General features: G+C 30.8%; 57 protein-coding genes, 2 pseudogenes and 2 riboswitches (2 of these 61 only partly in view). Of the genes and pseudogenes, 58 read left to right on the forward strand and 1 reads right to left on the reverse strand.

The genetic code is table 11. From position 1 onward, the window contains the following. The 56 genes and pseudogenes from glgB to B8965_RS09970 form a co-directional block, all read left to right on the forward strand. A pseudogene (gene glgB, locus B8965_RS09700) lies at positions 1 to 125 on the forward strand (1,4-alpha-glucan branching protein GlgB) (it extends 1797 nt beyond the left edge of the window). Beyond that, positions 122 to 2550, forward strand: a pseudogene (locus B8965_RS09705) (glycogen/starch/alpha-glucan phosphorylase). The pseudogenes glgB and B8965_RS09705 overlap by 4 nt, the downstream one beginning before the upstream one ends. A 78-nt stretch (positions 2551 to 2628) precedes the next feature. Then, positions 2629 to 3861, forward strand: coding sequence for a glucose-1-phosphate adenylyltransferase (locus B8965_RS09710; protein WP_084053998.1), 1233 nt, complete (start codon positions 2629 to 2631; stop codon positions 3859 to 3861). Between the two features lie 13 nt (positions 3862 to 3874). Further along, positions 3875 to 4990: a glucose-1-phosphate adenylyltransferase subunit GlgD gene (glgD, locus tag B8965_RS09715; RefSeq protein ID WP_084053999.1), complete on the forward strand. Its 1116-nt coding sequence runs from the start codon at positions 3875 to 3877 to the stop codon at positions 4988 to 4990. 14 nt (positions 4991 to 5004) lie between these two features. Beyond that, positions 5005 to 6438, forward strand: coding sequence for a glycogen synthase GlgA (gene glgA / locus B8965_RS09720; protein ID WP_200805907.1), 1434 nt, complete (start codon positions 5005 to 5007; stop codon positions 6436 to 6438). 28 nt (positions 6439 to 6466) lie between these two features. Beyond that, positions 6467 to 8383, forward strand: a complete 1917-nt coding sequence (locus tag B8965_RS09725; RefSeq protein WP_084054001.1) for an alpha-glycosidase — start codon at positions 6467 to 6469, stop codon at positions 8381 to 8383. 18 nt (positions 8384 to 8401) lie between these two features. Next, a complete protein-coding gene (malQ, locus tag B8965_RS09730; protein ID WP_084054002.1) occupies positions 8402 to 9841 on the forward strand; it encodes a 4-alpha-glucanotransferase in 1440 nt (479 codons plus the stop codon). A 12-nt stretch (positions 9842 to 9853) separates the two neighbouring features. Further along, positions 9854 to 11449 carry a glucose-6-phosphate isomerase gene (locus B8965_RS09735; protein ID WP_084054003.1) on the forward strand — a complete coding sequence of 532 codons (1596 nt, stop codon included), beginning with the start codon at positions 9854 to 9856 and terminating at the stop codon, positions 11447 to 11449. Positions 11450 to 11693: 244 nt separating this feature from the next. After that, positions 11694 to 11784: riboswitch (glycine riboswitch) on the forward strand. Positions 11785 to 11970: 186 nt separating this feature from the next. Then, entirely contained in the window at positions 11971 to 13365 is a 1395-nt protein-coding gene (locus B8965_RS09740) for an alanine/glycine:cation symporter family protein (protein WP_084054004.1), read from the forward strand. 85 nt (positions 13366 to 13450) lie between these two features. Continuing rightward, positions 13451 to 14170, forward strand: coding sequence for a segregation and condensation protein A (locus tag B8965_RS09745; protein WP_159446324.1), 720 nt, complete (start codon positions 13451 to 13453; stop codon positions 14168 to 14170). Positions 14171 to 14194: 24 nt separating this feature from the next. Then, entirely contained in the window at positions 14195 to 14722 is a 528-nt protein-coding gene (gene scpB / locus B8965_RS09750) for an SMC-Scp complex subunit ScpB (RefSeq protein WP_084054006.1), read from the forward strand. Between the two features lie 79 nt (positions 14723 to 14801). Further along, entirely contained in the window at positions 14802 to 15005 is a 204-nt protein-coding gene (locus B8965_RS09755) for a hypothetical protein (protein WP_084054007.1), read from the forward strand. Positions 15006 to 15013: 8 nt separating this feature from the next. Then, on the forward strand, positions 15014 to 15442 hold the full coding sequence (locus B8965_RS09760; protein ID WP_084054008.1) for a DUF2953 domain-containing protein: 429 nt from the start codon (positions 15014 to 15016) through the stop codon (positions 15440 to 15442). Further along, positions 15439 to 15885, forward strand: coding sequence for a GerW family sporulation protein (ytfJ, locus tag B8965_RS09765; RefSeq protein WP_084054009.1), 447 nt, complete (start codon positions 15439 to 15441; stop codon positions 15883 to 15885). Before B8965_RS09760 ends, ytfJ begins: the two co-directional genes overlap by 4 nt. Positions 15886 to 15984: 99 nt before the next feature. After that, a complete protein-coding gene (locus B8965_RS09770; RefSeq protein ID WP_084054010.1) occupies positions 15985 to 16569 on the forward strand; it encodes a nucleoside recognition domain-containing protein in 585 nt (194 codons plus the stop codon). 4 nt (positions 16570 to 16573) lie between these two features. After that, positions 16574 to 17107 carry a spore maturation protein gene (locus tag B8965_RS09775; RefSeq protein WP_084054011.1) on the forward strand — a complete coding sequence of 178 codons (534 nt, stop codon included), beginning with the start codon at positions 16574 to 16576 and terminating at the stop codon, positions 17105 to 17107. Between the two features lie 39 nt (positions 17108 to 17146). Beyond that, positions 17147 to 17866 carry a pseudouridine synthase gene (locus tag B8965_RS09780; RefSeq protein ID WP_084054012.1) on the forward strand — a complete coding sequence of 240 codons (720 nt, stop codon included), beginning with the start codon at positions 17147 to 17149 and terminating at the stop codon, positions 17864 to 17866. Positions 17867 to 18110: 244 nt separating this feature from the next. After that, on the forward strand, positions 18111 to 19772 hold the full coding sequence (locus B8965_RS09785) for an L-lactate permease (protein WP_084054013.1): 1662 nt from the start codon (positions 18111 to 18113) through the stop codon (positions 19770 to 19772). Positions 19773 to 19847: 75 nt separating this feature from the next. After that, a complete protein-coding gene (locus tag B8965_RS09790; protein ID WP_084054014.1) occupies positions 19848 to 21227 on the forward strand; it encodes an FAD-binding oxidoreductase in 1380 nt (459 codons plus the stop codon). Positions 21228 to 21239: 12 nt separating this feature from the next. Beyond that, on the forward strand, positions 21240 to 22514 hold the full coding sequence (locus B8965_RS09795) for a (Fe-S)-binding protein (protein WP_084054015.1): 1275 nt from the start codon (positions 21240 to 21242) through the stop codon (positions 22512 to 22514). Positions 22515 to 22583: 69 nt separating this feature from the next. Beyond that, positions 22584 to 23840, forward strand: coding sequence for a BaiN/RdsA family NAD(P)/FAD-dependent oxidoreductase (locus B8965_RS09800; RefSeq protein WP_084054016.1), 1257 nt, complete (start codon positions 22584 to 22586; stop codon positions 23838 to 23840). Positions 23841 to 23958: 118 nt separating this feature from the next. Then, positions 23959 to 24366 (forward strand): hypothetical protein, encoded by a 408-nt coding sequence (locus B8965_RS09805; RefSeq protein WP_207651169.1) that lies wholly within the window; start codon positions 23959 to 23961, stop codon positions 24364 to 24366. A 75-nt stretch (positions 24367 to 24441) separates the two neighbouring features. Further along, a complete protein-coding gene (locus tag B8965_RS09810) occupies positions 24442 to 24855 on the forward strand; it encodes a HutP family protein (protein WP_084054018.1) in 414 nt (137 codons plus the stop codon). A gap of 93 nt (positions 24856 to 24948) precedes the next feature. Further along, a complete protein-coding gene (locus B8965_RS09815) occupies positions 24949 to 25320 on the forward strand; it encodes a hypothetical protein (RefSeq protein ID WP_084054019.1) in 372 nt (123 codons plus the stop codon). 134 nt (positions 25321 to 25454) lie between these two features. Beyond that, entirely contained in the window at positions 25455 to 26141 is a 687-nt protein-coding gene (gene cmk, locus B8965_RS09820) for a (d)CMP kinase (RefSeq protein ID WP_423237172.1), read from the forward strand. Next, on the forward strand, positions 26131 to 26727 hold the full coding sequence (locus tag B8965_RS09825) for a lysophospholipid acyltransferase family protein (protein WP_084054021.1): 597 nt from the start codon (positions 26131 to 26133) through the stop codon (positions 26725 to 26727). Before cmk ends, B8965_RS09825 begins: the two co-directional genes overlap by 11 nt. A gap of 66 nt (positions 26728 to 26793) precedes the next feature. Continuing rightward, a complete protein-coding gene (locus tag B8965_RS09830) occupies positions 26794 to 28845 on the forward strand; it encodes a bifunctional 4-hydroxy-3-methylbut-2-enyl diphosphate reductase/30S ribosomal protein S1 (protein WP_084054022.1) in 2052 nt (683 codons plus the stop codon). Between the two features lie 46 nt (positions 28846 to 28891). Continuing rightward, positions 28892 to 29956: a type 2 isopentenyl-diphosphate Delta-isomerase gene (fni, locus tag B8965_RS09835; protein ID WP_084054023.1), complete on the forward strand. Its 1065-nt coding sequence runs from the start codon at positions 28892 to 28894 to the stop codon at positions 29954 to 29956. An 83-nt stretch (positions 29957 to 30039) separates the two neighbouring features. Then, a complete protein-coding gene (locus B8965_RS09840) occupies positions 30040 to 30930 on the forward strand; it encodes a YIEGIA family protein (protein WP_084054024.1) in 891 nt (296 codons plus the stop codon). 21 nt (positions 30931 to 30951) lie between these two features. Next, a complete protein-coding gene (locus B8965_RS09845; RefSeq protein WP_084054025.1) occupies positions 30952 to 31143 on the forward strand; it encodes a capping complex subunit for YIEGIA in 192 nt (63 codons plus the stop codon). A gap of 12 nt (positions 31144 to 31155) precedes the next feature. Next, positions 31156 to 31614 (forward strand): DUF3189 family protein, encoded by a 459-nt coding sequence (locus B8965_RS09850; protein WP_084054026.1) that lies wholly within the window; start codon positions 31156 to 31158, stop codon positions 31612 to 31614. A 5-nt stretch (positions 31615 to 31619) separates the two neighbouring features. Further along, on the forward strand, positions 31620 to 32030 hold the full coding sequence (locus B8965_RS09855) for a DUF3189 family protein (protein ID WP_159446325.1): 411 nt from the start codon (positions 31620 to 31622) through the stop codon (positions 32028 to 32030). Between the two features lie 87 nt (positions 32031 to 32117). After that, positions 32118 to 33419, forward strand: a complete 1302-nt coding sequence (locus B8965_RS09860) for a DUF512 domain-containing protein (protein WP_084054028.1) — start codon at positions 32118 to 32120, stop codon at positions 33417 to 33419. Positions 33420 to 33442: 23 nt separating this feature from the next. Then, entirely contained in the window at positions 33443 to 34759 is a 1317-nt protein-coding gene (der, locus tag B8965_RS09865) for a ribosome biogenesis GTPase Der (RefSeq protein WP_084054029.1), read from the forward strand. A gap of 12 nt (positions 34760 to 34771) precedes the next feature. Next, positions 34772 to 35380, forward strand: a complete 609-nt coding sequence (gene plsY, locus B8965_RS09870; protein WP_084054030.1) for a glycerol-3-phosphate 1-O-acyltransferase PlsY — start codon at positions 34772 to 34774, stop codon at positions 35378 to 35380. Continuing rightward, positions 35377 to 36387 (forward strand): NAD(P)H-dependent glycerol-3-phosphate dehydrogenase, encoded by a 1011-nt coding sequence (locus B8965_RS09875; RefSeq protein ID WP_084054031.1) that lies wholly within the window; start codon positions 35377 to 35379, stop codon positions 36385 to 36387. The genes plsY and B8965_RS09875 overlap by 4 nt, the downstream gene beginning before the upstream one ends. Positions 36388 to 36551: 164 nt before the next feature. Further along, entirely contained in the window at positions 36552 to 38072 is a 1521-nt protein-coding gene (gene spoIVA, locus B8965_RS09880; RefSeq protein ID WP_084054032.1) for a stage IV sporulation protein A, read from the forward strand. A gap of 155 nt (positions 38073 to 38227) precedes the next feature. After that, positions 38228 to 38695, forward strand: a complete 468-nt coding sequence (locus B8965_RS09885) for an ACT domain-containing protein (RefSeq protein ID WP_084054033.1) — start codon at positions 38228 to 38230, stop codon at positions 38693 to 38695. A 10-nt stretch (positions 38696 to 38705) separates the two neighbouring features. Beyond that, positions 38706 to 39992: a homoserine dehydrogenase gene (locus tag B8965_RS09890; protein ID WP_084054034.1), complete on the forward strand. Its 1287-nt coding sequence runs from the start codon at positions 38706 to 38708 to the stop codon at positions 39990 to 39992. A 17-nt stretch (positions 39993 to 40009) separates the two neighbouring features. After that, the gene (gene thrB, locus B8965_RS09895) at positions 40010 to 40900 is read left to right on the forward strand and encodes a homoserine kinase (RefSeq protein ID WP_084054035.1); all 891 of its coding nucleotides are present in this window, start codon (positions 40010 to 40012) and stop codon (positions 40898 to 40900) included. Positions 40901 to 40924: 24 nt separating this feature from the next. Then, complete coding sequence (locus B8965_RS09900) at positions 40925 to 42145, forward strand: aspartate kinase (protein WP_084054036.1); 1221 nt, start codon at positions 40925 to 40927, stop codon at positions 42143 to 42145. A gap of 363 nt (positions 42146 to 42508) precedes the next feature. Next, positions 42509 to 43210 (forward strand): YeeE/YedE thiosulfate transporter family protein, encoded by a 702-nt coding sequence (locus B8965_RS12975; RefSeq protein ID WP_084054037.1) that lies wholly within the window; start codon positions 42509 to 42511, stop codon positions 43208 to 43210. Positions 43211 to 43268: 58 nt separating this feature from the next. After that, entirely contained in the window at positions 43269 to 43796 is a 528-nt protein-coding gene (locus tag B8965_RS12980; RefSeq protein ID WP_084054038.1) for a YeeE/YedE thiosulfate transporter family protein, read from the forward strand. Between the two features lie 214 nt (positions 43797 to 44010). Then, positions 44011 to 44739 carry an N-acetylmuramoyl-L-alanine amidase family protein gene (locus B8965_RS09915; protein WP_159446326.1) on the forward strand — a complete coding sequence of 243 codons (729 nt, stop codon included), beginning with the start codon at positions 44011 to 44013 and terminating at the stop codon, positions 44737 to 44739. 112 nt (positions 44740 to 44851) lie between these two features. Further along, a complete protein-coding gene (locus B8965_RS09920) occupies positions 44852 to 45169 on the forward strand; it encodes a hypothetical protein (protein WP_084054040.1) in 318 nt (105 codons plus the stop codon). 15 nt (positions 45170 to 45184) lie between these two features. Next, complete coding sequence (locus tag B8965_RS09925; protein ID WP_084054041.1) at positions 45185 to 45454, forward strand: YlmC/YmxH family sporulation protein; 270 nt, start codon at positions 45185 to 45187, stop codon at positions 45452 to 45454. 66 nt (positions 45455 to 45520) lie between these two features. Further along, a riboswitch (Lysine riboswitch) is annotated at positions 45521 to 45706 on the forward strand. A gap of 118 nt (positions 45707 to 45824) precedes the next feature. Next, positions 45825 to 46625: a 4-hydroxy-tetrahydrodipicolinate reductase gene (gene dapB / locus B8965_RS09930; RefSeq protein ID WP_200805910.1), complete on the forward strand. Its 801-nt coding sequence runs from the start codon at positions 45825 to 45827 to the stop codon at positions 46623 to 46625. 69 nt (positions 46626 to 46694) lie between these two features. After that, the gene (gene dpsA, locus B8965_RS09935) at positions 46695 to 47630 is read left to right on the forward strand and encodes a dipicolinate synthase subunit DpsA (RefSeq protein WP_084054042.1); all 936 of its coding nucleotides are present in this window, start codon (positions 46695 to 46697) and stop codon (positions 47628 to 47630) included. After that, on the forward strand, positions 47614 to 48195 hold the full coding sequence (locus B8965_RS09940) for a dipicolinate synthase subunit B (protein WP_084054043.1): 582 nt from the start codon (positions 47614 to 47616) through the stop codon (positions 48193 to 48195). Before dpsA ends, B8965_RS09940 begins: the two co-directional genes overlap by 17 nt. A gap of 45 nt (positions 48196 to 48240) precedes the next feature. Further along, complete coding sequence (locus B8965_RS09945; RefSeq protein WP_084054044.1) at positions 48241 to 49251, forward strand: aspartate-semialdehyde dehydrogenase; 1011 nt, start codon at positions 48241 to 48243, stop codon at positions 49249 to 49251. A 13-nt stretch (positions 49252 to 49264) separates the two neighbouring features. Next, the gene (dapG, locus tag B8965_RS09950; RefSeq protein ID WP_084054045.1) at positions 49265 to 50488 is read left to right on the forward strand and encodes an aspartate kinase; all 1224 of its coding nucleotides are present in this window, start codon (positions 49265 to 49267) and stop codon (positions 50486 to 50488) included. Between the two features lie 9 nt (positions 50489 to 50497). Continuing rightward, positions 50498 to 51379: a 4-hydroxy-tetrahydrodipicolinate synthase gene (gene dapA / locus B8965_RS09955; RefSeq protein WP_084054046.1), complete on the forward strand. Its 882-nt coding sequence runs from the start codon at positions 50498 to 50500 to the stop codon at positions 51377 to 51379. A gap of 191 nt (positions 51380 to 51570) precedes the next feature. Next, entirely contained in the window at positions 51571 to 52332 is a 762-nt protein-coding gene (locus B8965_RS12810; RefSeq protein ID WP_242941977.1) for an NAD-binding protein, read from the forward strand. 26 nt (positions 52333 to 52358) lie between these two features. Further along, on the forward strand, positions 52359 to 52925 hold the full coding sequence (locus B8965_RS12815) for an NAD-binding protein (RefSeq protein WP_242941978.1): 567 nt from the start codon (positions 52359 to 52361) through the stop codon (positions 52923 to 52925). A gap of 13 nt (positions 52926 to 52938) precedes the next feature. Further along, on the forward strand, positions 52939 to 54384 hold the full coding sequence (locus tag B8965_RS09965; RefSeq protein ID WP_084054047.1) for a TrkH family potassium uptake protein: 1446 nt from the start codon (positions 52939 to 52941) through the stop codon (positions 54382 to 54384). 20 nt (positions 54385 to 54404) lie between these two features. Then, a complete protein-coding gene (locus tag B8965_RS09970; RefSeq protein WP_084054048.1) occupies positions 54405 to 54848 on the forward strand; it encodes a Fur family transcriptional regulator in 444 nt (147 codons plus the stop codon). A 12-nt stretch (positions 54849 to 54860) separates the two neighbouring features. Here the strand turns inward: B8965_RS09970 and B8965_RS12640 are convergent, their stop codons facing one another. Beyond that, positions 54861 to 55790: a hypothetical protein gene (locus tag B8965_RS12640; protein WP_084054049.1), complete on the reverse strand. Its 930-nt coding sequence runs from the start codon at positions 55788 to 55790 to the stop codon at positions 54861 to 54863. Between the two features lie 160 nt (positions 55791 to 55950). Here B8965_RS12640 and B8965_RS09980 point away from each other — a divergent pair, with 160 nt between their 5' ends. After that, a complete protein-coding gene (locus tag B8965_RS09980; protein ID WP_084054050.1) occupies positions 55951 to 57567 on the forward strand; it encodes a DAK2 domain-containing protein in 1617 nt (538 codons plus the stop codon). 34 nt (positions 57568 to 57601) lie between these two features. Next, a protein-coding gene (gene trmL, locus B8965_RS09985) for a tRNA (uridine(34)/cytosine(34)/5-carboxymethylaminomethyluridine(34)-2'-O)-methyltransferase TrmL (protein ID WP_084054051.1) crosses the window boundary here: on the forward strand, positions 57602 to 57671 show its start. The gene runs 392 nt beyond the window's last position; only the first 70 of its 462 coding nucleotides appear in the window; the start codon lies at positions 57602 to 57604; its stop codon lies beyond the right edge, outside the window.

Genomic DNA, 57671 nt, shown 5'->3' on the forward strand with positions numbered 1-57671 from the left:
AAAAATGGCATAATAAACCATATTCACTAGAATTAAAAGTTCCACCTTTAGCATGTATTTTTCTAAGAAATATTAAAAAAGAAATTGAAATTATTGATCCTAAAAATATTAAGGAGGAATTATGATTAAGCTAGATAAAGAAAACTTTAAAAAAGCTTATTTAGAGAAATTTCAAGAGTGTCATGGGAAAAATTTAAGTGAAGGTACAGATATAGATAAATTTACAACCTTTGGAGCATTAATACGTGATCTTATGACGTCTCCTTGGATTAAAACTAATAATTTCTATTTAGAAAAACAAAAAAACAAGTTTATTATTTTTCAATTGAGTTTTTATTAGGTAGTTTATTAAAATCATATTTAATAAATTTAGGGATAGAAGATGTGGCTAAAGAGGCGTTAAGTGAATTAGATATTGATTTAGATATGATTGAACATATAGAACATGATGCTGGCTTAGGTAATGGGGGTTTGGGTCGCTTAGCAGCTTGCTTTCTAGAATCTATGGCATCTCTTGGAATAGCTGGTCATGGTTGTGGAATCCGGTATAAATATGGATTATTTGAACAAAAAATCATTAACGGCTTTCAAGTGGAATTACCAGATAATTGGCTAAAGAATGGAAATGTATGGGAAATAAGAAAATCAGACAAATCCGTAGTAGTTAAATTTGGAGGAAACATACGTATTCAAACTACAAATGGAAAAGATGAATTTATCCATGAAAACTATGAACCTATTTTAGGTGTACCTTATGATATGCCAGTAATTGGATACAAAAATGAAATCGTTAATACACTGCGTTTATGGAGTGCTGAGTCTGAAAAAAGCGATTTTGATCTTTCTTCTTTTAATAAGGGAGATTATCAAAAGGCAGTAGAGTACAAAAATTCTGTTGAGGCTATATCTCAAATTCTTTACCCTGATGATAGTAGTTATGAAGGTAAAATTTTAAGACTTAAACAACAGTACTTTTTTGTTTCTAGTGGTTTACAAAGCATTGTTAGAAGATATAAAAAGAAAAATGGCTCCTTAGAAAATTTTGCAGAAAAAATTGCTGTTCATATAAATGACACTCATCCAGCTCTTTGTGTACCTGAGTTAATGCGAATTTTAATTGATGAAGAACATTTTGGTTGGGATGAAGCTTGGGATATTACGACAAATACTCTTTCTTATACAAATCATACAATTTTGCCAGAAGCACTTGAAAAATGGCCAATTGACTTATTTAAGTCGTTGTTACCACGAATTTATATGATTGTAGAGGAAATAAATGAAAGATTTACAAAAAGTCTATGGGACAAATATCCTGGCAACTGGGATTTAATAAGTGATTTAGCCGTGATAAGTAACGGGAATATTAAAATGGTAAACTTAGCTATCGTGGGAAGTAAATATGTTAATGGGGTAGCTAAAATTCATACAGAGATTCTAAAAAATAAAGTTATGAATAATTTCTATAACTTATATCCTCATAAATTTAATAACAAAACGAACGGAGTAACTCACAGGAGATTTTTATTGAAAGCTAACCCAAAATTAAGTAATACTATTTCGGATGCTATTGGTACTAAATGGATTGAAAAGCCAACCGAATTAATGAAATTACTAAAATTTAAAGATGACCAATCCTTTAGAGAAAAGATAGCCATAGCTAAAAGGTATAATAAATCAATTTTGACTAAATATATAAAAGATGAATATAATTTAGTAATTGATGAAACGTCAATATTTGATGTTCATATTAAAAGAATTCATGCTTATAAACGACAATTAATGAATGTTTTTCATATTATGGATTTATATAATCGCTTAAAAGAAAACCCGAATTTAGATATAACACCTAGAACCTTTATTTTTGCAGGTAAAGCTGCCCCCGGGTATGTGCTGGCAAAAGATATAATTAAATTAATTAATACGTTAGCTTTTAAAGTTAATAATGATAAATTAATTAAAGATAAAATAAAAATTATTTTTATTGAGAATTATAATGTAACTTTAGCAGAAATGCTAATTCCAGCAGCTGATATTAGTGAGCAAATTTCAACAGCAAGTAAAGAAGCTTCTGGTACAGGAAATATGAAGTTTATGATGAATGGAGCTCTCACCTTAGGAACACTTGATGGTGCAAATGTTGAAATAAAAGATGAAGTTGGATACGAGAATATGTTTATCTTTGGTTTAAAAGCTGATGAAGTTATTCATTATTATGATAATGGTGGATATAATGCATGGCATGTATATAACCACGATTATCGAATTAAAAAAATACTTAATCAGCTTGTAGATGGTTTTTTTGAGCATGAGCCAGAAGAATTTAGACTAATTTATGATTCACTACTTGGTCACAACGATGAATTTTTTGTATTAAAAGATTTTTCCTCTTATGTAGATACGCAGTCATTAGTAGATGAAAAATATCGTGACAAACAAAGATGGAATAAAATGTGTATAAATAATATCGCCCATTCTGGTATTTTTTCTAGTGATCGAACAATATCAGAGTATGCTAAGCAAATATGGGAAATTAATGACAAATGGTTATAAACAGGCATATAAATATCTATAAGTGAAAAATACAAAAATAAAAATTATTTAAGTAAATAAGAATCAGGGGGTTAATTAATGTCTAAAAAGGAATGCGTAGCTATGTTACTAGCAGGGGGGCAGGGAAGTAGACTTGGTGTATTAACACGTCAACTTGCGAAACCTGCTGTACCTTTTGGCGGCAAATATCGTATTATTGATTTTCCTTTAAGTAATTGTAAAAACTCTGGTATTGATACGGTAGGTGTTCTAACTCAATATAAACCATTTATTCTTAATTCTTATATAGGAATAGGAAGCACTTGGGATCTTGATAGCTCAATAGATGGAGGAGTATATTTACTCCCCCCTCATATGAGGGAAGATGGAGGTAAATGGTACAAGGGAACAGCTAATGCTATTTACCAAAACATTGATTTTATTGAAGATCATGACCCTGAATATGTTTTAATTATTTCGGGCGATCATATTTATAAAATGGATTATTCAATTATGTTAGATTACCATAAAGAAAAAAATGCTGATGCAACAATTGCAGTAATAGAGGTTACCTTAGATGAGGCTAGTAGATTCGGAATTATGAATGCAAATAGTAATGATAAAATATATGAATTTGAAGAAAAACCAGAACATCCTAAAAGTAATTTAGCTTCTATGGGTATTTATATTTTCAATTGGAAAGTATTAAAAGAATATTTAATGGAAGATGAAAAAAACTTAAATTCTAAAAATGATTTTGGAAAAAATATAATTCCATCTATGGTTGAAGATGAAATGAATGTGTATGCGTTTAAACATGAAGGATACTGGAAAGATGTCGGGACTATTGAGAGCTTCTTTGATGCTAATATGGATTTATTAGATGGAAAATCAGAATTAAATCTTTTCGATGAAAAAACTAAAGTATATTCAAAGAGCCTAACTTTACCACCACATTACATTGCTGAAACGGCAAAGGTTAGTAATTCTTTTATCGCAGATGGTTGTCAAGTTTATGGGCAAGTTGAACATTCAATACTTTTTCCCGGTGTTTATGTAGGAAAAGATACTGTAATAAAGGATTCAGTGATTATGCCAAATGTAAAGACAGGTGAAAAATGTAAGATTAAAAAAAGTATTGTTTGTGAAAATACTTATATTGGTGAGTGTTCTACTATTGGTGTATATGATGCTTACAAAAATACAAATAATAATTATCCGGAGATAACAGTAATTGGAGAAAATGTTATAATACCTTCAAATACTAATATTATAAGTGGTAATACGATTAATTGTTGTGATGAAGATAAAAATATTGGCATGATTAGCTAGAGAAGGTGGATATATGAAAAATACAATGGGTATTATTATGACAACTAAAAGTGATAAAATACTAAAAGGCTTAACCAAAGATAGGTCTATGGCGGCAGTACCATTTGGAGGAAGATATAGATTAATTGATTTTCCTTTATCAAATATGGTTAATGCAGGAATCGTTAATATTGGGATAATTGTTTCTCATAAGTTTAGGGCACTTACAGATCATTTAGGATCAGGCAAGGAATGGGGGTTAAATAAAAAAAATGAGGGTTTATTTATTTTACCCTCTGATAGTCCAGGGATTTTAAATAAAACATTAAGAATAGATTTAAAAGACATCTATGTAAATATAGATTATATTGAAAGATCATTTGAAAAGTATGTAGTAATAGCAGGTGTTAATATAATTCATTCAATTGATCTTAAGGAATTAATTTCAAATCATATTCAAAAAGAAAGTGATATAACGTTAACATATAAAGTTGTAGATAGAAATGAAGAAATATATTCTGATTGTGCTTTTATTGATATTAATGATCAAGATAGAGTTATCAGGATAGATAAAGATAATGATTCTTGGGATATGGATAAATTATCATTAGAAGTTTGTATTTTAGAAAGAGAATTACTATTAGAAATACTTGAAGTAGCAGTAAAGTCTGGTATTTGGGATTTTGAAGATTTATTAAATAGAAATATGGAAGAATTAAAAGTCTATGGTTATGAACATGAAGGATATGTAGCTAATATAAATTCATTAGATAATTACTATAAGTATAGTAAAGGGTTACTTGATCCAAATATTCAACAAGAACTATTTTTTAAAAATGGTAAAATTAGAACTAAAACTAAAGATGGTCCACCTACGAATTATAGATCAAGTTCAACTATTAAGAATGCATTAGTATCAAGTGGATGTTTAATAGAAGGAACATTAGAATCAAGCCTATTATCTAGAAATGTCAAAATAGGTGAAAACTCACTTGTAAGAAATAGTATAATTATGCAAAGCTGCCATATCGAAGAAAATGTAGTTTTAGAAAATGTAATTTTAGATAAAAATGTTCATGTTACAAAAGGAAAGGTTTTAAAAGGTAGTGAAAACAATATTATTTTAATCGGTAAAAATACTGTTATATAGGAAAGGAAAATATCATGAAAGTACTTTATGCGGCAGCTGAAAGCGCACCTTTTGTCCAAAGTGGAGGATTAGGAGAGGTTATAGGATCTTTACCAAAATATTTAAAAAAGCAACAAGTAGATGTGCGAGTTATTTTACCAAAATATGAAGATATCAATGATGTCTTTAAAGATAAAATGAAATATATTACAGATTTTCTTGTACCCATAGGATGGAGAAAACAGTATTGTGGGATTAGTAAATTAATTCATGAAAACATTACTTTCTATTTCGTCGACAATGAATATTATTTTAAAAGAAAAGGCTTATATGGATACCCCGATGATGGGGAACGTTTTGCGTTTTTTAATAAAGCTGTATTAGAAGCTTTACCTTATTTGGATTTTACCCCTGATATCATTCACTGCCATGATTGGCATACTGGGATGCTAAGTGTATTACTTGATAGTAATTATAAAAACAATCCTTTTTATCAGAATATTAAAACAGTTTATTCAATACATAATCTTAAATATCAAGGCGTTTTTCCTAGATCAGTTTTAACTGAGTTGTTTAATTTAAGTGAAAATTATTTTGTGACAGATAAATTAGAGTTTTATGGGGATATTAATTTTATGAAAGGTGGTATAGTTTTTTCTAATTTAGTTACTACGGTTAGTAAAAGTTATGCTGAAGAAATTAAATATCCCTACTTTGGAGAAAATCTAGATGGACTTCTTAGACAAAAGGAATATAAATTAAGAGGTATTTTAAATGGTATAGACTTTGAGAAATTTGACCCTCAAAAAGATAAAAACTTATTTGTGAATTATAAAAATTCTTTATCAAAAAAGAACAAAAATAAAATAAAATTGCAAGAACAACTTGGTTTACCAGTAAATGAAAATACACCTATTATTTCCATTGTGTCGCGCTTAGCAAATCAAAAAGGTTTAGATTTAGTTGAACGTATATTAGATGAGATGTTAAATCTTGATATTCAAATGGTTGTTTTAGGAACAGGAGAAAAGAAATACGAAGATATGTTTAAATATTTTGCTTATAAATATCCGACTAAGTTATCCCTTAATCTATATTTTGAGGGAAGTATTGCTCAAAAAATATATGCAGGATCTGATTTGTTTTTAATGCCTTCGCTTTTTGAACCCTGCGGACTAGGGCAATTAATTGCACTACGATATGGAACTATTCCAATAGTAAGGGAAACAGGTGGTTTAAAAGATACAATTGTCCCATTTAATGAGTATACAGATAAAGGTAATGGTTTTAGTTTTGCAAATTATAATGCTCATGAATTATTATTTACGATTAAACGAGCTCTTAGTTTTTATCAGGATAAAAAGTTATGGTCTAAGTTAGTAGAAAGAGCTACTAAAGAAGATAATAGCTGGGAGAAATCTTCCTTAGAATATAAGAATCTTTATCAAGAATTGATAGATATTAAATAAGGTAATTATATTGGATGGTGTAATATTGATGGAAAAGGCTTGGATTTACCATAATTCCTATGAGGAATACTATCGTAATCCTTTCGGTGCAGTTACATGCGATAGAGAAATAACGCTTAGAATAGCTGTAAAGTGTAATAGCAAAATCGAAAACATATTATTAGCTTTAAAGAAAAGTAAAGATAATACTGAAACAAACCTTCAGATGAACTTTGAAGAAAATAAGGATAATTATACTATATATAAAGTGACCTTTAAAACATCAATTAATCCAGGTTTATTGTGGTATTATTTTATCATTCAGGTAAATGGGGATAAGCTTTTTTATGGTAATAATGCTAAACAAAAAGGTGGAGAAGGACAAATTTTAAATACACTTCCACCAGCTTATCAAATAACAGTATATAAAAAAAATCAGACGCCTAGTTGGTATAAGGAAGCAGTATTTTATCAAATTTTTGTGGACCGTTTCCATAATAGTTGTGGAGAAGGTAAATTTTTAAGTTTAAAAGATAAATCGTTACTTCATTCTAGTTGGAACGATAGTCCCATGTATTTTAAAAATCCAGATGGAAGTATTAAAAGGTGGAACTTTTTTGGTGGAAATTTACAAGGAATTATTGATAAATTAAGTTATTTACATGATTTAGGTATAAACGCAATATATCTAAATCCTATTTTTGAAGCATCAAGTAATCATAAATATGATACAGGTGATTATAAAAAAATAGATCCTATGTTTGGAGATGAAGAAACCTTTAGGGATTTATGTAAAAAGGCGAATGAATTAGGTATAAATATTATTTTAGATGGTGTATTTAGCCATACAGGTAGTGATAGTATTTACTTTAATAAAGAAGGAAGCTATTCAGAAATTGGAGCTTATCAGTCACAAGATTCTCCATATTATAAGTGGTTTAAATTTTCCAATCATCCTCATGAATATGAAAGCTGGTGGGGGATAGGAACTTTACCAAATGTCCATGAATTAGAACCCTCCTACGTAGACTTTATTATTGAAAACGATGATAGTGTAATTAAACATTGGTTAAAGTGTGGAGCAAAAGGGTGGAGACTAGATGTAGCAGATGAGCAACCTGATGAATTCATTAAAAAGATAAGAAATGCGATGAAAGAATATGATCCTGAATCCATGCTAATGGGTGAGGTTTGGGAAGATGCATCTAATAAGGTAAGCTATAGTGAATTACGTGAATATTTTTGGGGCGATGAGCTTGATTCCGTAATGAATTATCCTTTTAGGAAAACACTATTAGAATATGTGCTAGGACAAAAAGATGCAGAAAACACATATATTGATTTTATGAGTTTATTTGAAAATTACCCAAAGGATATTTTTTATAGCACATTAAACTTAATAGGTAGTCATGATGTTCCAAGGATTCTAACTTTATTAGGTGATGCAGGAACAGAGCAAAATTTAAGTGATTATGATAAAGAACATTATAGATTAAATGGTGATCAATTTAATCTCGCTAAAAAACGTTTAAAACTATTAACCTTGATTCAGTTTACTTTTCCAGGTATGCCGTGTATTTATTATGGAGATGAAGTAGGGATGGAAGGATTTTCAGATCCCTATAATAGAGGAACATACCCTTGGGGAAAAGAGGATTACGAACTTTTAACATGGTATAAAAAAGTTATAGCTCTTAGAAAAAATAATAAAATATTTATTAACGGTGATTGGGAGCCAGTTTTCTTTAATAAAGAAGTATTTGGTTATATAAGAAAAGATGGAGAAAAATACGCATATTGTATTTTCAATAGAAATGTATGGGAAGGCTCTAAAGTAAAGATTAATTTAAAACAAGATGGAAACTATATAAACTTACTAAATACGGATGAGATATTTAATAACAATAATAAACAAATAGAAGTATTATTAGCTCCTTTAGAGGGTAAGATAATTAGTAATTTATAGCGCCGGAGGGATTTTGATATGCAGTTAAATCGTGCTACAGGTACTTTGCTACATCCTACTTCTTTTCCAGGAAGATATGGTATAGGTGATCTAGGTATACCGGCATATCAATTTATAGATTTTTTAGCCGAAAGCAAACAAAGGCTGTGGCAAATACTTCCTCTTAATCCTGTAGGATTTAATGGTTCTCCTTACCAAAGTTACTCGGCTTTTGCTAATAATCACTTATTAATAAGCGTAGATGAATTAGTTAGTGAAGGGCTACTAGACAAAGAAGATATATATACTTATGATTTTAATCCTTCTAAGATTGAGTGGAAAGTTATAAATGATTTTAAAGATGACTTGCTCCACAAGGCTTTCAGAAATTTTTCAACTAAATATAAAGATGAAAATTTTAATCTTTTTATAAATAAAAATGCTTATTGGTTAAATAATTATGCTCTATTTATGGCACTTAAAAATCATTTTAAGGGTTTACCTTGGAATCAGTGGGATGAAGATATTAAAAATAGAGATAATGATGCATTAATAAAGTATAAGAAGAGTTTAAAAACAGAAATTAATTATCACTTATTTCTGCAATATTATTTTTATAAGCAATGGAAAAAATTAAAGACATACGCTAACAATAAAAACATCGAAATAATCGGAGACATTCCAATCTTTATAGCCGAGGATAGCTGCGATGTATGGGTTTATCCTCACTACTTTAAATTGGATGACCATGGAATACCGCTTAAAGTAGCTGGAGTACCACCAGATTATTTTAGTGAAACAGGACAAAGATGGGGTAACCCTTTATATTGTTTTGAAGTAATGCAAAAAAATGATTATTTATGGTGGAGACAAAGAATCACAAATTTATTAGAATATGTTGACTATATTAGAATAGACCACTTTAGAGGTTTTGAGTCATATTATGAAATACCAGCAAACGAAGAAACGGCAATAAATGGTAAATGGGTCAAAGGACCTGGAGAACAGTTTTTTTCTACTTTAAAAATGTATTTAGGAGATTTACCATTGATAGCAGAAGATTTAGGAATTATAACTCCAGAGGTAATTAATTTAAAGGATAAATTTAATTTACCTGGTATGAAAGTTTTACAATTTATCGAAAAGGAATCTATTACTGAAAATAATAAATCACAAAACAATGTTTATTATACAGGTACTCATGACAATGATACCCTTTTAGGTTGGTATAAAAAGAAAAGTAAATTAAGCAAAGAAATCACTAAGGACATGTGTTTTAGTTTTATTGAATCTTTATATTTTAGTAAAGCTAAATGGGTTATTACTCCTTTACAAGACCTTTTAGTCTTAGACAGTAAAGATCGTATGAATGTTCCAGGAACCACTTTGGGAAACTGGAGCTGGCGTTACCTAGAAGATGATTTAAAGCTAGTGGACTCTAAGCAACTAGCATCATTAATACTGAAATATGACCGCTAGAAAGGTGATAAAATGGAGCAATCAGCATTATGGGATAGATACAAGAAGTATTTGTATCTTAACAATACTTTAGGAATATATATAGATATTAGTCGTATGAATTTTTCTGATAATTATTTTGAAGAAATTAAACCAAAAATTGAAACTGCTTTTAAAGATATGGAAAGTTTAGAAAAGGGTGCTATAGCAAATCCTGATGAAAAAAGAATGGTAGGACATTTTTGGTTAAGAAATCCTTCTTTAGCCCCAAAGCCAGAAATAAGAGAAGAAATTTCAGAGACTATTTTAAAAATTAAAGAGTTTAGCTCTAAAATACATAAAGGAGAGATATTATCCTCTACTGGTAAAATGTTCAAAAGGGTCTTATTAGTAGGAATAGGTGGTTCGGCTTTAGGACCTCAATTTGTTGCAAATGCATTACAAGATAATGATACTAAATTACAAATATCATTTTTGGATAATACAGATCCTGATGGATTTGATAGATTATTTGCCAAAATAAAAGATGAATTAGACCAAACCATTGTATTAGTGATTTCTAAAAGTGGTGGAACTAAAGAAACTAGTAATGGGATGGAAGAAACTAAAGAAATCTTTTCTAAGACCAATTTGACTTTTTCTAAGCATTTTGTTGCAATTACAGGTAAATATAGTAAGCTTCATAAACTAGCTTTACAAGAAGATTGGTTAGAAATCTTTCCATTATGGGATTTTGTAGGTGGAAGGACATCAGAAACATCTGCGGTAGGCTTATTACCTGCGGCCCTCCAAGGTATTGATATTGATGAATTACTTAGGGGTGCTAAAGAGTGCGATGAGCAAACAAGGCGAAATGATATCTGTCAAAACCCAGCAGCTATATTAGCATTGATGTGGTATTATTTTACTCAAGGAGTTGGGGGAAAGGAAATGGTAATTATCCCCTATAATGATAGATTACAATTGTTTAGTAAGTATTTACAACAATTAATTATGGAATCATTAGGTAAAGAAAAAGACCTAAATGATAATATAGTAAATCAAGGAATAGCCGTATATGGAAATAAGGGTTCTACTGATCAACATTCATATGTTCAGCAATTGTTAGATGGTCCTGATAATTACTTTATTACTTTTATGGAAGTATTAAAAAAACGAAGTAAAACGTCAATTATCTTGGAAGATAAGGTAACAAGTGGAGATTATTTACATGCATTTTTATTAGGCACACGTAATGCTTTGACCAAAAAACAAAAGCAATCTATAACCATTACTGTAGACGAGATAACCCCTTATTCTATTGGTGTATTAATTGCTTTATATGAAAGAGCAGTTGGACTATATGCTAGTTTAGTAAATATTAATGCCTATCATCAACCTAGTGTTGAAAGTGGTAAAAAAATTGCTACACTTACGATAAACTTACAAAAAGATTTACTGAGTTTTTTAGATAATAATAGAGGAAAAAAGTATACTCCGTTAGAAATAGCAACGGAGATAGGACAAAATACTGAAATTGAAACGATATTTAAAACATTACAACATTTAACTGCAAATATGAATTTTAACGTTGAAAAGGATAATCATGAAGATGTTTTTTCTACAAAATATTTTATAAAGGCTAACTAAATAATCTATTAAATAGAAAGTATTAAAAAAGGTCTTGTCAAAATGTATGCCAGTAGTGTACAATTGTTCTTGTCTTGGAGATAGTATGTGTTATATATTTCTAAGGTTAAAACTACTATTTATACATAATTAAATATTATATGGGATGAAGGATACAGGAGAAGAATTAATTTCTGCCGAAGGGACAAAATTCATAAGTGAATTGAAAATCTCAGGCTTCCTTACGAGGAAAAGTACTGTATTTGGACCAGCCTCTGGAGAGACCTATTATAGGCGCCGAAGGAGCAAATCTTTTTTAAAGATAAACTCTCAGGCAAAAGGACAGAGGAAGTGAAGATTTTTTATCTATAATTTTCTATTTATATAGAGATAATTTTTATTATAAGATTATCTTCACTTCTGTGTGAATTTATTTAATTTACCAAGAGGCTAAGTTGTTACTTAGCCTCTTTTTGTGTGTAAAAGGAAAGGAGGAAATATTAAATTTTTTCAGTAAGAATAATTTATTAGGAGGAATAAACATGAATTTTCAACAAATTTTTGTGAGTATAGATAATTTTATTTGGGGACCGCCCTTATTAATTCTTTTAGTTGGAACAGGTGTATATTTAAGTTTTCGCTTAAAGTTTTTACAGATATTTCGTTTGCCTTTAGCGCTTAAGTTTGCATTTAAAAAGGACAAGGATGACAATAATTGTGAAGGGGATGTATCTAGTTTTGCTGCTCTTTGTACAGCCCTTTCGGCAACTATCGGTACGGGGAATATAGTAGGTGTAGCTACTGCAATTAAACTAGGAGGACCAGGTGCCTTATTTTGGATGTGGATGGCTGCTTTCTTTGGTATGGCAACAAAGTATGCAGAAGGATTGTTAGCTGTAAAATATAGAGAAGTAGATGAAAATGGTCAAATGTCTGGTGGTCCTATGTATTACATTAAAAATGGTTTAGGACATAAACCATATAGTATGTTTTTAGCTAAATCATTTTCATTTTTCGGGATAGGTGTTGCACTTTTTGGTATAGGTACCTTTCCTCAAGTAAATGCAATTGTTGAATCAACAAATATTGTTTTTAATATTCCAATCATTATGACAGCAGCAATAATTACAACATTAGTTGCTTTAGTTACTTTAGGTGGAATAAAAAGTATTTCTAGAGTTGCTGAGTTTTGTGTTCCTTTTATGGCCATAGTCTATATCATTGGATGTCTTGCAGTGTTAATAGTTAACTATACAGCTGTACCTGCAGCATTTAGTTTTATTATTACAAGTGCCTTTACTCCAACAGCAGCAACAGGAGGATTTTTAGGGTCTACGATGATATTAGCAATGAGAATGGGGGTTGCACGAGGAGTTTTTTCTAATGAATCTGGTCTAGGTAGTGCTCCTATAGCTTCAGCAGCTGCTAAAACAAAAGATCCAGCTAAACAAGGTTTAATTGCTATGACTGGAACTTTCATTGACACAATAGTAGTTTGTACTATGACAGGATTAGTTTTAACTTTAACTGGTGCATGGAGTAGTGATTTAAGTGGTGCTGCAATGACTAATTATGCTTTTACTGAAGGTTTAAATATAATTGGTCAATATATTGTAACAATTGGTCTTATGTTTTTTGCTTTTACAACAATATTAGGTTGGAATTATTATGGGGAACGTTGTACAGAATTTTTATTTGGAATAAAAGGAATTTTACCTTATAAATTAATTTTTATAGTATTAGTTGCTTCAGGTGCTTTTTTAGAATTAGAATTAATTTGGACAATTGCAGATATAGTTAATGGGTTAATGGCTATACCTAACTTAATAGCTTTAATTAGTTTAAGTGGTGTAGTTGTATTTGAAACTAAAAAATACTTCAATGAATTAGAACAATCCAATATGTTAAAAAGTTCTAAGGTAGTAGAAGTTAACTGATTATTTAGAGGGAATGTATCCCTCTTTTTTTTATGCTATAATATATCTTTATACACTACTATAAATGAGTGAGGTCTGGAAAGTTATGAATAAAGGAAACCATATATTTCTAGAAAAGTTTGAAGGACCTTTAGCTTTATTATTACATTTAATAGAAAGAGAAAAAATTGATATTTATGATATACCCATTGCTGAAGTTACCAAGCAATATCTAAAATATATTTACGATGCCCAAAGTTTAAATATGGATATTGCAAGTGAGTTTTTAGTTATGGCGTCAAAGCTTTTGGCCATAAAAGCTAAAATGCTGTTACCAAAACCCGAAAAACCCATCATTGAAGAAGACTCAAAAGAAGAATTAGTAGCAAGACTACTTGAATATAAACGGTTTAAGGAATTAGCTGAAAAATTACATGAAAATGAAATGTTGATGAAAAAGGTATATTCCAGAGAATTTGATGAAAATGACTTATTGAAACATATAGAAATAAGTAATCCTGTAGAGAATATCGAAATAATTGATTTAACCAATGCTTTTAAAGCTATTTTAAAAAATATAAATGAACAAGAACCTATTTTTGAGATAAATCGTGAACAAGTAGTTTTGGAAGATTGTATGGACGAAATATTAGATCAATTAAATATCTCTAAAACAGGAATTACCTTTAATATTTTATTCACAACTAAGAAAAGCAAATTACAAATCGTAGTAACATTTTTAGCTTTATTAGAATTAATAAAATTAAAAAAAGTAAAAGTAGCCCAAAACAATCCATTTAGTACGATAATTGTTTTTAACTCTTAAAGGTAAGTGAAGTGGAGGATGTATATGTTGTTTTTCTCTGAAAAAATTATAGCAGCTATAGAATGTGTCCTATTTGCAAGTAATGAACCTCTTAAAATTGAACAAATATGTGAAATTGTAAAAATTAAGAAACATGAAGCAATTGCTATACTTGAAGATATGATAGCTCAATATAATCATGAATCTCATGGTTTTTATCTAAGTAAGATTGCAGGGGGATATCAATTTATAACAAAGCCAGAATATTTTAATTATGTTGAAAAGTTATATAAACCAAAATTAAGCACATTATCTACGCAGGCCCTAGAAACATTATCTATCATTGCCTATAAACAACCAGTAACAAAGAGTGAAATAGAGATAATTAGGGGCGTAAAGGTTGATAAGACAATCAATACTTTAATGGAAAAAAAATTAATTAAAGAAGATGGACGAAAAGATGTAATTGGAAAACCGATATTATATAGTACTACAAAGGATTTTTTAAGGTATTTTGGCCTAGAAACTATCAATCAATTACCACCACTTCAAGATAAATCATGTAATGATTAAAAGGTCGCAGCTATGCGACTTTTTTTTGTAGGAATACTTATATCTGTTTTTGACAAAATTAGGTATAAGGGGTGGAGCCATGCTTATAGTAATATTCTGTCTATTATTTGTTATGATGTTTATACCAATTAAGGTATATATAAAATTAGATAATCTAGATTCAAAATTAATATTATCGGTAACTACTAAAATCTTGTTTTTTTCATTAAATCAAAAATTCTCATCTCCAATTACTAAATTAATTGCGATTGCTGCAAGAAAAAGGTTAGAAAAAAAGAAATAGAAGAAGCGATGGATGCAAAACGTATTCCCTTTAAAAACTGGAAATTAATTATTGATAGGATTAACAAATACTTACCTATAATATCAAGAATAACTAAAAACTCTCTAAAATTAACCGCAAAAATTTCAAAACCTATGAAATGCGAAAAATTAATTTTACATACACAAGTTGGATTTATAGACCCTTTTTATACAAGTATGATTGTAGGTTTTTTATGGAGCACAAAAGGTATATTTGTAAGTGAATTAACAAAGTATATTACATATAAACCCAAGGTTTCTAGCATAAAGGTTCAACCTTTTTTTAATATAGAAAAACTAAGTTTAAATTATGAAGGTATATTTGTATTTCCTTTAGGTCATATTATTATTGTTACATATCAACTAGTACGCTTTTATTTGGTTAATAAAACATTAATAAAGGAGGTCTCAAAATGAGTGAAAAGCATCCTATTGAAGCACTTATGACAACAGCAATGGAAAGTATTAGAGAAATGGTTGATGTAAATACAGTAGTGGGTGAAGCAGTAGAGGCAAAGGATGGAACTGTAATTATACCAGTTTCCAAGGTTGCTTGTGGATTTGGAGCTGGTGGTGGTGAATTTTCTAATGCCACAGGAGAAGAAGGTTCAAAAGATGCCAAGGATTTACCTTTTGGTGGGGGATCTGGTGGTGGAGTATCTGTACGACCAGTTGGATTTTTAGTAGTATCACCTGGAGATATAAGATTTTTGTCAGTTGATGGAAATGCAGTTGCAGAAAGATTAATAGATAAAGTTCCAATGGTAATAGATAAGATACAAAGTGCTTTTGCACAAAGTACTGAAAATAAAGATAAAAAGGCAAGTCCTACCGTTGATGGTGAATTTGCTGGAAGTTAAGGCAGGTTATAACCTGTCTTTTTTTATGTCCAAAGTTAGAAGTTCTAGTTTTCTAAAATTAATCATAGTATATAAAAAAGTTCTTTTTAGGTGATTAATTTGATAAATATAATTTGGTTAGGACTTATTGTAATTGGAACATTAGTAGCATGTTTTAACGGACAACCAGAAATTATAACTGATTCAGCTTTAAAGGCTGCAAATCTGGGAGTTAAATACTCTTTTGATTTAATTGGTTTAATGACCTTCTGGCTAGGAATTATGAAATTAGGTGAAAAATCTGGATTAATAGATAATTTAGCTAAGATTTTAAGACCTATTACAAAAATATTATTTCCGAGTATACCTAAAGATCATCCTGCTATGGGTTCAATTTTATTAAACATTAGTGCAAATATCTTAGGATTAGGAAATGCTGCCACTCCCTTTGGTTTAAAGGCAATGCAAGAGTTACAAAGTCTTAATAATAACTCTGATAGAGCTAGTGATGCTATGATTACATTTTTAGCAGTTAACACTTCCTGCATTGTAATTATACCAGCTACAATTATAGGTGTTAGATTAGCTGCAGGATCGGCAAATCCAACTGAAATTGTAGGAACAACAATCATTGCAACCTCCGTTGGAATGACTGTGTCATTAACTATGGACAAAATTCTACGATATTTTACGAGAAAGGATTGAAAATATGGTAGAAATATTTATTAATGAAGTCTCAAAATGGATGATTCCAATTATAATCACATTTATCCCTGTTTATGCATATGTAAAAGGCATTAAGGTGTATGAGGTGTTTATAGAAGGAGCAGAAGATGGATTTAAAATTGCAATTAAGTTAATACCTTATTTAGTTGCAATGTTAGTTGCCGTTGGGATATTTAGAAACTCAGGAGCTATGGAAATGTTTGTAGAAATATTGAAACCTGTTACAAGTATTTTCAATATTCCTGGTGAAATACTGCCACTTGCTTTAATGAGGCCTTTTTCGGGTGGTGCATCTTTAGGAATTGCTACAGAATTAATTAACACATATGGTGCTGATTCAATAATTGGACGGATAGCTTCAACAATGCAAGGTAGCTCAGACACGACATTTTTTGTGTTAGCTGTTTATTTTGGTTCTGTAGGAATAAAAAAATATCGCCATGCTCCTTGGGTAGGGTTAACAGCTGATTTGACAACATTCCTAGTATCGGTTTATATTGTAAATAAAGTTTTTTAATTTAGTAAAGAAAAAACTCTATAAACGAGGGGGAGACAATTGGAAAGGTTACAAAAAGTTTTAGCTGATAGAGGAATAGCATCTAGAAGAAAGTGTGAAGAATATATTAAAGGCGGGTTAGTAAAGGTAAATGGAGAAGTAATTACAAAACTAGGAACAAAGGTTGATCCAGATAAAGATATAATATTATTTAATAATAATACTATCAGTAAAACTAACAATAAAATATATATTATGCTAAATAAACCAGAAGGGTATGTTACCACAGTAAAAGATGAACAAAACAGACCCACTGTTTTGGATCTTACGAAGGATATTAAAGATCGCATTTTTCCTATAGGACGTCTAGATTATGAAACAGAAGGTTTGTTACTTTTAACTAATGATGGCAAACTAGCCTATAAATTAACTCATCCTAAGCATAAGGTATATAAAGTATACGAAGTCTTAGTTAAAGGTATACCTCAAAATTCTGACTTAGACAAATTAAGAACTGGAATAATACTACAAGATGGTATTACGGCTCCTGCAATGATAAAAACTATTAAAACTAATGATAATAAAGCTTTACTAGAAATTAAAATTAGAGAAGGAAAAAATAGGCAGGTTAGAAGAATGTTTTCAGCAATAAATCATCCAGTTTTACACTTAAAAAGAATAAAGCAAGGAAATTTATTGCTAGGGAATTTGCAAAAAGGAAAGTATAGACATTTGAAAGAACAAGAAATCAATGATTTAAAAAGTATAGATCAATATTAAAAAACTACTAATAGTATTTTTAGTAGTTTTTTTATGTCGAAAAAACAAATATATAGACAAAATTTCAAATATGTAATAAAGTGTGATTTATATCATAAAAAATAATCAGAATATTTTCACTATTAATAAGTTATTTTTATGGTATGAATAAATGATAATGATAAATACTAAAGGGAGGTGCAGAAAGTAGTTTATTAATACATATAAATTATAGGTTCAAAATATTATTATTTGGAGGGATAACATGTTTGCTTTTATGGCCTTTTTACCTATTTTGGTTACCATTATATTAATGGTAGGTTTTAACTGGGCAGCAAAAAAAGCATTACCTTTAGCTTGGCTTTTAGCTGCTATAATTGCTTTAACAATGTGGAAAATGAATCTTATAAGTGTACTAGGTTATTCAATTTTTGGTCTTTTTAAAGCACTAGACGTCTTGATTATTATTTTTGGTGCAATTTTAATATTAAATACTTTAAAACAATCAGGAGCAATGGCAACGATTAATAATGGATTTAATGGAATCACTAAAGACCGCCGTATTCAGGCTGTTATTATTGGTTGGATGTTTGGTGCATTCATTGAAGGAGCTGCTGGTTTTGGTACACCTGCAGCATTAGCAGGTCCATTATTAGTAGGACTTGGATTTCCTCCTTTAGCAGCTGCTATGGTAGCTTTAATATTTAATAGTACCCCTGTAACTTTTGGTGCAGTTGGAACACCAGTATATGGCTCTATGGGTACTATTGGAGCAACTTTAGAAGGTATGGGAGCGAGTCCAGAAACATTTAAAATGGTTTTATCTATGTGGTCTGCAATTCCTCATGGTATTGTTGGTACCTTTATTCCACTTTTAGGTTTATGTTTGTTAACGAAGTTTTTTGGTAAAGAACGTTCTATTAAACCTGCTTTAGAAGCAGCACCTTTTGCAATCTTTGCAGGACTAGCTTTTGTAATTCCATATATAATAACGGCTGCTTTATTAGGACCAGAATTTCCTTCTTTAGTAGGTGCAATAATTGGACTACCTATAGTTTTATTTGCAGCTCAAAGTGGTTTTTTAGTTCCTAAAAAAACTTGGGACTTCCCAGACAAATCAGAGTGGGAAGAGGATTGGAAGTCGGTTATTGACACAGGTGATATTGGTGAATCAAAAATGTCATTGTTCAAAGCTTGGATTCCATATGTGTTAATTGCTTTAATACTAGTAATTACACGAATACCAGCATTAGGACTAAAAGCATTATTAAATAGTGATGCTTTAGCTATCCAAATACCAAATATTTTAGGTATACAAGATCTAACATATGTTTTAAAATGGGCTTACCTGCCTGGAACTATTCCGTTTATTTTAGTGGCATTAATTACTCATTTTGTTCATGGTATGAATAAAGAACAAGTTAAAAATGCATGGATTAATACATTTAAGCAAATAACAGGTGCAGCAATTGCTTTATTTGCTGGCGTTGCGTTAGTACAATTAATGTTAAATTCAGGAGTCAATGAAGGAAGTTTACCAAGTATGATGACTGCAATGGCTGAAGCAGCTGCTTCTATTGCTGGACAGGCATTTCCATTTTTCTCTCCATTTATTGGAGTACTCGGCGCATTTATGTCTGGTTCTAATACAGTTTCTAATATTTTGTTTTCATCATTCCAATTTGAGACTGCAACTATTTTAGGTATGCCTCAAGTGTTATTAGTAGCTTTACAAAATATTGGTGGAGCAGTAGGTAATATGATTTGTGTAAATAATATAGTAGCTGTATGTGCTACAGTAGGTACAATTGGAGCAGAGGGTAAATTAATTAGACGAAATGCTATACCTTGCTTTATTTATGGGATAGCAGTGGCAACTTTTGTTGCGATCTTAATTTATTCAGGCTATAATCCAATGCCATTATAGAGCTATAAATATAGAGGAGTCTTTCTCCTCTATATTTATATTAAAAATAGATTTTAAAAGCCTAGGGGGTTTAGTATGATTACTAAAGAAATTTTAAATAAATTAGTAAAAATTTTGGGTAAAAACAGTGTATTAACTTCGGATGTAGATTTAGTTTCTTATTCTTATGATGCAACTGCTGATATGCCAATTCAAAAACCCGATGTTGTTGTTATTCCTGATAGTAAAGAACAAATAATAGAAATAGTAAAGTTAGCTGATCAGAATAATATACCTATCTATACAAGGGGATCAGGGACAAATCTTTGTGGTGATACAATTCCAGTAAAAGGTGGTATTGTTTTATCAACTTTAAAGCTTAATAAAATAGTAAAAATTGATGCAGAGAATTTAACTGCTACAGTAGAGCCAGGGTTAGTTATACAAAGGTTAAATGAAGCCATCGAACCATATGGTTTAATCTATCCGCCAGATCCTGGGACTGTTAATACAGCTACAATGGGCGGATCAGTAAGTGAGTGTTCCGGTGGTCTTAGAGGACTTAAATATGGAGTAACTAAGGACTATATAATGGGCTTAGAAATAGTAATGCCTAATGGGGATTTAATAAAAACGGGTGGACAGACAGTTAAAAATGTTACGGGATATGATTTAACTAAACTATTTACAGGAGCTGAAGGAACATTAGGAATTATCACTAAAATAATAGTTAAACTAATACCAGCACCTGAATTTAGAAGAGGAATGTTAGCTGTATTTGATGATATTGATAAAGCCGGAGATACTATTGCAGATATTATAAAAAATAAAGTTATTCCTGCTACAATGGAAATAATGGATAATGTAACTATTAGAACGGTAGAAAATTACTCAAAAGTAGGTTTACCTGTTGATGCTGAGGCAGTTTTACTTTTAGAAGTAGATGGTATTAAAGAGGTAGTTTTAAAAGAGGCTGAAATTGTAGAGACAATTTGTAAGAAAAATGGAGCTATTGATTTTACTATAGCAAAAACTGATGAAGAACGTGAAAAAGTTTGGGCGGCAAGACGTGCTGCTTTACCAGCTCTAGCTCAAGTAAAGCCAACAACTGTTTTAGAAGATGCAACAGTTCCAAGAAGTGAAATTCCTAAAATGTTAAAAGCACTAAAAGAAATAGCTAAGAAATATGATTTGCAAATTGGTACTTTTGGACATGCAGGAGATGGTAATTTGCATCCAACAATTTTAACTGACGCATCTGATAAAGAAGAAATGAAAAGAGTTCATCTGGCTGTAGATGAAATTTTCAAAGTTGCTATTAGTTTAGGTGGAACCTTAAGTGGTGAACATGGAATTGGTCTTGCAAAGGCTAAATATATGGAATGGGAGTATGGTAAAGAGGGTGTAGAAGTAATGCGCAAAATAAAAAAGGCATTAGACCCTAACGGCATTCTTAACCCAGGAAAATTTGTATAGGGGGAAATAAAAATGGCATTGTATACTTCCCTAGAAGCTGTAAAAGATGAAATTGCTAAATGCATGAAATGTGGTAATTGTCAAGCAGTTTGTCCTATATACCTAGAAGAACGTATAGAAGGCACAGTGGCACGGGGAAAAATAAAACTAGTAGAGACACTTTTAGATAATAAATTAGAGGTAAATGAAGAGTATGCTAAAAAGTTAGATTTATGTTTAACTTGTAAAGCATGTTCGGTTAATTGTCCTTGTGGCGTTCAAGTTGATAAAATTATTTTAGGTGCGAGAGCAGAAATTGCTCGTAGAAAAGGCATTTCACCTATTAAAAAACTTATTTTTAAAGGCTTAGAAAATCAAAAATTATTAAATGTTGGTGCAAAAGCGGGAGGCTTCTTTCAAGGCATAGTTTTTAAAAAACATAAGACTTTAAGTGGAGCTCATCCAAGATTCCCATTTGGTTTAGATCTTAGAAGGATAATTCCAAACCTTGCAACTACACCACTTAGAGACAAACTACCTGAAGTAAATAAAGTAAAAAATCCTGTAAAAAAAGTTGCATTTTTTACAGGTTGTACTATGAATTATGCTTATATAGATGTTGGCGAAGCTTTAGTAAATGTTTTGTTAAAAAACAACATTGAAGTAATTATTCCTAAAAATCAACATTGTTGTGGTACTCCTATTTTAACCAGTGGAGATGCAGAAACTGCAACAAAAATGGCTAAATCACACATTGATATTTTTAGTGCTCTAGATGTTGATAAAATAATTACAGGATGTGGATCATGTGGAATGACTTTTAACAAAAATTATCTGGACTTATTAGAAGCAGAGCCAGAATATTACGAAAAGGCTAAGAAGATAGCCGCTAAAGTTATAGATATCTCAGACTTTTTAATGACAGAAATTGATATAGATAAATCAAAACTAGGAAAAGTAGATATGAAGGTAACATATCATGATCCATGTCATTTAAATAGAGGAATGGGAGTTAAAAATCCACCACGTGAAATAATTAAATCAATACCTGGAATAGATTTTATCGAAATGAAAAATGCTGATCGCTGTTGCGGTGGCGCAGGATCCTTTACTTTATCTCATTATGAATTATCGATGAATATTCATAAACATAAAGTAGATTCTATTAAAGATACTAAAGCAGAAGCAGTAATAACGGCATGTCCTGCATGTATGATGCAGATTACTGATGGTATGAACCGCTTTGAACTAGAATTACCGATATATCATATCATTCAACTTCTTGATATGTCATATAAAGCAAAATAAGGGCTCGTAAAGAGCCCTTATTTTTTATAAAATAGTGAATTATAAAATATATTTGTGAAAGGAGTTACTATGTCAGAAAAAGTAGATGTTATTGTAATAGGAGCAGGGGCTGGTGGAATGATGGCTGCTGGCAGAGCAGCGGAGCGTGGTGCTAAGGTAATTCTCATTGAAAAAAATAGTATATTAGGAAAAAAGTTATTAATAACCGGAAAAGGACGTTGTAATGTAACCAATGATACAGATATAGAAGATATAATAAGTAATTTCCCAGGAAATGGAAGGTTTTTATATAGTCCACTTTATACTTTTACAAATTTAGATGTAATGAATTTTTTTACTAATTTAGGTGTAAAACTGAAAACAGAAAGAGGTGGAAGAGTTTTTCCTGTGTCTGATAAAGCAAAAGATATAGTTAAAGCTTTAGAAAAATATTTACAGCTAGGAAAAGTAAAGGTAATTAAAAATAGCAAGGTAGAAGAAATTATTAGTGAAAATGGTGGAGCTAAAATTGTTCACTTAGAAGGTGGAGAAAAAATTAAAGCACCTCAAGTTATTATCGCGACAGGTGGACTATCATATCCTGGAACAGGTTCGACTGGAGATGGCTATTTATGGAGTGAAAAGCTAGGTCACAAAATCGTTACTCCAAAACCTTCTTTGATACCTCTTATAACTAAAGAAAGTTGGATAGAAGATTTACAGGGCTTAAGTTTAAAAAATATTACGATCTCTTTAAATGATAGAAACGGTAAAAAAATTGCCCAAGACTTTGGAGAAATGATCTTTACACATTATGGTGTCTCTGGGCCTGTAGTATTATCTATAAGTCGTAAGGCTGTTTTATACTGGGAAAAAAACTCAAAACCGTTAAATATGTCTATCGACTTAAAACCTGCTTTAAGTATAGAAAAATTAGATTTGAGATTACAAAGGGATTTTGAGAAATATTGTAATAAGGATTTCAGAAATGGACTTAATGATTTATTACCACAAAGATTAATTCCAATAGTTATAATGCTTGCTAAGATAGACCCCTATAAAAAAATAAACTTAATTACAAAAGAAGAAAGACAAAATTTAAATTATGTAATTAAAAATTTGAAGTTAACTGCGACAGGTACTAGACCTATCAGTGAGGCTATTGTTACTAAAGGTGGCGTTAATGTCAAAGAAATAAATCCACATACCATGGAATCTAAAAAAATTAATGGATTATTCTTTTGTGGAGAAATAATAGATATTGATGGATATACTGGAGGATATAATTTGCAAGCAGCCTTTTCGACAGGATATTTAGCAGGAGAAAATATTTCTATTTATGAATAATTCTAAGAAATAATCACAGTATATAAATAGAAATTCATATAAAAAAGAGGTCTTTATGCAAAAAAATACTTCTAAAAATTCACAAAAGGGAGAGAAAATATTTATCATATTTTGCCTCTTGTTAGTTATATCCACATTTATTGCTCAGTTTATAATGATAGATTCAGCTTATAACCAAAAAGCTAGCAAAACTTTACGCTTAGAAGGATCGAAAGTAATAAGTAATCAAAATATTAAATCCGTAGGATTTATAGATTCTCGGAAAAATACGCTCGAAATTATGATTATCACCCCTTATATCCCGAGTTTACCAAAGGTAAATTTATTTCAAAATGGTGAACTAGTAAACGATTTTACTTACCCAAATGTAAAATTAAAGGTAAAACCAGGAGATAAAATTACTATTGATAATACATCCTACGATTTAAATATTAAATTTGAACTATTAGCTTCTGCTGATTTAAAGTTAAAAAATAACACTATAAATGTGCAAAAAGGTATGCAAAAAACAATTAGAGTTTACTAAAAAACTTGAAAAAAATAGCATTATAGAATATAATTACTATGCTTAATAGAGTTTTACATAGCAAGGAGTGAAAAAATGATCTATGGCAGTAAAAGAATAGCAGCTGTAGCTATAAAAATGGCTTTAACTGAAACACGTGAAGAAGAGCAAAATGAAAAGAAACTTTTTAGTGAACAAGGAATAAAAACTGTTGCCGTAGATTGTGGTGGAGAGTATTTAGCAACAGTAAAAAAAATTGTTGAAAGATCTGTTGTTGCAGCCAAAAGGGAAGGTGTTATTAGAGAAATACACTCTGAAGAAGGTGCTGTAGCTGGTGCTACTAGAGAAGCATTATCCCAAATAATGCCCAAAGCAATTGGTTTAAATGTAGGCGGTAAACTTGGGATCGCTAGACAAAATGATCACATAAGTGTGGCAGTTTTTTTAGGTATTGGATTATTGCATTTAGACGAGGTATCTATTGGTCTAGCTCATAGAACTATTGCATGATAGGCGGTTAATATATAATGAGAATACTTTTAAAAGATATTAAAGCAGAAGATATAAATAATATTATAAATTATCCAGTTCAAGGACTTGTATTTGAAATTAATCAAAAAAAATGCTGAAGAAGTTAACAGTATTATTAAAAAAATGCCCTTTTACTTGCCCATTATAGGTGAGTTATCAAATATGCCAAAATATGAAGTAGAAGAATTAATATCCTTTTGTAATTTAACAAGTGTCATAATTAAAGATACTGATTTTTGCGAAAAAATAAGCGCTTTTAAAATAAATTATACTGAACAAACAAATTGGAATGTTATAATTAAAACTGAAAATGATTATCAAACTGCTTATTACCCTTTAGATGAATTATCAAAGCTAAATCAAGAAGCATTAATAATTTTAAACATCAAGCAATTAAAGTCAATGTGGCCATATTTAGTTAATAATTGGAGTAGCATTGTCTAATTATTAAAAATCTGCACTAGCAAAAAAATTTGTTAGTGCTATAATTTTATTTTGAGAGGAATTATTTAAGTATTAACTTATTAATTTATACATATCAAATAAAATATATAAAAATTATGTAAGGAATGGTTTTTTTGGAAAAGATACAAGTAACAATTGATGGTCCAGCAGGAGCAGGAAAAAGTTCAGTTTCTAAAATACTAGCTCAAAGATTGGGTTATGTATATATCGATACAGGTGCAATGTATCGCACTTTAACCTATTCTGCTATAAAAGAGAAAGTTGATTTTTCTGATATTGATTCCATTATCAAATTACTTACATCAATTGAAATTAATTTTGGTTTAGATCAAGAAACAGGCACGCAAAAAGTTTTTTGTAATGATCAGGATGTTACGGATTTAATAAGGTCTCCCGAAGTAAACCAAAAGGTATCTATTATAGCTGCCATATTAGAAGTAAGAAATATAATGGTTTTACGTCAAAGAGAAATTGCTCAAAATAATAATGTAGTTATGGACGGTAGGGATATAGGCACTGTAGTTTTACCTAATGCTAAATATAAATTTTATTTAACTGCTTCCTTAGAAGAAAGAGCAAAAAGAAGGGCAAAAGAACTTGAAGCAAAGGGTTATAAAATTGATTTAGAAAAATTAATTGTAGAAATTAAAACACGTGATAATATGGATACCCAAAGAGAATATAGTCCCTTAAAACCTGCAAGTGATGCAATTATAATAGATAGTAGTAAAATTAATCTAGAACAGGTAATAGGATCTATTATTAATTACATTAAAGAGGACGACATAAATGTTTTATAATTTTGTAAAATATATATTAAGATTTATGCTATTATTTCTTGTTAAGCTAGATTTTGTAAATAAAGAAAAAATACCACAGCAGGGTCAAATTGTTTTTGCTTCTAATCATGTTAGTTTATGGGACCCAGTGATACTAGGAGTTTATTTAACTAGAAAAGTACATTTTATAGCAAAAGAAGAATTATTTAAAATATTTTTTTTAGGATTTATAATGAAAAGAATAGGTGCAATCCCTATAAAAAGAGGGCAAGCTGACCGTAATGCTATAAGGCAATCTATTAAATATTTGAATAATGGTGAAGCTCTTTGTATTTTTCCTGAAGGCACAAGGAGTTTAAATAAAAATATAGGAGATTTTTTACCAGGAACTTCACTAATAGCAGTTAAAGGTAATGCCCCTATTATCCCTGTTGCCTTGATAGGTACAAGTGATATACTAAAAAAGGGATTTAAAACTAAAATAAGAATTGTGATTGGTGATCCAATCGAAGTAAATGAATATCATAATCAAAAAGTACCAAGTTCTCAAATTGAACTATTAACTAAAAGATTAGAAGATGAAGTTAAAAGCTTATTTAATGAATAAAAACTTAATGTTACTAAAAATATAACATTGAAAGTTTTTTTATGATATATTTAGGGGCGATATAAATTGAAAATATTTAAAGCTCAGCATGCAGGTTTTTGTTTTGGAGTTAAAAATGCAGTAGAAATGGCCGAAAAAAACTTGCCTAATTATGATAATAATATAGCTAGTTGGGGACCTTTAATACATAATCCACCTGAAGTTAATAGATTAACTAATTTAGGAATTATACCAAGAGAAAACTTAGATGATATAAATGAAAAGGCTATTTTAATTAGAGCTCATGGAGTATCTCCAGTAATTTTCAAAGACTTGAGTATACATAATGTAGATATAATTGACTGTACTTGTCCATTTGTATCAAAAGTACAAAATATTGCACATGATTATGGAAAAAAAGGCTACACTATTCTTATATTAGGGAATAAAAGTCATCCAGAGGTAATTGGTATTTTAGGATGGAGTAATGATAAAGGAATTGTATTTGCTGATTTAGAAGAACTAAAGAAATATGATTTTAAAGATCAAAAACTTTGTTTAGTTTCTCAAACTACTCAAAATATTGATTTGTTTATTAAGGTAGAGGATTACCTTAAAAATAAATATAAAGAAGTCATAGTATTTAACACCATATGCTCGGCAACCAGAAAACGTCAGGAAGCTGCTATACAGTTGGCTAATCAAGTAGACTTAATGATTGTTGTGGGTGGGTTAAATAGCGCTAACACACAAAAGTTAGCACAATTATGTAATGAAACTGGATGCATAACAAAGCTTATAGAAAATGCTGATAGTTTGCAGTCTAAATGGCTTTGTGGTATAAAAAATGTAGGATTAACGGCAGGTGCATCCACACCAGATTGGATTATTAAGGAGGTTATTAAAAAAATGGAAGAAATAAAAAATGAAAATTTAGGATCTAAAGTAGATGGCGGTGATAATATGGAAATGAAAGATTTAGCTGAAAGTATGGATAATTTAAAAGGTTTGGAGTATGGAAGTATTTTAACTGGAACTATCGTTAAAATAAACAATGACGAAGTATTAGTTGATATAGGTGGTAAGTCAGAAGGAATTATACCTGTTAGTGAATTATCATATGCAAAGGTAGAAGACCCTAATAAATATGTAAATGTTGGAGATCAAATAAAGCTATTTGTTATAAAAGAAGAAAATAATGATGGTAATGTTGTTTTATCAAAACGTAGAGCAGACCAATTAGTTGCAATAGAAGTATTACAAAAATCTTTTGATACTAGTGAAATTATCGAAGCTGAAGTACTTGAAGTTGTTAAAGGTGGACTTTTAGTTGATGTTGGCATGAGAGGATTTTTACCAGCTTCATTAATTGATGTTGCTTATGTTGAAGATTTAAATCAATATATTGGACAAAAATTACGTATGAAGGTTATTGAATTTGATCAAGAAGCTAAAAAAGCTGTTTTATCCCGTAAAGTAGTTATAGAAGAAGAATTAGAAGAGGTTGCTAAAAAGACATGGGAAGAGCTTTCGGAAGGTCAAATTAAAAAAGGAATAGTTAGAAGAATTACTAATTTTGGAGCATTTATAGATATAGGTGGAGTTGATGGTTTACTTCACGTTTCTGAAATGGGATTAGGAAGAGTTGAAAATCCTAGTGCAGTAGTTTCCGAAAAGGATGAAATAGAGGTATATGTTTTATCAGTAGATAAGGATAAGAAAAAGGTTTCTTTATCACTTAAAAAGTTATTACCAAATCCATGGGAAAATGCAGCATCTAAATATTCTGAAGGAACTATCGTTAAAGGTAAGGTTGTAAGAACTGCTTCTTTTGGTGCTTTTGTAGAGGTTGAGCCTGGAATTGACGGTTTAGTACATATTTCTCAAATGTCTTGGGATAGAATCGATAAACCAGAGGACGCAGTTAAAGTTGGTCAAGAAGTAGAAGCAAAGGTATTAGAATTTGATCAAGAAAATAAAAGAATGAGCCTTAGTATAAAAGATGTATTAGATAAACCTGAAATTAAAAAACCTGAAGCTACTAAAAAAGAAGTTGTAAAACAAGTAGAAATAGAAGAAGTACCATCTGGATGTACTATAGGTGATGCGATAGGAAATATATTAAAAGAATTAAAATAATTATAAGACGTAGCTTTTTGGCTACGTCTTATTTATAGGTGATAATATGGATATTAGACAACAACGAAAATGGGATCATTTAAAATTATCGTTACAAGCTGATAAAGGTCCTTTGAAAACGGGATTTGATGATATATATCTTATACATCAAGCACTCGCAAATACTAATTTTAATGATGTTAATTGTAGTATAGAAATATTTAAAAAGAAAATTGATTTTCCTTTGATTATTAATGCCATGACTGGTGGAGCTGATGGATTAGATATAATTAATAAAAAATTAGCTAATATAGCAAGAACATGTAATGTTGTATTAGCGGTTGGATCACAAACTTCAGGTGTTTTAGATAGAAGGACTCGTCATACATATGAAGTTGTGCGCAAAACAAATCCAGATGGTCTAATTCTCGCTAATGTTAGCGCCTTAGTAGATGTAAAGATAGCTCTAGAAGCAATAGAAATGATTGAGGCTAACGCAATTCAACTTCATTTAAATGTTGCACAGGAACTTGCTATGGATGAAGGCGACCGTGAATTTGAAAAGCTAGAAGAAAATATATTAAAGATTAAAGAAAAATCCAATGTTCCTATTATCATTAAAGAAGTAGGTTTTGGTTTATCTAAAGAAACTATTCAAAAATTAACCCAATACAATATTAACTATTTTGATATCGGGGGTGCTGGTGGTACCAACTTTGCCTCTATTGAAGTTAAAAGAAGTAAAAATCCTAAAGATGATATAATTAATTGGGGAATACCTACTGCTATATCTTTGGTAGAAGCATTAAGCGTTTCTAAAAATATAAACCTTTTTGCATCTGGAGGCATTAGGTCTACTTTAGATATGGTAAAATCGTTAACTTTGGGGGCTAAGGGAGTTGGGATAGCTGAACCTATTTTAAAAGATGTTTATATAAACAGAGAAAAAGAAGTAATTGTATTTTTACAAGAAATGAAAAAACAATTGAAGAAGTTAATGATACTTTGTGGTGCTAAAAACATCCCAGAATTACAAAACATTCCTGCATTAATAACTGGATTTTCAAAGGAATGGTTAGAATTAAGGGGCATTTCAGTAGATGAATATGCAAGGAGAAATCAGGGGTTCTAGATAATACTAGAACCTTTCTGCATATCTAAGGTGAATACTGGGGATTATAATTATAACTAGATTAAAAAAGAGGTTTGATATTTATGGACAGAGTAAATGAAGCTATTACGCTTGGAATATTTATTGGATTTCTTGCTAGAGTAATTCTTTTAAGGTCTGATTATAGAAATTATCCTTCATATCCCCATGAGTATGTTACTCATTTATCCTTAGGTCTTATTGCTGCAACCTTAGCTGCAATGGCAATTCCGGCTTTATTACAACGTGAATATACTGCTGTTACTTTTTTAGTATTAGCTGCTCAGCAATTTAGAGATATTCGTAATATGGAAAGGCAAACCCTTGCTAAACTTGAAGAAACTCTACTGGTGCGGAGAGGAAGCGATTACATAGAAGGTATTGCTAAGGTGTTTGAATCTAGAAATTATTTAGTTATGCTTTCTTCGTTATTTACAACAGGATGTGCAATTAAGTTTGGTTTAGTAGGGGGAACAATGGCAGGGATTATTTCATTATTAATAGCGAGAATGCTTATGAAAGGCACATATATTGAGGATATAGCTGAAATTAGTCCTGCAAAGGTAAGTTTTAAAAACTCCATATTAATGGTAGATGACATTGTAATTATGAATGTAGGTTTAAAGTCATCAAAAGATAAAATTATGCAAGATGCAATAGGCGTAACTATTCATCCTAAGGATGATAATGCAAGACTAACATTAAATAATATCGGGCAAAGACAAGCAATTTTGCATAATGTTTCTACTTTGCTAGGTAGTAAAGTAGAAATAGGAGAGCCGGATTTTACGCCTTCTATTAGAAAAGATATTGATACAGGGAAGCTTGGTTTGTTTGTTGTCCCAAATGAAAAAGATTTAGAATGTCTAATTAGTGCTATTTACAAAACACCGGTATTAGAGAGTTCTAAACAAAAACCTCTTTCAAATGAAATAGGGAGAAAAGCCTCCGATTAAGAAAATGAAAGGATGATATAGTTGGAAGTAGCATTAACAGAACAAATTTTAGCTATTATTACCCTTGATAAAGATAAAGTAAATGGTAATGTACCCACATTTTTTGTTAATGATGAAAATGAAGCAGAGCATACGAGTTTGCTCTTAAGTAAAGTTTTAAAAGGTATGGTACATGATTTAGAAAATGGTGTATTTATTATTGTAAAGCACTAGGAGTGAGGATAATTGTATATTATATATCATTGCTTTGGAGGTTCTCACTCATCTGTAACTTCTGCAAGTATCCATGTAGGTATATTAAAAGAGAATAAAATTCCTACTGCAAATGAACTTCTCGCATTACCTTATTATGACAATCAAATCAATGAAGATCATGGATATCTTAGATTTATGGGTCATGATGAGTTTGGTAATCAAGTATATATTACTGGTAAGCAAAATTTAGGTGAAAGCTATGAAAAAATAATTAGAAGTTTAGCTAGTATTTTAAATATCCCAAATGAGGAAATTATATTTATTGATCCAATGCCTTATGTTAATTTTTTAATGGTTATAGGTGGATATTTATCGAGAAAACTAGGTTTGATAGCTATTGGAAGACCGATTGTTATATTAGGAACCCAAATATCATTTTACAAATTTTCTCATCTAGTGAATATTATTAAATATAAGTATGGTAGGTAATGTTTATGAACATAATTTATTTGTGCCCATCAGGTAATTATGCCTCGTTAGTAGCTGCAAATATTCATTTAAATAAACTAAAAAATAACGCTACTATTAAAGAAGTAGAACAATTACCTTATTATTTAGATATAAATAGTACAAAGGGGCAATTTTATTTTATTGGTCTGGATAATAAAAAAAGATCAGTCTATACTTTAGCTATCGAAACACATCCTTCTATAATAACAAAAACAGCAGAAGACTTAATGAAAATTAGTCAAAAAAATGATAAGGAAATAAAGTTAGTTGATGTTTCCCCGTTTACACCTAAATATATTAAGCTAAGAAAATCGCCATTCTTTAAAAAGATATTGACTAAACATATTTCAAAGATGTTACTGGAGATTGATCGTCTAGTACAAAATAATACATGATTAGATGACAGACCTGCCTTTTTCTTGACTATATCAAGACTATCATAGATAATGGATAAGAAAAAAATAAAAAAGTGGTGTTAATAAATGGGTTATGCAATAATAAGTGAAGTACTGCCTAATTCAATAGCAGAAGAATTAGAGCTTGAAATAGGAGATAAGATATTAGAAATCAATAATCAACAAATGAATGATTTAATCGATTTCCAATTTTTGTGGGCAGATGAAGAAATAGATTTAGTGATTCAAAAAACAAGCGGAGAAGAAATTCTCTATCAAATAGAAAAAGATTATGATGAAAGTTTAGGGGTTGTCTTTGAAAAAGCAATTTTTGATAAAATGCGTACATGTAAAAATAATTGCATTTTTTGTTTTGTTGCTCAGATGGCTCCGGGAATGAGAAGTTCTCTTTATGACAAAGATGATGATTATCGACTTTCAGTCTTACAAGGTAATTTTGTAACACTAACAAATTTAAAAGACGAAGATTTTGATAGGATTAAAAGGTATCACTTAAGTCCATTATATGTATCTGTACATACAACTAGTCCGGACTTACGAGTTAGTTTATTAAACAATAAAAATGCATATAAAATTATAGACCAATTAAGGGATTTAGCAGAGGCAGGAATAGAATTTCATTGTCAAATTGTTTTATGTCCTGGTATAAATGATGGTGAGTATTTAGAAAGAACGTTAACAGATTTAAAAAACTTATGGCCAAGCGTAAAATCTATTGCAGTAGTTCCAGTGGGGATTACTAAATTCACTAAAAATCCTGAAAAATTTCCTTTTATAACTAGGGATTATGCACAAAACTTAGTTAATTACATTGAAAACAAACAACAACAATTTAAAAAAGAACTTGGAGATTCTTTAGTATTTGTTGCTGATGAACTTTATGTTAAAGCTTCAAAGATGTTTCCATCTAAAGAGGTTTATGAAGAGTTCCCTCAAACAGAAAATGGAATTGGGATAGGAAGAATTTTTTTAGATGAATTTATGGAATTGGAAAAAACATTTCCTAAGGAGGTTTCTACCAAAAGTTATGTTGTTGTAACGGGTGTATCAGGACAATTTGTCTTAACACCTTTAATAGAAAGAATGTCTCAAATAAAGGGGCTAGATTTAGAATTAAAAACTGTTGAAAATAGTTTTTTTGGTCCAAGAGTAACGGTAACAGGTCTTTTAACAGGAACTGATCTTATTAAAAATCTTAGAGGTTTACCAAAAGGAACAAATGTAGTTATCTCAAAAGTTATGCTTAAACAAGAAGAAGATGTCTTTTTAGACGGATTAACCGTAGAAGATGTTCAAAGGGAACTAAATATAAATTTGATGTGTGTAGATAATACAGCTAGCGGTTTAATAAACCAAATATTAAGTTAGTGGAGTAATTAAAGGAGTGAAAGATATTGAAACCCTTAGTGGCAATAGTAGGACGACCTAATGTCGGTAAATCTACTTTGTTTAATAGGTTAACAGGGGGAAGAATAGCTATTGTTGAAGATACCCCTGGTGTAACCAGAGATAGATTATATAGAGATGCTGAGTGGGAAAATAGAATATTTACAGTAATTGATACAGGTGGAATAGAAACTGGAAAAAATGATAAAATGATAGAAAGAATAAAAATTCAAGCACAAATAGCAATTGAAGAAGCAGATGTTATTTTATTTGTTATCGATGGAAGAACAGGCATTACAGTTGAAGACCAAGAAATTTCACTGATGCTAAGAAAGACTAAAAAAAATGTTATTTTAGTAGTAAACAAAATTGAAGATTATTCTGATCCAACAACGATGTATGAGTTTTATTCTTTAGGATTAGGAGAACCTAATTATATTTCAGCTGCTCATGGCATGAATACAGGTGATTTACTAGATAATGTAGTAGAGAAATTACCTAAAAATGATGAAGAAATAATTGACCCTGATATAATAATGTTGGCAGTTGCAGGTAGACCAAATGTTGGGAAATCATCATTGGTTAATACTATACTTGGTAAAGAAAGAGTTATCGTTAGCGATGTTGCAGGTACAACAAGAGATGCAATAGACACTAAATTTATGCGTAATTCTCAAGAATATGTGATTATTGATACAGCAGGAATGAGACGCAGGGGAAAAATATACGATAATACTGAAAGGTATAGTGTTATTAGATCTTTACGAGCAATAGATAGATCAGATGTTGTGCTACTTGTTATGGACGCAAAAGATGGCATAACTGAACAAGACAAAAAGGTTATTGGCTATGCTCATGAACAAGGAAAAGGATGTATTTTAGTTATTAACAAATGGGACCTAATTGAAAAAGATGATAAAACCTTACATAATTTTGAAAAGAAAGTTCGTAAGGAATTATTATTTTTACAGTATGCTCCAATTATATTTGTTTCTGCAGTTACAAAACAAAGGACTGACAAAATTCTTGAAATAGTAGATTATGTAGCAGAACAACAAAGTAATAGAGTAAGTACAAGTGCATTAAACCAGGTAATCACAGAAGCTACTCAATTAAATCCTCCGCCTTCAGATAAAGGGAAACGTTTAAAAATTCTTTATACAACGCAAGTAGGTATTAAACCACCGACATTTATACTTTTTGTTAATGAACCTGAAATAATGCATTTCTCCTATAAAAGATATTTAGAAAATAAAATAAGGGACTCTTTTGGTTTTGAAGGAACCCCTATAAGATTAGTTGCTAGAAAAAAGTCTGAGTAAGAGGGGAAAACAATGCAATGGCTTAAGATAATTTCTTTTGGTTATTTACTTGGTTCAATTCCTTTTGGGCTTATAATAGGTAGATTATATGGTAAGGATGTAAGGAAATTTGGAAGTAAAAACATTGGTTTTACTAATGTTTGGCGAGTAATTGGGCTTGTTCCTGCATTGCTTGTATTAACTTTAGATGCACTCAAGGGATATTTATCCGTATATTATGGTTATCAAATAGGTGGTGAATTATTTGCTATTGTAGGGGCAATAGCGAGTGTTTGTGGACATATGTTTCCTCTTTATCTTAAATTTAAAGGTGGTAAAGGTGTAGCTACCGCTTTAGGAGTAATAATTTTTTTATCTCCTAAGGTAACACTTTTTGCAGTTATTATTTGGTTAGTTGTAACATTTATAACTAGGTATGTTTCACTTGCATCAATTTTAGCTGCAATATTTGTGCCTTTTGGCATGTATTTTTTACAAAAACCATTAGTTTATGTAATATTTGCAATCATTGGATCAATTTCTATTGTATTTAAGCATTCTGAAAATATAAAAAAACTAATTAATAGGACAGAAAATAAAATAGGTTCTAAAATTTCTATTTCGAAAGGAGGACCATTATGAATAAAGTAGCTGTTTTAGGTTCAGGTAGCTGGGGAACAGCATTAGCTATTACCCTCGCTAAAAAAGGATATGATACCAATATTTGGGCTAGGAGGTCTTCCCTAGCACAGGAGCTAAATGAAAACAAAGAAAACAAGCAATATTTACCAGGTGTCGTGATTCCTAATAATATCTACAGTTCAGCTGATTTAGAAAAGGTTATTCATAAGGCAAAGTATATAGTTATGTCTATACCTACCCACGGGATTAGAGAAGTAGCCTTACAATTAAAAAATATAATTAAACCTGATTCCATTTTAATTAATACTTCTAAAGGTATAGAGCCAGGCACTTTAATGCTACAACATGAGGTAATTGAAGAAGAAATTCCTGAGATGTATGAAAGAATTGCCCTACTATCAGGACCTAGTCATGCTGAAGAAGTAGGTAAAGAGTTACCTACTGCTGTTGTAGTTGCTTCAAGAATAAGTGAGGTAGCTACTGAAATTCAAGATTTATTCATTTCACCAAAGTTTAGAGTATATACTAATTTAGATGTTATTGGAGTAGAAGTAGGAGGAGCTTTAAAAAATGTAATTGCTTTAGCTACAGGGATAGCAGATGGATTAGGCTTTGGAGATAATACAAAGGCAGCAATAATAACAAGAGGTTTAACGGAAATAGCACGTATTGGTAAAAAAATGGGTGCAAATGATCTTACTTTTGCTGGTTTAACTGGTATAGGAGATTTAGTTGTTACTTGTAATAGTATGCATAGCCGTAATCGTAGAGCAGGAATAGCTATAGGTCAAGGTAAAAAGTTAGATACAATATTAGCCGAAATGGGTATGGTAGTTGAAGGAGTTAGAACCTGTAAAGCTACTATGGAATTAAGTAAGAAATATGATGTAGAGTTACCTATTTCAAAGGAAGTATATAATGTATTATTTGAAGGTGTCACGCCAGAAAAAGCGGTAGTTAATTTAATGACAAGATTAAAAACGCATGAAGTTGAATCAGTATTTTAATATATTAAAAAAAAAGACCTTTTTAGGTCTTTTTTTTATTTAAGCAAATATATATTAAGTACAATATAAATTAATTTATTTTTGTAATATTTTTTTTGTAATATTTAAAGAGTTTGGACATATAAATATTAATGTTAAAGATGTACTAAGGGGGTAGATTAATAATGAACTATGATAAAGTAGAAAAACTAGAAGAACTTGAGGACTTTGAAAATTACACAATTTTTGAGGACATTGCAAATCGAACAGGTGGTAATATCTATGTTTCAGCTGTAGGACCTGTTCGCACAGGTAAATCAACCTTTATCAAAAAGTTTATGGATTTAATAGTATTACCAGCAATAGAGGATAAATATGACAAAGAAAGAACTATTGACTCTTTACCACAAAGTGGAGCTGGAAAAACTATTATGACAACTGAACCTAAATTTGTTCCAGATGAAGCTGTACAATTACAAATTAGAGATGGAATTAATGTTAAAGTAAGATTAGTTGATTGTGTTGGTTATTCAGTTGAGGGAGCTCTTGGTTATGAAGAAGCTGATGGACCAAGAATGGTACGAACTCCATGGGCAGAGGATCCAGTACCCTTTCATGAAGCTGCTGAAATTGGTACAAGAAAAGTAATAACTGACCATTCTACTATAGGTCTTGTAATTACAGCTGATGGAAGTTTTAATGATATTCCAAGAGAAAATTATATTGATTCTGAACAAAGGGTAGTATCAGAGTTAAAAGAATTAAACAAACCATTTATAGTTTTATTAAATACGATTAATCCTGAAGATCAAGAAACTTTAGAACTTGCAGAAAGTTTAGAAAAGAATTATGATGTACCAGTTATACCAATGAACATTGCACAAATGGAAGAAGAAGAGCTAATGAGAGTTATGGAAGAAGTTCTTTTTGAATTCCCAGTTGCGGAAGTAAACATTAGTTTACCAAAATGGATAGAAGAACTTGAAAATGAGCATTGGTTAAGAGCTCAATTTGAGGATGCAGTACATAGCACAATTAGTGAAGTTAAAAGATTAAGGGATATTGATAATGCAATTGAATGTTTAGCTGCTTATGATTTTGTAAATGATGTTGTAATTGATAATATGGATATGGGTACAGGGATAGCTCATATAAAAATGTCTGCAGAAGATAGTTTATTTTACAGAGTTTATAAAGAGATAACTGGTGAAGAAGTTGCAGGTTTACATGATATTATTAACTTAACAAAAGTTTATGTAGATACTAAAAGAGAATATGATAAAGTTGAAAGTGCTTTATTAGATGTAAAAGAAACTGGTTATGGAATGGTTGCTCCAACATTAAGTGAAATGAGTTTAGAAGAACCTGAATTATTTAAGAAATCAGGAAACTTTGGAGTAAAATTAAAAGCTAGTGCACCAACTTTACACATAATTAGGTCTGATATAACTACTGAAATTACTCCTATGATGGGATCAGAAAAACAATGTGAAGATTTAGTTAGATATTTATTAGAAAAATTTGAAGAAAACCCAACTTTAATGTGGAACTATGATATTTTTGGAAAATCACTTCATGATTTAGTAAATGAAAACATTCAAGGCAAATTACAGAAAATGCCTGAAAATGTGCAGCGTAAATTACAAGAAGCACTTAAACGTGTTGTAAATGATGGTAGTGGTGGGCTAATTTGTATTATAATCTAATCGGTCGTTTGACCGATTTTTTTTTCCTAATAAAAACAGCTAAAAAACCACTTTTAAATAAAGGTGGTTTTTTAGTTGATATATAATATATAATCTTGACAAAGGAATAAAACATATGATAATGTCTACCCTATAAGGAAATTAATCCGCAATGGATGGACAGAGGTGGTGCAAATGTTTATAACAGAAAAAAAAAATTTTATATCGTCAGTAAAGAAATTTTACCGGAAGCAATAATTAAAACAGCAAAGGTTAAAGAAGTTCTCGCCCAAAAAAAAGCGGAAACTGTAAATGAAGCTGTTTTGATGGTTGGTTTAAGTAGAAGTGCATTTTATAAATACAGGGATGGAGTTTTTCCTTTTTACGAAGCAAGTAAGGAAAGAATAGTTACAATAATGGTTATTATGAATCACACTTCTGGCGTTTTATCTACTTGTTTAAATGTAATAGCAGAAACTAAAGGAAGTGTATTAACCATTAATCAAGGAATACCATTACAAGATGTTGCTTATGTATCTATTTCAATTGAAACAGCAGGTATGGATATAAATATCGAAGAGCTAATTGATGCGCTAAATAATATATCAGGCATTAAAAAAGTTGAAATTGTTGGACAAAGCTAGGAGGGAAAAAATGAGTAAAATCATTAAAGTAGGTTTATTAGGATTAGGAACAGTTGGAACTGGGGTATATAAATTATTAGAAAAGCAAAAAGAAAAGCTATTATTAAAATCAGGAACTAATATAGAAATAAAAAAAATACTGGTTAAAAATAAAGATAAGGAAAGACCAGTAGATAAATCAATGTTAACTGATGATTGGCAGGAGATTATTAATGATCCGGAAATTCAAATAATAGTAGAATTGATGGGTGGCATGGAGCCTGCGAAAGGTTACATAGTTGAAGCATTACAAAAAGGCAAACATGTTGTTACGGCTAATAAAGATTTAATGGCCGAATATGGCCAAGAGTTTTTTGCTGAAGCAGAGAGTCAAAATGTAGATTTAGCCTTTGAAGCAAGTGTTGGTGGTGGAATACCAATAATTAGACCTTTAAAACAATGTTTAGTAGGTAATGACTTAACCGAAATTTTTGGGATTATAAACGGTACAACAAATTTCATCTTAACGAAAATGACTAATGAAGACGTTGAATTTGGCGATGTTTTAAAAGAGGCACAAGAATTAGGATACGCAGAAGCCGATCCAACAGCAGATGTAGAAGGTTATGATGCTGCTAGAAAACTTGCAATTTTATCTTCTTTAGCATTTCATTCAAGAGTAACTTTTAAGGATGTTTTTGTAGAAGGTATAACTAAGATTTCTTCAAAAGATATTGAATATGCTAAAGAACTTGGTTATGTAATTAAACTTATCGCAATCGGTAAAAACACAGAAGATGGAATAGAAGTTCGTGTACATCCAACACTTATTCCAAATAATCAACCTCTTGCTGCTGTTAATGATTCTTTTAACGCTGTATTTGTAAAAGGTGATGCAATAGGAGAAGCAATGTTTTATGGTCCGGGGGCAGGTGAATTACCAACTGCTAGTGCAGTAGTGGGAGATATTATTGATGTTGCTCGTAATATTGTCAACAATTGTACAAATAGAATAAATTGTACATGCTATGATAAAATTTCTATTATGCCAAAAGATGAAATTAAAACAAGATACTATATCAGATTACAAGTACAAGACGAATCTGGAGTTTTTGCTAGTATTTCAAGTGTACTTGGAAATCAAAAAGTTAGCTTAGCATCGGTTATTCAAAAACAAATTAATGAAAAAAATGAAGCAGAAATAGTAATTATTACTCACGTAGTTAAAGAAAAACAATTAATGGAAGCCTTAAAACTTATTTCAGAATTACCTATTGTTTCAGAAGTTTCATCTGTAATAAGAGTTGAAGATATTTAATTTATATGGGGGCAAATATGATTTTAAAGATTCCAGCCACAAGTGCTAATTTAGGTCCAGGGTTTGACTGTATAGGGATGGCTTTAGATTTATATAATTTTGTTGAATTTCATGAGTTGAATGAAGGAATGCTTGAAATAATAGTTGAAAAGGAAGGTAGTACTGAACTACCTACTGATCATAATAATTTACTATTTAAAGCTTATAAATCAGTGTTTGAATATCTAAATAAGCCAGTTATGGGAATACATCTAAAATTAATTAATAATATTCCTTTATCAAGAGGTTTAGGTAGTAGTGCAGCAGCAGTAGTAGGTGGAGTTTTAGTTGCTAATAAGATATTAGGCGAACCACTAACTAAAGAAGAATTATTAAAACTAGCGGTAAAAATTGAAGGTCATCCTGATAATGTTGCCCCTGCTTTATTTGGGGGCATAGTTCTTTCTGGTTCAAATGGTGATCAAGTTTTTTATCGAAAAATTTCACCAGGGGTTATGTTAAAATGTTCAGTTTTAATACCTGATTTTCATTTATCGACTAAAAAAGCAAGGTCAGTATTACCTAAAATGATTTCATTACAAGATGCTATCTTTAATGTTGGCAGAATGGGTTTATTGGTAGATGCACTTCACAGTGAAAATTATGAGATGCTAAATATAGCTATCGAAGATAAATTACATCAACCTTATAGAAGTAAATTAATTCCTGGTTTAGATGATATCTTCAAATTAGCCAAAGAGTTAAACTTATTAGGTGTTAGTATTAGCGGAGCAGGACCTACAGTTATCGTTTTTCATAAAGACGGTGATCAAGATAAAGTTAAAAAACTACAAGAGGTTTTCAAAAATTATAATATTGATTCGAATCTAGTGCATTTAAACCCTATTGAGCAGGGAGTAGTGGAATAGATTTAGGTGGAGGTAATAGTGTAAATGGCACTTATTGTACAAAAATTCGGAGGAAGTTCTGTAGCTGATGTTAGTAAAATTCAAAATATCGCACAAAAAATATCTAAATTTTACTCAGATAATAATAAAATTGTTGTAGTAGTATCTGCAATGGGAGATTCTACAGATATATTACTTGAGATGGCAAATGAAATTAATTCACATCCATCATCACGTGAAATGGACATGCTCCTATCTACTGGTGAGCAGGTTTCTATAGCATTACTTGCAATGGCCTTAGATGCTATTAATATACCTGTTATTTCTTTTACAGGGTCTCAAGTTGGTATCATCACTGATAATATCCATTGTAAAGCTAGGATAAATAAAATTGTAACAGATAAAATAACATGTGCGCTAGATGAAAATAAAGTAGTTATAGTTGCTGGTTTTCAAGGAAGAACTATCGAAAATGAAATCACTACTTTAGGAAGAGGTGGATCTGATACAACTGCCGTTGCCTTAGCTACCTCCTTAAATGCAGATTTATGTGAAATTTATACTGATGTAGACGGTGTTTATACAACTGATCCTAGAATAGTAAAAGAAGCTGTAAAACTAAACGAAATAACTTATGACGAAATGTTAGAACTAGCTAGTTTAGGTGCTGGTGTCCTACATCCTCGTTCAGTAGAATTAGCAAAATTATATAATGTACCATTATCAGTGCGTTCAAGTTTTTCAAATGAGGAGGGTACAAAAGTAGTGAATACCACATTATTAGAAAAAGAAATAGTAGTTACGGGAGTTACTAGAGATTTAAACGTTGCAAAAATTGGATTATTTGATGTTCCAGATATACCAGGGATAGCAAGCAAGATTTTTAATTTTTTAGCTAATGAGCATATAAATGTAGATATGATTGTTCAAAGTGCTATGCGTAATGATTTAAATGATATTGCATTTACCATACCTAAAGATGACTTGAATAAAGCTTTAGAAATTATAAATAGAATCAAAGATGATATAAAGATTTCAGAAGTAGTTTATGCTGATGATGTAGCAAAAGTATCTATTGTTGGGGCAGGTATGATTACATCTCCAGGCGTAGCTGCAAAAATGTTTAAGATACTAGCAGATAATAACGTAAACCTAAAAATGATAAGTACTTCAGAAATAAAAGTATCGTGTATAGTTGATGCAGATCAGGCTGATAAATCGGTACAATTGTTACATGAAAGTTTTAATTTAGCAAATTTAAAATAAGATATTTAGGTTAACCTCACATTCCTGATTAAGCTGTGGTGTGCTGTTAAGCTTAATTCGTGATGTCGCTTAAGTTGGTAGAGTACACGTCTAAGTTATTTAATATAACTTAGACGTGTTTTTTTGTCTATTATATGGCGAGTGTTAAAAGAGTAACTGTAAACAAATTTAAATCAATACAAATAACAGCAATACCTTATAGTAATTATAAACTATAACTTAATAACTATAATAAATAGTAGATAATTTTCTGAATTAAATACACTAATGTGTCAATGAGCTAAAAACGTTATATAATTGCAATATGAGGATAATCAAATATATAAATTAGAAAAATAATTTAAACGAGTAGGAGGTGAAAAAATGGCAGAAACAAGAATAATAAATGAAAAAGGACAAGATGTTAAAGAAACCGTAAAACCTAAAGCAACTGTAGCCCAAAAGAAAAAAACAAGTCAATTTACTTATGGGATAATCCTTTTTGCCTTTATGATAGGAGCAGGAGTTTACCTAACTAATTACTCATCAAAACATATTATTATATGGGGTTTAGGTATTTTCGCTGGTTTTGTTTTACAAAGAGCAAATTTTGGTTTTACTGCTGCTTTAAGAGATCCTGCTATGATTGGTAGTACAGTTTTACTTAAGGCTGTTATAATTGCAATTGCCGTAGCCACAGTAGGTTTTGCTTACCTACAGTATAGTGCAGTTTCACAAGGATTACCTTTACCAGGTAAAGTATCCCCTGTTGGATTCCATGTTGCTATTGGAGGTTTTGTCTTTGGAATAGGGATGGTTTTAGCTGGTGGTTGTGCTTCAGGTTCTCTAACTAAAATAGGAGATGGATTTTTAACGTCAATAGTTGTATTAATCTTCTTTATAGTTGGGTCTTTATTAGGAGTTAGAAATTATGACTGGTGGGAAAGTACTTTCATGCCAGAAAAGGGAATATTCTTACCAGATGTTTTTGGTTGGATCCCAGCATTACTACTTCAATTTGGTATGTTATTACTAGCTTATTTAGTTGCAAATTGGTATGGTAATAAAAATTCAAGAGGATTATAAGAAAATTTACGTGAAGATAATATTTTGGATAATTTTGTCGAAGTAGGAGGTGATTTGTTTGAATATTCAAGAAAATACATATTACAAAAAAGTTTTTAAAAAATCATGGTCCTTTACAAACGCAGCTATCTTACTAGGTCTTATTAATGTTAGTATGTTAGCATTTACTGGTAAACCATGGGGAGTAACAACATCGTTTACTTATTGGGGAGCTTGGATAATGCAAGCCTTTGGCGGTCATCCGGAAAAATGGTATTTCTTTCAAAAGAAAATTGATGCTCTAAATGGAGGCTTCTTTAATGATTTACATTCTTTATCGAATGTAGGTATAATTTTAGGTGCTCTATTAGCAACTTTACTGGCATCTAGGTTTAGAGTTAAAAAAATTGTTTCATTCCACCAACTCATTCCAGGAATAATTGGTGGTCTTTTGATGGGGTATGGAGCCAGGATTTCTTTTGGTTGTAATATAGGAGCTTTATTTAGTGGGGTTGCTTCTATGTCTGTACATGGTTGGATGTATTGGGTATTTATTCTGATTGGCGCTAGTGTAGGTGGAATAATACTAGAAAAATACTTTATGTAAGATATTATTATGAACTTTTAAAATCTATAGACAAGAAGAAACGCAGATAATTTTTAGAAAATTAAAATTTATCTGCGTTTCTTTATGTAAATAATAGGATTTACTCAACTTAGAAATTACTAAAACACCGATATGAACAGGAACATTTTCATGATATTAACATATTTTATATAAATGATCGAAAAAAATATCTTCAACTAAAGGAGGAATCCATTTGAAAATATGTTTAGATCCTGGTCATGGAGGTAAAGATAGATGGAATACAGGGCCTTTTGGTTATGTGGAAGCTGATGGGGTACTAGATATTGCCCTGGCTGCAGGAAAAATTCTGGAACAATATGTAGAAGTAATATATACAAGAAAACAAGATACAAATTTACCTTGGGAAAATACTAGCTGGCGCGACTTAAGGGCAAGGGCAAACTTTGCCAATGAGCAAAAGTGCGATTATTATATTTCTATTCATACAAATGCAGCAAGTCCTTTGTCTGAAGGTACAGAAACTTATTGTTTACAAATGGGTGGACAAGGAGAAAAGTTAGCTAAAGAAATTCAAAAAAATTTAGTAACTGATTTAGGTTTAAAAGATAGGGGAGTAAAAGAAGGAAATTTTGCCGTATTACGTTTAACTGATATGCCTGCAGTGTTAACGGAAGTAGCTTTTCATTCAAATCCAAAAGAAGCTCAGTTATTAATGGATACAGATTTTAAAAATAAAGCAGGAAGTGCTATTGCAAAAGGTGTATTAAACTTTCTTAATATTCCATTTGAAAGACAAGAAATTGAAAAGCCTTGGCAGCAAAAAACAGGAGAAGATGCTATTGATGAACTAGCAAAAAGTGGTATAATAGCAAATTCGAAATTATGGAAAGACAAAGATTTAATAAACACCCCTACACCCTTGTGGTTGTTTTTTGAAGTTGTTAACAGAATAAAAAGTTAAATGGTAAAAAGGTGTGAGATTAATTTATCTCACACCTTTTTTTGTTTATATTTTATATGACATCCTAGCATAAAACCATGCAATTTTTCATAGTATTTAGGGAGGTGGAGACATGTACAAAATTATTATATTTGTTATTTTTTTAATATTGTTATTTATTGCCCTTAAAGTAAAGACTAGACTAAATATGAAAAGAAAAAACCTCCCAGAGCCCATAAGTAGCCCTTTAGCTGAAGCACTTAAACAACTAATTGGTATAGCCGGAGGAATCTATTTATCTTTAATAATGTTTATTTCTTTTTTAGCTATTGATATTCCAACTAAAGTAAAAATACTAAATATTAATATGGATCCATTAGCTTTATGCTCACTTTTATTAGCAATATTACAACCAATTGTTTATAACCTTTTAATCTTAAAAAATAAATAATTACTGGAGGTTTATATGAAATTAAGTGAATTAGTAGGCAAACAAATTGTAAATATCTTTGATGGGGCTAGACTTGGAACAATTGGCGAATCAGATTTAATTATACATACAGAAAGCGGGGAAATAGACTCAATTATTGTTCCTAATAGAGAAAATATTTTTAGTATGTGGCTAGATAAATCAAACTTGACAATTCCTTGGCAATCAGTAAAAAAAATTGGGCGAGAGGTTATCATAGTAGAACTTGATCGGAGTCATTCAAGTTCTAGAGATTACTCTATGTAAGAAACTTGAATAATATATTTATGTATGTTATACTGACACCAATTTAATAATAACCTCATCTCGAGTAGATGAGGTAGAGGTGCAAAAATTAAAAGTATTACTAGGGAGGTATTAGGATACCTGTGAACTAGTAAAAAAGGAATTTTTGCCGAAGTCTAATAGATTCCTAAATTATTAGGCTGGGTCTGTACTTAAGAGGTACAGGACTGTCATCTATAGTTACCCGACCTTAGATGGAGTGCTATCTCAGTAATGGATATGATGGGGAATCTTGTTGGCTAATAGCCAAAGGGTTTTTTCCCTTTGGTTTTTTTATTATTCTTTTAAGCCTTAATATACTTGTATTCACGGGACAAAAGGGGGAAAAATCGTGAGCATAATTAAAGTAGCGGTAATGGGTGCTTGTGGTAAAATGGGAAGATTTATCAGTACAGGCGTAGTTAATGACCCTGAGCTAGAATTAGTAGCCGCTTTTGATGTTATAAATGAAGGAATGAATTTAGGTGCATTAATAGGTATTTCAAATATTGATGTTACAATTGATACAGACCTTACTAAAATGTTAAACGAAAAAAAGATAGATGTAATTATCGATTTTACAAATGCAAAAGCTTTAATGAAAAATATATCTGAGATTATAGAAAAGAAAATAAGCGTAGTTATTGGTACAACTGGTTTAAATGAAGATGATATTAATAAAATTAATCAATTAGCAATGAATAATAGTTCAGGTGTTTTCTTAGCACCTAATTTTGCAATTGGTGCAGTATTAATGATGAAATATGCTCAAGATGCAGCAAAATATTTTCCACATGTTGAAATAATAGAGCTCCATCATAACCAAAAACTAGATGCACCATCTGGAACAGCTATAAAAACACTAGAGCAGATAGCAAAAGTAAGAAGGCCTTTTACTCAAGGGGCAGAGGATGAATTCGAAAAAATTGAAGGTTCCAGAGGTGGTGACTATGAAGGGATAAGGATTCATAGTGTAAGATTACCAGGATATGTAGCTCATCAAGAAGTAATCTTTGGAGGGCTTGGACAAACTTTAACATTAAGACATGATTCGATCTCAAGGGAGTCTTTTATACCTGGTGTTATGTTAGCAGTTAAAAAAGTTAGAACATGGCAAGGTTTGGTTTATGGATTAGAAAATATTTTAGAATAAAAACCTGCATGCACCCATTTTGACTTTCCCACATATATTATCTTAGCAAAAGCAAAGGGAGGTTTTGGAATGGGTGGTGCTTTAGCAGGAAGAAAGATAGCCCTTATAGGTGGCGATGAAAGAGAATTATATTTATTAGAAGATTTGGTGAAAAAAAACCTACAAGTTAATGCAGTTGGGTTTGATAAAATGGTGCAAACATCTAACCTCAGATTGTTTGATGATGTAAAGGAAGCAATAAAGGATGTAGGCGCTATCATTTTACCCATGACAGGAATGAATAGCGAAGGTTTTGTAAAAGCAAACTTTTCCATAAATAAAATACAAATCACAGAAAAAAATCTAATGGATATCCCAAGCCATATTCCAATTTTTATTGGAATAGCAAATGAATTTCTAAAAAATCTAGCACATAAATATAATTTAAAGGTTGTAGAAACAGCTAAAATAGAGGAAATTGCAATTTTAAATTCTATTCCTACTGCTGAAGGTGCTATACAAGTGGCGATGGAGGAGTCTCCTATCACTATTCATGGTAGCAACGCTGTAGTGATAGGTTTTGGTAATTGTGGCAAAACTTTAGCTAGAACTTTAGATGCTCTAGGAGCTAAAACAACTGTATTAGCAAGGAAAAAAAGGGATATAGCTAGAATTATTGAAATGGGTTATACTCCAGCAGAGTATGATGATATGAATGAGGTAATAGCAAGCGCAGAGTTTATTTTTAACACTATACCTGTTTTTATCCTTGATAAAGATAGATTATCAGTTGTTAACCAAGACTGTCTAATAGTAGATATCGCTTCTAATCCTGGGGGTACAGATTTTAAGGTAGCAGAGGAATTAGGTATAAAGGCGACGTTAGCTCTAGGTTTACCTGGAAAAGTCGCACCTAAAACTGCTGGATTGATTCTTTCTAAAGTGATACCTAAACTAATCCAAAGTGAAACCTCCCGTCCCGAAATAAATAAGGTGGGAGGGATAAATAATGAAGCTAAAAGGTAAAAAAATTGGATTTGCAGTAACTGGATCACATTGTACTCTTAGTGAAACCTTACCTCAAATAGAAAAATTAAAAGCCGAAGGTGCTGAAGTATTTGTTATTTTTTCTGAATCAGTATTAACAACAAGTACTAGATTTGGAACTAAAGAATATTGGTATGAACAGTATCAAAATTCATCCGGAAATTCAATCATATCAACTATATCAGAAGCTGAACCAATTGGACCAAAGAACTATCTAGATTGCATAATTATTGCCCCATGTACTGGAAATACTCTTGGTAAATTAGCAAATGGAATAACAGATAGTTCAGTAGTAATGGCAGCAAAAGCAGGTCTTCGTAATTTGAAACCAGTTGTAATTGCTATTTCAACTAATGATGGTTTAGCTAATTCAGCAAAAAATCTTGGTGTTCTTTTAAACACTAAAAATATTTATTTTGTACCATTTAGGCAAGATGATCCACATGATAAGCCAAATTCACTTGTAGCTAATATGGATAAAGTAGTCGATTCTATAGTAGCTGCAATAGAAGGAAAACAATTACAACCAATTATTGATAATTAGTTTATAATTTTCTTTCTGTTATATAAAATTAAGGAGGAGTTATAAGTGAAAAAAGTAAATATAGCTATAGTTGGAGCAACTGGAGCAGTAGGCCAAGAAATATTAAAGGTTATGACTGAAAGAAATTTTCCTTATAAGAGTTTAAAATTATTAGCTAGTAAAAGATCAGCTGGTCAAAAGATAACTTATAATGGTGAAGTTTATGAAGTAGAAGAAACAACTGAAAAATCATTTGACGATGTAGATATTGCTTTATTTGCAGGGGGTCCGGCTAGTAGAGCTTATGGAAGAATAGCTCAATCAAAAGGTGTTATAGTAATAGATAATAGCAGTACCTTTAGATTAGAACCAGATGTTCCTTTAGTAGTGCCTGAAGTTAACCCAGAAGCTCTAAAGGATCATAAAGGTTTAATTGCAAGTCCTAATTGCTCAACGATTATTATGGCAGTAGCTTTAAATCCAATTTATCGCTTTAGTAAGATTAATAGAGTTATTGTTTCAACATATCAGGCAGTTTCTGGTGCAGGTAGAGAAGGAATAGACGAACTTAGTATTCAAAGCAAGCAGGTTTTAGATGGAAGTCCTATTAAACCTGATAAATTTGCTCATCAGATTGCTTTTAACTTAATTCCACATATTGATTCTTGGGTAGAGGAAAATTATACAAAAGAAGAAATGAAAATGGTATATGAAACTCATAAGATTTTCGATGATAAAGAGATGGCGATTACTGCGACTACTGTACGCGTACCAGTTTTTCGTAGTCACTCTGAATCAGTATATATTGAAACTGAAGAAAATATACCTGTAGAAAAGGTAAAAGAACTATTAAGCAGTAGCAAAGGAATAGTAGTTAAAGATGAACCACAGGAAAATTCTTATCCTATGCCTGCTGATACTTCAGATACTGATGATATTTATGTTGGTAGAATTCGTAAAGATTTATATATTAAAAATGGACTTAATTTATGGATAGCAGGAGATCAAATACGTAAAGGAGCAGCTACTAACACTGTTCAGATCGCTGAAGAATTATTAAAAAATAATCTCGTGTGATGGGGTGTGATTAATGAAATTAATCGTCCAAAAATTTGGGGGAACTTCTGTTTCTACTAAAGAAAATAGAGATTTAGTTGCTAAAAAGATAACTTCAGCTAAACAAGAAGGATATGGTGTGATAGTTGTTGTCTCTGCAATGGGACGAAAAGGAGATCCTTATGCTACAGATACTTTAATGAGTTTTGTAAGAAATAATAGTAGTGAAGAAGTTAACCCTAGAGAACTTGATCTTCTCTTAAGTTGTGGGGAAGTTATTTCTGCGGTGCTATTATCGGAAGTCTTAAAAACTAAAGGTCATGAAGCGATAGTATTAAATGGAGCTCAGGCAGGGATTATTACTGATGATAGTTTTAATAATGCTAAAATTTTAAAGGTTAAACCAGAAAAAATTTATAATTATCTAAATGATAATAAAATAGTTATTGTAACTGGATTTCAGGGTGTTACAGAAGATGGCGAAATGACAACTTTAGGTAGAGGCGGTAGTGATACTACCGCTGCAGCGTTAGGAGTAGCTGTGGATGCCGAATTCGTTGATATCTATACTGATGTTGATGGAATTAAAACAGCAGATCCCCGAATTGTCAAAGATGCAAAAACATTGGATGTGATTACTTATACTGAAATTTGCAATTTAGCCCATGAAGGAGCAAGAGTTATTCATCCAAGAGCTGTGCAAATAGCCATGCAAAAAGATATTCCTTTAAGGATTAAATGCACCTTTTCAGATAATCCAGGTACATTGGTTAATAATTTAGGAAAAAGGTCTAATACTGTTGAGATCTTTGGAGATAGAATAATTACAGGAATAGCTCATGTAGCTAATGTAACACAACTTAAAATTTCTATCGATAATCAAGATAGGGATAAAAACACTCAACTATCTTTATTTAATACTTTAGCAAGTAATAGAATAAGTGTAGATTTCATTAATATAAATCCAGATAGAATTATATTTACTGTACAAGAGAATCAAACTAAGAATGCTATTAAGTTAATAGAGAATTTAGGTATAAAGGTAAATGCCTTAGTAGGATGTGCTAAAATTTCTTCAATCGGTGCAAATATGGCTGGTGTTCCTGGGGTTATGGCAAGTATAGTGGATTCCCTGACAAATGAAGATATCGAAATATTGCAAACCGCTGATTCTCATACAACAATTTGGTGTTTGGTTCATGGCAAAGATATGGAAAATGCTGTAATAGCATTGCATAATAAATTTAAATTAAGTTAGGGGGTGGGGATGTTGGTATTTGGTTCAGTTTTAACAGCAATGATAACGCCTTTTGATGAAAACTTAGAAGTAGATTATACTAAAGCAAGTGAACTTGCTGTAAGTTTAATCGAAAATGGTAGTGATGGAGTTGTTGTTGCAGGTACAACAGGTGAATCTCCAACATTATCCTTTGAAGAAAAAGTTAAGCTATTTGAGGCAGTTAAGAAAGCTGTAGGTAATAAGGGGCAAGTAATTGCAGGTACAGGAAGTAATAGTACAAGAGATAGTATTTTATTAACAGAGGCTGCTGAAAAAGCGGGGGTTGATGGAGTAATGTTAGTAGCACCTTATTATAATAAACCTCCACAAAGCGCTTTATATAAACACTTTGAAGCTATTGCAAATAAGACTAAATTACCTATTCTCCTTTATAATGTACCAGGCAGATCATCAGTTAATATGTCTCCAGAATTAATTGCATCTTTAGCAAAGATGCAAAACATAGTTGCTATAAAAGAAGCATCAGGTAGTATGGATCAAGCAAGTGAAATTAAAAGATTAGTGTCATCTGATTTTTTAATTTATAGTGGAGATGATTCTTTAACCTTACCTTTAATAGCTCTAGGGGGTCATGGAGTAGTTAGTGTTGCAAGTCATGTTGCAGGTACACAGATTAAAGAAATGATTGCTAGTTTTAAAGGTGGTAATGTACAGAAAGCTCAGGAGCTACATGTAAAGCTCTTTCCATTATTTAAAGCTATGTTTATAACTACTAACCCGATACCTGTAAAGGCTGCAGTTAATTTAATGGGTAAAAATGTAGGTAGTTTACGTTTACCTTTAGAAGATGCTAGTGACGAACATAAAGATTTAATTTCTTTAGAAATGAATAAATTAGGAATATTATAAAAGTTCTTAAAAAGGCTGTTACTTAATAGTAACAGTCTCTTTGCGTAAAATTGTTTTTTTAACACAATATTACTGATCGAAGAGATGATTAGCAATAAATTAGTATTACCATTGCCGAAAAAAAGTTAAATTGACTCTTAATATTTAAAGTGTTAGGATTATAATCATATTTTTAAGTTGTAAGCTGGAGGATGATGAAAGTGCGTGTGGTTATTATTGGAGCTGGAAAAGTCGGCTATAATATAGCAGAAATATTATCTTTAGAAAATCATGATATTATCGTGATTGAAAAGGATGAAGAACGATATAAAATTGTCCAGGAGAACTTAGATGTAAAGGTTATTAATGGATCTGGGTCAAGTACAGCTGTTCTTTTAGAAGCTGAAATATTTGAGACGGATTTATTAGTTTCGGTTACTCAAAGTGATGAATTAAATATGATTGCGTGTATGTTAGCCAAGCAATATGGAGTTCCTAAAACCATCTCTAGAGTTAGAAATCCAGAATATGCTGAAGGTAATAAATTAACTAATAGTTTAACATTAGGGATAGATCTTATAATTAATCCTGAAAAGGTAACTGCACTTGAAATAATGCAATTAATAGAGGTGCCTGAAGCAATTGATGTTGAGTACTTTGCAGAAGGTAAACTTCAATTTTTAGAGTTAGTTATAGATAAAAAATCACCAGTCGTAGGAAAAGCTTTAAAAAATATAGATTTTGTATATAGATGTGTAATAATTGGAATTTCTAGAAAAGGGAAAATGATTATTCCACGAGGAAATGATAAAATTTTAGAAAAAGATATAATTTTTGTTTTAGCAAAAACTAAAGACATGATTCATATTGAAAAGGCTATCGGTAAAAAAAGAAGTAAAATAAAAAGCGTTATGATTTTAGGTGGAAGTCGCATAGCCTATTATTTAGCGAAAAGTTTAGAAAAGAAAAAATAGGTGTTAAAATAGTTGAAAAGGATCATGTGCGTTGCAAAGAACTAGCTAGAGATTTAAATACGTCTATGGTTTTACATGGTGATGGTACAGATTTAGACCTTTTAGAAGAAGAAGGAGCAGGACAAGTTGATTTATTTGTTTCTCTAACTGATGATGATAAGTTAAATTTACTCGTGTGTTTAATAGCAAAACATCTAGGTGTTAAAAAAACAATAGCTCAAATAAGGCGTTCTGATTATTTACCTTTAATTGAAAGCGTAGGAATTGATATAGCAGTAAGTCCTAGATTATTAACTGCAGCTGCTATTTTAAGGTTTATTAGAAGGGGAGATATTGTTTCTGTTTCTTTTCTTGGAGGAGCAAAAGCAGAAATGATTGAATTAAACATTCAAGAAAAGTCCAAAATAGCAAATAAGACTTTACAAGAACTACCTTTTCCTCGAGAAGCAATAATCGGAGCTATTGTAAGAGATGGGGAAGAAATAATCCCAAAAGGTAGCGATTATTTACTACCTAAAGATAGGGTGATTATTTTTACGTTGCCTAGGGCAGTAACAAAGGTAGAGGCATTTTTTCAAAAGTATAATTTTTAAGTGAGGGAATAAGATGAAGTTAAGGTTAGTTTTTTCTACTTTAGGCATAATTGTTATAATTATCGGTTTAAGCATGCTTTTACCTCTAGCCTGGGCAATTTATTATGGTAGTCACGATATTTATGCCTTTTTGATTTCCTCTACTACTGCTTTAATTGTGGGTTTTACTTTATATAAGGTTTTTAAGACTCAAGATGTTTTTAGGTACAAAGAAGGATTTGCAGTTGTTTCATTAGCCTGGATCTTTGCAACTATTTTTGGTTCACTACCTTATCTTTTATCGGGAACCTTTGATAATTTTGCAGATGCAATTTTTGAAACAATGTCTGGTTTTACAACTACAGGGGCTACAGTAATTTCCAACATTGAAATTTTACCCCATGGTATATTAGTTTGGCGTAGTTTAACACATTGGCTAGGCGGCATGGGTATCGTTGTACTATTTGTTGCTTTATTATCTTCTATAGGCACTAGTGGAATGCAAATGTTTAAAGCAGAAGCCCCAGGACCTGTTAAGGAAAAATTAAAACCTCGAATAAGTGAATCGGCAAAAATGCTCTGGTATATTTATGTCGCTTTAACTGGAGCTAATTTCTTGTTATTATGGATTTTTGGAATGAGTTTTTTCGATGCTATGTGTCATGCTTTTTCGACTGTAGCTACAGGAGGATTTTCAAATCATAACACAAGTATTGGTTTCTATGATAGTTATGCTATCCACTTTATAAGTACTCTTTTTATGTTTTTAGCAGGTACTAATTTTACCCTTTATTATTTAGCTTTACATAATAATGACTATAAAATATTTTGGAAAAGTGAAGAATTCAGATTGTATTTAACAATAATTTTAGGTGCTATCATAATTATTTTTGGAGATTTATTTATCCATAATTATGGAAATCCCTTTAAGATACTTGATGATGCAAGTTTACAAGTTGTATCTATTATTACTACAACAGGGTTTGTATCAGCTGATTTTGATCAATGGCCGGGGTTATCAAAGAGTATTATTTTCACCTTACTGTTTATTGGTGGTTGTGCAGGTTCTACCTCAGGCGGTATAAAGGTATGGAGAATCTTAGTTTTATTAAAGCATACTCATCTTGAACTAAAAAGAGCTATACATCCTAGACTTATATCACCTCTTAAAATACAAGAAAAAATTGTTCCTGATGAAGTTTTAATTAAAATTCTACAGTTTTTCTTTATTTACATGTTTATATTTATTATTTCAACTGTAATTATCTCAAGTTTCGGTTACGAATTAATTGATTCTATGTCATCTGTCATTGCAACACTTGGAAATACAGGACCTGGTTTAAATAAGTTTGGACCAACTCAAAACTTTTTGCATGCCCCAGCAGCTGCAAAGTTTTTATTTTCTTTTTTAATGTTACTTGGTAGACTAGAATTATATACTGTGCTTGTATTATTTAGTCCAGTATTTTGGAAAAAATAATAATATAATTAGGTGAATATATGAAACACATTGATGATATACAAAAAGAATTAAAGGCTAAGGATTATAAAATGACGCCACAGAGAAAGATAATAATAGACTTTTTTCTAAAACATCCTGAAAAACATTTAAGCGCAGAAGATGTTTTTTTAGAAGTCAAAAAAATAAACCCAGATATTGGTTTAGCGACCGTATATAGAACTTTAGAGTTATTAGCTGATTTAGAAATCTTAAAAAAAATGAATTTTGATGATGGTAAATTTAGGTATGAATTTAGTAATGAAGAAGAGCATCATCACTTAATATGTTTGGGTTGTGATGAAGTAATAGAGTTTGAAAATGAAGTTTTAGAAAGTTTAGCTAATGTAATTGCACAAAAGCACGGATTCAAAGTTGTTGATCATCAATTAAAATTTTATGGTTACTGCAAAAATTGTACCCAAAAAGGCAAGGATTATATTTAATGCCCTGCCTTTTTAATTAGTTAACTTAACTTTAGCTAATAGCAGATAGGAGTCCTGATTTAAAGTGTTTAAATTACATTCCCACTCGAAACCTTTATTTAACCAAAATATTAACTTTTGTTCTAAATCCTTTTTAAGATATCCAATCAAATTACCTTGATAGTTAATGACAAATACATTATTATGTATTTTTTTAAGGTATACTGATTTTGGAATATTATTTATAAAGTCTAGTTTATTAGCAGGGTAAAAGGTAGTTTTAAACCTTTTTAAAAAAATAGGTGGAATTTCGTTTAATTCCCCTGTAAAGCATTCAGGATGTAAATTAATTGTTGAAGGTTTTAAGGTTTGATATTCCATAGTAATTACATTTGTGGATATATCTATTTTTTTACCACATTTTAAGCAATAATCTTTATACTTTAAAGTGTTTTTATAAATACTTCTATCAACATCTGACCATTTATTCCAACTTTTCCACTCTGTTTTACAAAGTAATTTACGGTTTTCAAAATCAGCAAAAACCCATTTGAGAAGTCGGTGGAAACCAAAAGCAAACCTGGCATGTTTAACAAAATTTGATGGAAGTCCTAGCGAAATAACATACTGCTCAAAAGATTCTTCTACCTTATCTTGAAGGTCACCTTCAATCTTAGAGTTTTTCCATGGGTAACCTTTAAGGGTTAAGTGTTCTTTGAGATTATCAAATATGTAGCCTGGACATATTTCTATGGATTCCTTTTTTGTAACATTTAATTTATCAAAAGCTTTATCAACAATTTGAATAACATAATTTTGATATTCCTTAGTTTCAAAAAGTTTTGTTTGGTAGTATTCTAAAGGTATTATGTCAAAATAATATTCTTTAGTTTCAGTGTTATATATGCCTATACCAGTTCCACCAATAAGACTACCGCTACCGGCATCATCTATTTGAATCATTATGTCACCTCACTAATATTATTTGACTAATATTAAAATTTATTATAAAAAAGCAATTTTATATATAGAATATAATGGAAGATGATTTTCAGTTGTTTTTGACTTATTGTGAATAAAAACAGTATAATTAGATAAAGCATATAAGAAGGAGGCACTAGGGGTGACTAACATAAACATTGATGGTTGTATCCTCGGTACTATGATAATTACTGGTGCCAAGAAATTAGAAAAAGAAAAATCAAATATCGATGATTTAAATGTATTTCCAGTACCAGATGGTGATACGGGAACGAATATGTCTTTAACCCTATTATCTGCTGCTAAAGCCGTTAAAAAACTCCCGAGTGATGCTAAATTAGATGAAGTGGCAGAAGCAGTTGCATATGGAGCTTTAATGGGTGCTAGAGGCAATTCAGGAGTTATTTTATCACAGCTTTTAAGTGGTTTTGCAAAAGCTTTAAAAGGTCAGTCCCTGATGAATGCACAAATCTTAGCTGAAGCATTTTCTACAGGTGTAAAAGATGCCTATAAGGCTGTAGTAAAACCTATTGAAGGGACTATTTTAACTGTAGCAAGAGAAGCAAGTAATATGCTTAGTACTATAGTTAATGAAAACTTAACAATAGAGGAAGCCCTAAATGTATTTTTAAAAGCAGGGTATAATACTTTAGCGAAAACACCTGATATGTTACCAGTACTAAAACAAGCTGGAGTTGTTGATGCTGGGGGACAAGGACTATTAACTGCAATTGAAGGAATGCTATTTGGTTTAAGGGGAGAAGAAATAGATACAAAAGATACTATAAAAGGTTTTTTAACAGAAGATAATAATTATTCTGAAACTATAAATCACAAAGAAAATTTAGAATTTCCATATTGTACTGAATTTATTATTAAGGAAATTAAAACTGATTTTAATTATAATGAAACCAAAGAATTTCTTGTAAGCGTAGGGGATAGTGTAGTTTTAGTGGAGCAAGGAAACTTAATCAAGATACATGTGCACACTAACAATCCAGGTAAAGTTTTAGATTATGCTTTAGGCTTAGGAGCTCTTACTAATATAAAAATTGATAATATGAGTGAACAGGCCGAACATAAAAAGGTTGATATTCCACTACTGAAAATTGGGATTATAACTGTAAGTGTAGGCGAAGGAATAGATAATATTTTTAAAAGTCTAGGGGTAAATTATATTATTACTGGTGGGCAAACGATGAATCCTAGTACAGAAGACATTTTAGATGCTATTAATCAGGTAAATGCAGAGGAAATAATAATTTTACCTAATAATAAAAATATTGTTTTAGCTGCTGAACAAGCTGTAAAATTAAGCAAAAAACCTTCAAAAGTAGTATCCACAAAAAGCATACCCCAAGGTATAGCAGCTTTAATGGCATTTAATGGTGAGACTGATTTTGCTGAAAATATCAAAAAAATGCATGAAGCAATTTGTTATATTAAAACTGGTGAAGTCACTTATGCAATTAGGGATGCTATACAAGGAGATTTGCAAATTAAAAAAGACCAGATCATGGGTATTAAAGAAGGTAAAATTACGTATTTAAGTGAAAACCTCGATGATGTAGTAGAAAATATCATTAATCAATTAATTGAAGATGAAGAAGAATTAATAACTATCTATTACGGGGAAGAAGTATCTAAAGAACAGGCAGAAAAATTATTAGGCTATCTTTCAGTTAAATATGATCATATTGATTTTGAACTGCATTTTGGAGGTCAGCCACTTTATTATTATTTAATATCGGCAGAATAAAATCTTGAAAAAGCTTATTAAGGAGAGAACTAGTTTGTTTAATATTGTTTTAGTTGAACCCGAAATACCTTCAAACACAGGAAATATTGCTAGAACATGTGCTG

The sequence above is a fragment of the Desulfonispora thiosulfatigenes DSM 11270 genome (assembly GCF_900176035.1).
Classification (GTDB): Bacteria; Bacillota; Peptococcia; order Peptococcales; family Desulfonisporaceae; genus Desulfonispora; species Desulfonispora thiosulfatigenes.

Excerpts from the sequence above, each read along its gene's own strand:
- B8965_RS09710 (WP_084053998.1), top strand. The coding sequence starts at position 2,629 with ATGTCTAAAAAGGAATGCGTAGCTATGTTACTAGCAGGGGGGCAGGGA.
- glgD (WP_084053999.1), top strand. The coding sequence starts at position 3,875 with ATGAAAAATACAATGGGTATTATTATGACAACTAAAAGTGATAAAATA.
- glgA (WP_200805907.1), top strand. The coding sequence starts at position 5,005 with ATGAAAGTACTTTATGCGGCAGCTGAAAGCGCACCTTTTGTCCAAAGT.
- B8965_RS09725 (WP_084054001.1), top strand. The coding sequence starts at position 6,467 with ATGGAAAAGGCTTGGATTTACCATAATTCCTATGAGGAATACTATCGT.
- malQ (WP_084054002.1), top strand. The coding sequence starts at position 8,402 with ATGCAGTTAAATCGTGCTACAGGTACTTTGCTACATCCTACTTCTTTT.
- B8965_RS09735 (WP_084054003.1), top strand. The coding sequence starts at position 9,854 with ATGGAGCAATCAGCATTATGGGATAGATACAAGAAGTATTTGTATCTT.
- B8965_RS09740 (WP_084054004.1), top strand. The coding sequence starts at position 11,971 with ATGAATTTTCAACAAATTTTTGTGAGTATAGATAATTTTATTTGGGGA.
- B8965_RS09745 (WP_159446324.1), top strand. The coding sequence starts at position 13,451 with ATGAATAAAGGAAACCATATATTTCTAGAAAAGTTTGAAGGACCTTTA.
- scpB (WP_084054006.1), top strand. The coding sequence starts at position 14,195 with ATGTTGTTTTTCTCTGAAAAAATTATAGCAGCTATAGAATGTGTCCTA.
- B8965_RS09755 (WP_084054007.1), top strand. The coding sequence starts at position 14,802 with ATGCTTATAGTAATATTCTGTCTATTATTTGTTATGATGTTTATACCA.
- B8965_RS09760 (WP_084054008.1), top strand. The coding sequence starts at position 15,014 with ATGGATGCAAAACGTATTCCCTTTAAAAACTGGAAATTAATTATTGAT.
- ytfJ (WP_084054009.1), top strand. The coding sequence starts at position 15,439 with ATGAGTGAAAAGCATCCTATTGAAGCACTTATGACAACAGCAATGGAA.
- B8965_RS09775 (WP_084054011.1), top strand. The coding sequence starts at position 16,574 with ATGGTAGAAATATTTATTAATGAAGTCTCAAAATGGATGATTCCAATT.
- B8965_RS09785 (WP_084054013.1), top strand. The coding sequence starts at position 18,111 with ATGTTTGCTTTTATGGCCTTTTTACCTATTTTGGTTACCATTATATTA.
- B8965_RS09790 (WP_084054014.1), top strand. The coding sequence starts at position 19,848 with ATGATTACTAAAGAAATTTTAAATAAATTAGTAAAAATTTTGGGTAAA.
- B8965_RS09795 (WP_084054015.1), top strand. The coding sequence starts at position 21,240 with ATGGCATTGTATACTTCCCTAGAAGCTGTAAAAGATGAAATTGCTAAA.
- B8965_RS09800 (WP_084054016.1), top strand. The coding sequence starts at position 22,584 with ATGTCAGAAAAAGTAGATGTTATTGTAATAGGAGCAGGGGCTGGTGGA.
- B8965_RS09810 (WP_084054018.1), top strand. The coding sequence starts at position 24,442 with ATGATCTATGGCAGTAAAAGAATAGCAGCTGTAGCTATAAAAATGGCT.
- B8965_RS09825 (WP_084054021.1), top strand. The coding sequence starts at position 26,131 with ATGTTTTATAATTTTGTAAAATATATATTAAGATTTATGCTATTATTT.
- fni (WP_084054023.1), top strand. The coding sequence starts at position 28,892 with ATGGATATTAGACAACAACGAAAATGGGATCATTTAAAATTATCGTTA.
- B8965_RS09840 (WP_084054024.1), top strand. The coding sequence starts at position 30,040 with ATGGACAGAGTAAATGAAGCTATTACGCTTGGAATATTTATTGGATTT.
- B8965_RS09855 (WP_159446325.1), top strand. The coding sequence starts at position 31,620 with ATGAACATAATTTATTTGTGCCCATCAGGTAATTATGCCTCGTTAGTA.
- B8965_RS09860 (WP_084054028.1), top strand. The coding sequence starts at position 32,118 with ATGGGTTATGCAATAATAAGTGAAGTACTGCCTAATTCAATAGCAGAA.
- plsY (WP_084054030.1), top strand. The coding sequence starts at position 34,772 with ATGCAATGGCTTAAGATAATTTCTTTTGGTTATTTACTTGGTTCAATT.
- B8965_RS09875 (WP_084054031.1), top strand. The coding sequence starts at position 35,377 with ATGAATAAAGTAGCTGTTTTAGGTTCAGGTAGCTGGGGAACAGCATTA.
- spoIVA (WP_084054032.1), top strand. The coding sequence starts at position 36,552 with ATGAACTATGATAAAGTAGAAAAACTAGAAGAACTTGAGGACTTTGAA.
- B8965_RS09885 (WP_084054033.1), top strand. The coding sequence starts at position 38,228 with ATGGACAGAGGTGGTGCAAATGTTTATAACAGAAAAAAAAAATTTTAT.
- B8965_RS09890 (WP_084054034.1), top strand. The coding sequence starts at position 38,706 with ATGAGTAAAATCATTAAAGTAGGTTTATTAGGATTAGGAACAGTTGGA.
- thrB (WP_084054035.1), top strand. The coding sequence starts at position 40,010 with ATGATTTTAAAGATTCCAGCCACAAGTGCTAATTTAGGTCCAGGGTTT.
- B8965_RS09900 (WP_084054036.1), top strand. The coding sequence starts at position 40,925 with ATGGCACTTATTGTACAAAAATTCGGAGGAAGTTCTGTAGCTGATGTT.
- B8965_RS12975 (WP_084054037.1), top strand. The coding sequence starts at position 42,509 with ATGGCAGAAACAAGAATAATAAATGAAAAAGGACAAGATGTTAAAGAA.
- B8965_RS09920 (WP_084054040.1), top strand. The coding sequence starts at position 44,852 with ATGTACAAAATTATTATATTTGTTATTTTTTTAATATTGTTATTTATT.
- B8965_RS09925 (WP_084054041.1), top strand. The coding sequence starts at position 45,185 with ATGAAATTAAGTGAATTAGTAGGCAAACAAATTGTAAATATCTTTGAT.
- dpsA (WP_084054042.1), top strand. The coding sequence starts at position 46,695 with ATGGGTGGTGCTTTAGCAGGAAGAAAGATAGCCCTTATAGGTGGCGAT.
- B8965_RS09940 (WP_084054043.1), top strand. The coding sequence starts at position 47,614 with ATGAAGCTAAAAGGTAAAAAAATTGGATTTGCAGTAACTGGATCACAT.
- dapG (WP_084054045.1), top strand. The coding sequence starts at position 49,265 with ATGAAATTAATCGTCCAAAAATTTGGGGGAACTTCTGTTTCTACTAAA.
- dapA (WP_084054046.1), top strand. The coding sequence starts at position 50,498 with ATGTTGGTATTTGGTTCAGTTTTAACAGCAATGATAACGCCTTTTGAT.
- B8965_RS12810 (WP_242941977.1), top strand. The coding sequence starts at position 51,571 with ATGATGAAAGTGCGTGTGGTTATTATTGGAGCTGGAAAAGTCGGCTAT.
- B8965_RS09965 (WP_084054047.1), top strand. The coding sequence starts at position 52,939 with ATGAAGTTAAGGTTAGTTTTTTCTACTTTAGGCATAATTGTTATAATT.
- B8965_RS09970 (WP_084054048.1), top strand. The coding sequence starts at position 54,405 with ATGAAACACATTGATGATATACAAAAAGAATTAAAGGCTAAGGATTAT.
- B8965_RS12640 (WP_084054049.1), bottom strand. The coding sequence starts at position 55,790 with ATGATTCAAATAGATGATGCCGGTAGCGGTAGTCTTATTGGTGGAACT.